The 57671-nt window shown below is 45.6% G+C and carries 46 protein-coding genes (2 of these 46 cut by a window edge); 30 read left to right on the plus strand and 16 right to left on the minus strand.

The features are described 5' to 3' along the window. From pheT to K339_RS0110425, 8 genes are all read left to right on the plus strand, one after another. Positions 1-2055: the 3' portion of a phenylalanine--tRNA ligase subunit beta gene (gene pheT / locus K339_RS0110390; protein ID WP_028523516.1), read on the plus strand. Its footprint begins 375 nt before the window's first position; 2055 of the gene's 2430 nt are visible here — the last part of the coding sequence; its start codon lies beyond the left edge, outside the window; it ends in the stop codon at positions 2053-2055. A gap of 18 nt (positions 2056-2073) precedes the next feature. Continuing rightward, a complete protein-coding gene (locus K339_RS0110395) occupies positions 2074-2478 on the plus strand; it encodes a hypothetical protein (protein ID WP_157607553.1) in 405 nt (134 codons plus the stop codon). 10 nt (positions 2479-2488) lie between these two features. Continuing rightward, positions 2489-2797, plus strand: coding sequence for a cell division protein ZapA (locus K339_RS0110400; protein WP_028523518.1), 309 nt, complete (start codon positions 2489-2491; stop codon positions 2795-2797). Between the two features lie 160 nt (positions 2798-2957). Then, entirely contained in the window at positions 2958-4460 is a 1503-nt protein-coding gene (rny, locus tag K339_RS0110405) for a ribonuclease Y (RefSeq protein ID WP_374754638.1), read from the plus strand. Between the two features lie 211 nt (positions 4461-4671). Then, positions 4672-5334 (plus strand): ABC transporter ATP-binding protein, encoded by a 663-nt coding sequence (locus K339_RS0110410; RefSeq protein ID WP_028523520.1) that lies wholly within the window; start codon positions 4672-4674, stop codon positions 5332-5334. A 32-nt stretch (positions 5335-5366) separates the two neighbouring features. Beyond that, positions 5367-6683, plus strand: a complete 1317-nt coding sequence (locus K339_RS0110415; RefSeq protein WP_028523521.1) for a TolC family protein — start codon at positions 5367-5369, stop codon at positions 6681-6683. A 204-nt stretch (positions 6684-6887) separates the two neighbouring features. Next, positions 6888-7733 (plus strand): prolipoprotein diacylglyceryl transferase, encoded by an 846-nt coding sequence (gene lgt, locus K339_RS33320; protein WP_037300120.1) that lies wholly within the window; start codon positions 6888-6890, stop codon positions 7731-7733. A gap of 126 nt (positions 7734-7859) precedes the next feature. Continuing rightward, on the plus strand, positions 7860-8468 hold the full coding sequence (locus K339_RS0110425) for a hypothetical protein (RefSeq protein WP_037300123.1): 609 nt from the start codon (positions 7860-7862) through the stop codon (positions 8466-8468). Positions 8469-8529: 61 nt separating this feature from the next. Here the strand turns inward: K339_RS0110425 and kynU are convergent, their stop codons facing one another. Further along, complete coding sequence (gene kynU / locus K339_RS0110430) at positions 8530-9816, minus strand: kynureninase (protein ID WP_051397930.1); 1287 nt, start codon at positions 9814-9816, stop codon at positions 8530-8532. 157 nt (positions 9817-9973) lie between these two features. Here kynU and K339_RS0110435 point away from each other — a divergent pair, with 157 nt between their 5' ends. Genes K339_RS0110435 through K339_RS0110445 form a run of 3 tightly spaced genes read left to right on the plus strand, consistent with a single transcriptional unit; the run spans position 9974 to position 12216 of the window. After that, positions 9974-11599 (plus strand): ABC-F family ATP-binding cassette domain-containing protein, encoded by a 1626-nt coding sequence (locus K339_RS0110435; RefSeq protein WP_028523524.1) that lies wholly within the window; start codon positions 9974-9976, stop codon positions 11597-11599. Between the two features lie 39 nt (positions 11600-11638). Continuing rightward, complete coding sequence (locus K339_RS0110440) at positions 11639-11869, plus strand: DUF433 domain-containing protein (RefSeq protein ID WP_028523525.1); 231 nt, start codon at positions 11639-11641, stop codon at positions 11867-11869. Continuing rightward, positions 11866-12216: a DUF5615 family PIN-like protein gene (locus K339_RS0110445; RefSeq protein ID WP_028523526.1), complete on the plus strand. Its 351-nt coding sequence runs from the start codon at positions 11866-11868 to the stop codon at positions 12214-12216. Before K339_RS0110440 ends, K339_RS0110445 begins: the two co-directional genes overlap by 4 nt. Positions 12217-12243: 27 nt before the next feature. On the opposite strand, the gene K339_RS0110450 is transcribed toward K339_RS0110445, so the two are convergent. Continuing rightward, complete coding sequence (locus tag K339_RS0110450; protein ID WP_028523527.1) at positions 12244-12924, minus strand: LytR/AlgR family response regulator transcription factor; 681 nt, start codon at positions 12922-12924, stop codon at positions 12244-12246. 3 nt (positions 12925-12927) lie between these two features. Beyond that, complete coding sequence (locus K339_RS37535; RefSeq protein WP_211243794.1) at positions 12928-13623, minus strand: sensor histidine kinase; 696 nt, start codon at positions 13621-13623, stop codon at positions 12928-12930. A gap of 712 nt (positions 13624-14335) precedes the next feature. Here K339_RS37535 and K339_RS0110465 point away from each other — a divergent pair. The 6 genes from K339_RS0110465 to K339_RS0110490 all read left to right on the plus strand — a co-directional run bounded on the left by K339_RS0110465 (position 14336) and on the right by K339_RS0110490 (position 23439). After that, positions 14336-19819: an alpha-2-macroglobulin family protein gene (locus tag K339_RS0110465; protein WP_157607554.1), complete on the plus strand. Its 5484-nt coding sequence runs from the start codon at positions 14336-14338 to the stop codon at positions 19817-19819. 98 nt (positions 19820-19917) lie between these two features. Next, positions 19918-21048, plus strand: coding sequence for a hypothetical protein (locus K339_RS0110470; protein WP_028523529.1), 1131 nt, complete (start codon positions 19918-19920; stop codon positions 21046-21048). A gap of 1 nt (position 21049) precedes the next feature. Then, on the plus strand, positions 21050-21973 hold the full coding sequence (locus K339_RS0110475) for a hypothetical protein (protein WP_028523530.1): 924 nt from the start codon (positions 21050-21052) through the stop codon (positions 21971-21973). A gap of 93 nt (positions 21974-22066) precedes the next feature. Then, positions 22067-22441, plus strand: a complete 375-nt coding sequence (locus K339_RS0110480; RefSeq protein ID WP_037300126.1) for a diacylglycerol kinase family protein — start codon at positions 22067-22069, stop codon at positions 22439-22441. An 18-nt stretch (positions 22442-22459) separates the two neighbouring features. After that, positions 22460-23095, plus strand: a complete 636-nt coding sequence (locus K339_RS0110485) for a hypothetical protein (RefSeq protein WP_028523532.1) — start codon at positions 22460-22462, stop codon at positions 23093-23095. Positions 23096-23133: 38 nt separating this feature from the next. Further along, a complete protein-coding gene (locus K339_RS0110490; protein WP_028523533.1) occupies positions 23134-23439 on the plus strand; it encodes a winged helix-turn-helix domain-containing protein in 306 nt (101 codons plus the stop codon). Positions 23440-23478: 39 nt separating this feature from the next. Here the strand turns inward: K339_RS0110490 and K339_RS0110495 are convergent, their stop codons facing one another. From K339_RS0110495 to K339_RS0110510, 4 genes are all read right to left on the minus strand, one after another. Next, on the minus strand, positions 23479-24366 hold the full coding sequence (locus K339_RS0110495; RefSeq protein WP_028523534.1) for a porin family protein: 888 nt from the start codon (positions 24364-24366) through the stop codon (positions 23479-23481). Positions 24367-24550: 184 nt separating this feature from the next. Continuing rightward, positions 24551-25765: a phospho-N-acetylmuramoyl-pentapeptide-transferase gene (gene mraY / locus K339_RS0110500; protein ID WP_028523535.1), complete on the minus strand. Its 1215-nt coding sequence runs from the start codon at positions 25763-25765 to the stop codon at positions 24551-24553. Positions 25766-25856: 91 nt separating this feature from the next. Further along, positions 25857-26372 carry a hypothetical protein gene (locus K339_RS0110505; protein ID WP_028523536.1) on the minus strand — a complete coding sequence of 172 codons (516 nt, stop codon included), beginning with the start codon at positions 26370-26372 and terminating at the stop codon, positions 25857-25859. 95 nt (positions 26373-26467) lie between these two features. Continuing rightward, positions 26468-28525 (minus strand): ComEA family DNA-binding protein, encoded by a 2058-nt coding sequence (locus K339_RS0110510; protein WP_028523537.1) that lies wholly within the window; start codon positions 28523-28525, stop codon positions 26468-26470. Between the two features lie 215 nt (positions 28526-28740). Between K339_RS0110510 and K339_RS0110515 the strand changes: the two genes are divergently transcribed. Continuing rightward, entirely contained in the window at positions 28741-31314 is a 2574-nt protein-coding gene (locus K339_RS0110515) for a phosphoenolpyruvate carboxylase (protein ID WP_028523538.1), read from the plus strand. Positions 31315-31373: 59 nt separating this feature from the next. Here K339_RS0110515 and K339_RS0110520 read toward each other — a convergent pair whose 3' ends face one another. From K339_RS0110520 to asnS, 5 genes are all read right to left on the minus strand, one after another. Further along, complete coding sequence (locus tag K339_RS0110520) at positions 31374-33161, minus strand: family 43 glycosylhydrolase (RefSeq protein ID WP_084332183.1); 1788 nt, start codon at positions 33159-33161, stop codon at positions 31374-31376. 24 nt (positions 33162-33185) lie between these two features. Further along, positions 33186-34106, minus strand: coding sequence for an aspartate carbamoyltransferase catalytic subunit (locus tag K339_RS0110525; protein WP_028523540.1), 921 nt, complete (start codon positions 34104-34106; stop codon positions 33186-33188). An 87-nt stretch (positions 34107-34193) separates the two neighbouring features. Then, positions 34194-35057 carry a bestrophin family protein gene (locus tag K339_RS0110530; RefSeq protein WP_028523541.1) on the minus strand — a complete coding sequence of 288 codons (864 nt, stop codon included), beginning with the start codon at positions 35055-35057 and terminating at the stop codon, positions 34194-34196. A 104-nt stretch (positions 35058-35161) separates the two neighbouring features. Further along, on the minus strand, positions 35162-35485 hold the full coding sequence (locus K339_RS0110535) for a DUF3467 domain-containing protein (protein ID WP_028523542.1): 324 nt from the start codon (positions 35483-35485) through the stop codon (positions 35162-35164). Between the two features lie 89 nt (positions 35486-35574). Continuing rightward, on the minus strand, positions 35575-37026 hold the full coding sequence (gene asnS, locus K339_RS0110540; protein ID WP_028523543.1) for an asparagine--tRNA ligase: 1452 nt from the start codon (positions 37024-37026) through the stop codon (positions 35575-35577). Positions 37027-37189: 163 nt separating this feature from the next. Here asnS and K339_RS0110545 point away from each other — a divergent pair, with 163 nt between their 5' ends. Then, a complete protein-coding gene (locus tag K339_RS0110545; protein ID WP_037300130.1) occupies positions 37190-37837 on the plus strand; it encodes a response regulator in 648 nt (215 codons plus the stop codon). Here K339_RS0110545 and K339_RS35900 read toward each other — a convergent pair. Beyond that, the gene (locus K339_RS35900; RefSeq protein WP_084332184.1) at positions 37834-39873 is read right to left on the minus strand and encodes a tetratricopeptide repeat-containing sensor histidine kinase; all 2040 of its coding nucleotides are present in this window, start codon (positions 39871-39873) and stop codon (positions 37834-37836) included. The two genes, K339_RS0110545 and K339_RS35900, sit on opposite strands and share 4 nt — an antisense overlap. Before the next feature lie 8 nt (positions 39874-39881). Next, positions 39882-41921, minus strand: a complete 2040-nt coding sequence (locus K339_RS0110555) for an ATP-binding protein (protein WP_028523545.1) — start codon at positions 41919-41921, stop codon at positions 39882-39884. Between the two features lie 174 nt (positions 41922-42095). On the opposite strand from K339_RS0110555, the gene K339_RS0110560 reads away from it, so the two are divergent. The 8 genes from K339_RS0110560 (at position 42096) to K339_RS0110595 (ending at position 52658) form a co-directional block, all read left to right on the plus strand. Further along, positions 42096-43415: a hypothetical protein gene (locus K339_RS0110560; protein ID WP_028523546.1), complete on the plus strand. Its 1320-nt coding sequence runs from the start codon at positions 42096-42098 to the stop codon at positions 43413-43415. Between the two features lie 5 nt (positions 43416-43420). Further along, positions 43421-45205 (plus strand): ABC transporter ATP-binding protein, encoded by a 1785-nt coding sequence (locus K339_RS0110565; RefSeq protein ID WP_028523547.1) that lies wholly within the window; start codon positions 43421-43423, stop codon positions 45203-45205. Between the two features lie 201 nt (positions 45206-45406). Then, a complete protein-coding gene (locus K339_RS0110570) occupies positions 45407-47083 on the plus strand; it encodes a trypsin-like peptidase domain-containing protein (protein ID WP_028523548.1) in 1677 nt (558 codons plus the stop codon). 6 nt (positions 47084-47089) lie between these two features. Further along, the gene (locus K339_RS33335) at positions 47090-47977 is read left to right on the plus strand and encodes a serine/threonine protein kinase (protein ID WP_051397933.1); all 888 of its coding nucleotides are present in this window, start codon (positions 47090-47092) and stop codon (positions 47975-47977) included. 17 nt (positions 47978-47994) lie between these two features. Continuing rightward, entirely contained in the window at positions 47995-48843 is an 849-nt protein-coding gene (locus K339_RS33340) for a Stp1/IreP family PP2C-type Ser/Thr phosphatase (RefSeq protein ID WP_157607555.1), read from the plus strand. 27 nt (positions 48844-48870) lie between these two features. After that, positions 48871-50655 carry a serine/threonine protein kinase gene (locus K339_RS35905; protein WP_051397935.1) on the plus strand — a complete coding sequence of 595 codons (1785 nt, stop codon included), beginning with the start codon at positions 48871-48873 and terminating at the stop codon, positions 50653-50655. Between the two features lie 15 nt (positions 50656-50670). Beyond that, on the plus strand, positions 50671-51285 hold the full coding sequence (locus K339_RS0110590) for an outer membrane beta-barrel protein (protein WP_084332185.1): 615 nt from the start codon (positions 50671-50673) through the stop codon (positions 51283-51285). 263 nt (positions 51286-51548) lie between these two features. Next, complete coding sequence (locus tag K339_RS0110595) at positions 51549-52658, plus strand: hypothetical protein (RefSeq protein WP_051397936.1); 1110 nt, start codon at positions 51549-51551, stop codon at positions 52656-52658. 17 nt (positions 52659-52675) lie between these two features. Here K339_RS0110595 and K339_RS0110600 read toward each other — a convergent pair whose 3' ends face one another. Further along, the gene (locus K339_RS0110600; RefSeq protein ID WP_229598726.1) at positions 52676-53305 is read right to left on the minus strand and encodes an SGNH/GDSL hydrolase family protein; all 630 of its coding nucleotides are present in this window, start codon (positions 53303-53305) and stop codon (positions 52676-52678) included. A 125-nt stretch (positions 53306-53430) separates the two neighbouring features. Here K339_RS0110600 and aat point away from each other — a divergent pair, with 125 nt between their 5' ends. The 3 genes from aat (at position 53431) to K339_RS0110615 (ending at position 56871) form a co-directional block, all read left to right on the plus strand. Then, positions 53431-54051 (plus strand): leucyl/phenylalanyl-tRNA--protein transferase, encoded by a 621-nt coding sequence (gene aat, locus K339_RS0110605; RefSeq protein ID WP_028523552.1) that lies wholly within the window; start codon positions 53431-53433, stop codon positions 54049-54051. Between the two features lie 142 nt (positions 54052-54193). Beyond that, a complete protein-coding gene (locus tag K339_RS0110610; RefSeq protein WP_028523553.1) occupies positions 54194-54685 on the plus strand; it encodes a (2Fe-2S)-binding protein in 492 nt (163 codons plus the stop codon). A 26-nt stretch (positions 54686-54711) separates the two neighbouring features. Further along, the gene (locus K339_RS0110615; RefSeq protein WP_028523554.1) at positions 54712-56871 is read left to right on the plus strand and encodes a xanthine dehydrogenase family protein molybdopterin-binding subunit; all 2160 of its coding nucleotides are present in this window, start codon (positions 54712-54714) and stop codon (positions 56869-56871) included. A gap of 56 nt (positions 56872-56927) precedes the next feature. Here K339_RS0110615 and K339_RS0110620 read toward each other — a convergent pair whose 3' ends face one another. Then, positions 56928-57671, minus strand: partial view of a glycoside hydrolase family 43 protein gene (locus K339_RS0110620; RefSeq protein WP_028523555.1) — the 3' portion only. Its footprint extends 249 nt past the window's final position; only the last 744 of its 993 coding nucleotides appear in the window; its start codon lies off the right edge, out of view; the stop codon is at positions 56928-56930.

Here is a 57671-nt window from a genome sequence, read left to right on the forward strand (position 1 = left end):
ATGATTTGTGCCGAAGACGAAATTGGCATTGGGACTTCGCACGCAGGCATCATGGTACTCGACACCGATTTGCCCAACGGAACCCCCGCTGCGCAGTATTTTGGGGTATTGCCTGACTACGTGATTGAAATTGGACTTACCCCCAACCGCGCCGACGCCGCTTCTCACTTGGGCGTAGCCCGCGACTTGAAAGCTGTTTGGGGACGTGAGTTAACCAAACCATCGGTAGAAGCATTCGACCAGTTGCCAGTAACCAATCTCTCGTCACCCATCGAAGTAACCGTCGAAAATACCGGAGCCGCACCACGTTATGCGGGGGTTTGTTTGGCGGGATTGACCGTGGGTGAGTCGCCCGAGTGGCTCAAAGAAAAATTGCAAGCGGTAGGAGTGCGTTCGATTAACAACGTTGTGGACATCACCAACTTCATTTGCCACGAATTGGGGCAGCCACTGCACGCTTTCGACGCTGCAAAAATCACGGGTAATAAAGTCATCGTGAAAAACCTTCCAGAAGGGACTCCTTTTGTGACCCTCGACGGCGTAGAACGCAAGCTGTCTGCGCGTGACTTGATGATTTGCAACGCCGAAGAACCGATGTGTATCGGGGGTGTTTTTGGTGGAACAAAATCAGGCGTAACCGAAAACACAACGGCGATTTTTCTGGAATCTGCTTATTTTTCGCCAGCGTCGATTCGTAAAACGGGCACTTTCCATACCCTCAAAACCGATGCGTCGTTCCGTTTTGAACGTGGAACCGACCCTAACATGCCTATCTATGCCCTCAAACGTGCGGCATTGCTACTATTGGAAGTAGCAGGTGGGCACATTGCGTCGGAAGTGGTGGACATTTATCCTAATCCCATTCCCAACCACGAGGTAGCGGTAAAATACAGAAACATTGACCGCTTGATTGGAAAATCGCTTGACCGCGACTTGATTAAGCAGATTTTGACCAGTCTCGACATCGAAATCCAAAACGAAACTTCTGAAGGTTTCTTGGCATCGGTAGCGCCTTACCGTGTTGACGTGACGCGTGAGGCGGACATTGTGGAAGAAATTTTGCGGATTTATGGATTTGATAACATCGAGTTGTCGGAACACTTGTCGGCCAACTTCCTTTCGGGTTTCCCGTTGGTGGACCCCGACAAGCAGAAATTGCGTATTGCTAACATCTTGGCAGGAAATGGCTTCAACGAAACCATGACCAATTCGCTCACCAAACCAGCTTATAACGAAGCCGTGCGGGCGAGTTTGGTCGGGGAAGATGTGGTCATGCTCAACCCACTGAGCGAAGACTTGTCGGTGATGCGTCAGACGATGTTGTTCTCAGGGTTAGAAACCTTGGCTTACAACCTCAACCGCCGTCAGCGCGACCTCAAAATTTGTGAATTTGGGAAAACCTACCACAAAGTAGAAGGCAAATATAAAGACGTTGCGCACCTTGTGTTGCTAATGGCAGGACACCAACAAGCCGAAAGTTGGGTAGCCAAAGATGAAAAACTTGTCTTCCACGACCTCGCTTCGATGGTGCATTTGGTGCTTAGTGCGTTTAGAGTACAAGGCGTTGAAAAACAAGAGATTCAGGACAAAACTGTTTTTGAATACGGCCTTACTTATACCGTAAAGAAAAAACCAGTGGTAAGTTTTGGACAAGTAAAAGGCAAACACACGAAAATGCTCGACATCAAGCAGCCTGTGTTTTATGCTGACTTCGATTGGGCGTATTTGTTGAAGCAATACCAAGACAAAGTTCGCTTTACGGAAGTATCAAAATATCCCGAAGTACGCCGCGATTTGTCGTTGGTGTTGGACAAGACGGTGAGTTTTGAACAGATTCGTCAGATGGCCCAAAAATACGAACGCAATTTGTTGACGAATGTGAACGTTTTTGACGTGTACGAAGGTGAAAACATTGGGTCGGATAAGAAATCGTACTCGGTGAGCTTCACCCTTCAAGACACGGAACAGACACTCACCGACAAAGTGATTGACAAAACGATGCAAAAGCTCATGATGGCTTTTGAGAAAGAATTGGGCGCTGTAATTCGTAAATAGTAATGAGCGATGCCAAACTTGGAACGGAAACTTGTAACGTATGGCAATAGCGATGTGCTGGAACGACTCAATACGCAGTTTCGCCAGATAGAACAGCGTATCAATACGTTGCAGGTGTCTTTGCAGTTTGAAAAAACGATGCACGACAATTTGAAAATGGAACATGAACGGCTCGTAAAGTCGAATAATGAGCAAAGTGAAGAACTAAAAGAAACCCGACAACAGTTACGAGCTTTAAAAGTAGAACACAAACAATTGCGCGAAAAAGAAGTTTCTTTGAAGGAAAAGTTAAATAATTTCAAACAATTGTCTATAATTGTAAAAAACCCGAAAAACGCCAACGCGATAACGGAACTGAATAGCAAATTGGACGATTACATTCGATACATAGAGGAAACGATAACGCTGTTACGAACTATTTGATTTGACACCAATGGAACCCAAAAAGAAACGGCCTCCTATCAATATCACAATTGGTAACAAATCGTTTGAACTTCGTACAAGCTCTGAGTTTGAGGAAGAACTGATACGGAAAGCCGCCAAACTGGTGACAGAGCAAATAGAATATCGAATGACAAATAAAAAAGGAGAAGTAAATTTAGAAGAAATACTGTCGATGGTTTGCCTTGATGCTACAGTAGCACGCTTAAAAGGCGACTATGATTTGAGGACATTGAAAGAAGATGTCTTCAAGAATTTAGACACGATACAAAATAACTTCCAATCGACAACACAGCCCTAAAGCCAGCTTTTTTGTCGAAATTCTTCTTGAACCAATCAGTCTTGCTCCGTTCGTTGATGGGCGTTGGGAATATGTTAAACCAACAAACACACAGCACAAAAAAATGGATCCAATATTATTGCTTGATGCCGCCATCTCGGCAGCCGTTGGAGCAGCTATCATGTATTTTGCCATCAAAAAAGCCAATAAAAAGATGGAAGATGATGCTCAACAGCGCGCCGCTGAGATTATCAAGAATGCAGAAATTTCGGCCGAAAATATAAAGAAAGACCGTATCCTTGAAGCCAAAGAAAAATACCTCAAGTTGAAAAGCGAGTTTGAGGATGATTCAAACAAGAAGAAACAAATTATTCTTCAGAACGAGCAGAAAATCAAACAGCGCGAGCAGCAACTCAACCAGATGACGGAGCAGAATAAGCGTCGTGAAAATGAGTTGGAAGGTCTTCGTAAAAATCTCGAACAACAAACTGAAGTAGCGACCAAACGCCGCGAAGAAGCCGAAAAAATGCACCGCTCTCAGGTAGAGCAACTGGAGCGCATTGCTAACCTTACGGCCGAACAAGCAAAACAGCAGTTGGTAGAAGCGATTCAGGCAGATGCCCAAACGCAGGCGTCGGCGTTTATCAAAAACACCATCGACGAGGCAAAACTTACCGCTACCAAAGAGGCCAAGAAAATCGTTATCGAGACGATTCAGCGCACGGCTTCGGAACATGCCATCGAAAATACGGTTTCGGTATTCAACATCGAAAGTGACGACGTAAAAGGTAAAATCATCGGTCGCGAAGGGCGCAATATCCGCGCACTCGAAGCCGCTACGGGTTGCGAAATCATCGTGGACGATACGCCAGAAGCCATTGTTATTTCAGGTTTTGACCCTGTTCGCCGTGAAATCGCCCGCTTGTCGTTGCACCGTTTGGTACAAGATGGCCGTATTCACCCCGCGCGTATCGAAGAGGTGGTGTCTAAAACCAAGAAAAATATCGAAGACGAAATCGTTGAAATTGGTGAGCGTACTGTCATTGAACTGGGCGTACACGGCTTGCATCCTGAGTTGGTGAAAATGGTAGGTCGGATGCGTTTCCGTTCGTCATACGGTCAAAACTTGCTCCAACACTCACGCGAGGTGGCACGTCTTTGCGCAGCGATGGCGGCAGAGTTGGGCTTGAATGCGAAATTGGCCAAACGGGCGGGACTTTTGCACGATATTGGAAAGGTTTGGCCCGAAGAATCAGAATTGCCACACGCAATTTTGGGGATGGAATTAGCCAAGAAATACAAAGAGAATCCAGAGGTTTGCAACGCGATTGGTGCTCACCACGACGAAATCGAAATGACAAGCATGATGTCGCCGATTATTCAGGTCTGTGATGCCATCTCAGGTTCTCGCCCAGGCGCTCGCCGCGAAATGATGGAATCGTACATCCAACGTTTGAAAGACCTCGAAAACTTGGCAACCAGCTTCCCAGGTGTGGACAAATGTTATGCCATTCAGGCGGGTCGTGAGTTGCGCGTGATTGTCAATTCAGATACTGTAAACGACGAAACAGCCAGCAAGCTTTCGTTTGATATTTCGCAAAAAATTGAGAAAGAAATGCAGTATCCTGGCCAAATTAAAGTGACTGTTATCCGCGAAATGCGCTCGGTCGCTTACGCTAAATAAGCAAGCAAAAGACAAATAGGCAAAGGGTAAATGCGCTTTGCCTAGGTCTAAATAAACTATATTTTCTTCGTCCGAAGACGTACAAATGTTGTCCGTTTTCGGACGTTTTTTATTTTTGTGGTATGGCTTTAGGTTTGATAATCAGCAGAATAGCATACTGGCACAACTCGTGTAATTACTACAAACTATACATTATACAACAGCACAATTCATGATTCAGCTCAAAGGTATTTCTAAGTATTATCCCGCAGGATTTGGGAAAACGTACGTACTACGAAACATCAATTTAGACATAAATGAAGGAGAGTTTGTGTCCATCATGGGCCCGTCAGGCTCAGGGAAGTCCACTCTTTTGCACATTTTAGGATTGTTGGAAGAACCATCCGAAGGCGAATATTTCTTCTTTGACGAACGCGTTGACAAACTCAGCGAGAAAAAACGCACTGAATTACACCGTCACCGCATTGGGTTTGTTTTTCAAGCTTACCATTTGATTGACGAATTGACGGTCTATGAAAACATCGAGACGCCGTTGTTGTACAAAGGAACCTCGTCGGCAGAACGAAAAAGTAGGGTTGCCGAATTGCTCGACCGTTTCAACATGGTGGCTAAAAAAGATTTATTCCCAAGTCAGCTTTCGGGAGGGCAGCAGCAGTTGGTCGGGATCGCCCGCGCGATTGTTCACGAACCAAGCATCATTTTTGCCGACGAACCAACGGGAAACCTGCACTCGGAACAAGCCCAGCAAATTATGGAGCTTTTTAAAGAACTCAACGAAAAAGACAAAGTATCCATCGTACAAGTAACGCACTCGGAAGTAAATGCCACCTACGGAAATCGAGTCATTCGATTGAAAGACGGCTGGGTTTCATAAAGAAGGGAGTTATATTTATTGGTAGAAATTCAATGAAAACAATTCAATTGGTGATAGCCATAGGAGCGTTGGCGTTTTCAACTTCCGTGATGGCACAAAAAACGGTATCGCTCAAAGAGTGCGTAAGTATTCTTGAAAAAAATAACCTTACCTACCGCGAGAGCCAGCTACAAGCGCGGGGAGCGTCGGCCCAATTGCAGCAAAACAAATCGCAGCAGTTGCCGCAGATGAGTTTTAATGCGGGTCAAAACCTGAACTTCGGGCGCAGTATCGACCGTTTTACCAACGGGTACATCGACCAAGTATATAATACCAACTACGTAGGGGTCGGTTTTCAGATGCCGCTCTTTCAAGGTTTCCAGATTCAGCACCAAATTCAGCAGGGGATAGCCCTGCGTGATGCCGCCCTTAAAAACCAAGAAGCGACCCTCAATCAGCAAATCATCCGATTGTTGCAAGCCTACGTCCAAGTTTTGGCGACCGAAGCCTTGCACAAAGCTGCCCAAGAACAAGTAACGTCGTCGCAGCAGCAAGTAGAGCGGGTAGAGCGCCAATTAGCGGCAGGAACGGTAGGTCAAAATACCTTGTACGAAATTAAGGCGCAGTTGGCAAATGATAAATTTGACGAAGTAACAGCCCGTAATAATGAACAATTGGCCCGTCTATCAGTCTTTCAATTGCTCAATTTGCCACCCGATGGCACAGTTACTTTTGCCCCTGTCGAATCAAGAGATGTAGCGGCAACGACATTGAGTGCCGAGAGTATCTATGAGGATGCCGTCAAGATGTTGCCAGAAATCAAAAGCAGTGAATTGCGTTTGGGAAGCTTTGCGAGCCAAATCAAGGCCGTCAAAGCCAATAACTTGCCATCGTTGAGTCTGTCGGGAAATTTTGGGGCTTTTTATGCGTCATCAAACGCCGAACGTAGCTATTTCAAGCAATTGGACGCTACCCGAAACGGCTCGTTGAGTTTGGGCTTAAACGTACCCATCATGGGACGTTGGCAGATACGCCCCCGCGTCGAAACGGTAAAAGTACAGCAACAGTTGGCGGAAAACCAAGTGAGTACGGTCAAACAACAACTTCGCCAAGCGATTGAACAAGGAACGCAATTACTGGCCGCGACCATCGACCGCTACGCAGCAGCGCAAAGCCAAGTAGAGTCGTTAAGGGCTAATTTTGGAGCCGCCGAAAGTCGATTAACCGCTGGAACGGCCAGTGTGTTTGAATATACCCTCGCTAAAGCCAACTTGGCTCGCGCCGAGGCCAATGCCATTCGTTCCAACTATGAATTGACACTTCAACGTCAAATCATGGACTTTTACCAAAAAGGTAAGTGGGAATTTTAATGAGTCGGAGGTTATAAGCAACCTCCGATTTGAACTTGTTTTTTTAACGTTATATATTTAACTCGCTTATAGTCAGTAGTTTGTTGGTAGGATAGGTGCTAATTTCAACATTTCGAGCCAAAGCATTATGTACTTCTAATAATCTTTGTTGATTTTTGTAGAGGTTTTAGTATCATTGATACCTTTATTCAAAATCAGTCATTTATGTTTGGCTACATCATCTGGGATGTTAATCCCGAAATTTTTAGCATTGGTAGTTTTTCGATTCGCTGGTATGGATTGCTATTTGCGTCAGGATTTTTGGTCGGCCAGCGCATCATGTCCCACATTTTTCGCAAGGAAGGCTTAAAAGAAACGTTACTGGACTCGCTCTTATTGACAATGGTGATTACGACCGTTATAGGAGCACGATTTGGCCATTTCTTGTTTTACGAACCCGAGGTTCTGCTTAAAAACCCTCTTCAAGTCATTACGCCTCCGTTTGCGGGTTTGGCAAGTCACGGAGCCGCCATAGGTATTTTGTTGGGCTTGTTTATTTATGCTCGTTCCAAAAAAATCAACTTTTTGTGGGTGGTTGACCGTATTGTGATTACCGTTGCCTTGGCAGGCTGTTTTATTCGGATGGGTAACCTGATGAACTCAGAGATTGTAGGGAAAGTAACGACCATGCCTTGGGGTTTTGTCTTTACGCACAACTTTGAGTTTACGCAGTACCCGCGCCACCCAGCCCAATTATACGAAGCCATTGCCTGTTTGGTCTTGTGTCTGCTTTTGTTCTGGATTTGGAACAAACGCAAAGCACAAACTCCGCAGGGCTTATTGTTAGGTATCTTCCTAATTTGGGTTTTTGGGCTTCGTTTTGGTATTGAGTTTTTCAAAGAAAACCAAGTGGCTTTTGAAAACGAACTCACCTTTAATATGGGACAAATTTTGAGCGTTCCTGCGGTATTATTAGGGGTGTTTTTCTTGGTATATTCCCTCAAGAATAAAGACAAAGAGCAAAAGATATTTACTGATGCCTCGGTAGAAGAAGCCAACCGCATTGGGTGAAATACCAGATAGCTGTAACCGAATACTAATTTTAAAAAATGGTATTCGGCCTCGTGCTAGAAAATACGTAACTTAGGGGGGACATTATGTTCCCCTTTTTTTATTCACAAAAATCATCCTGAACTCATGAAAAAGATTTCGTTTTTAGCCCTACTGTTATCATTATCGGTTGTACTGTGGAACTGTGCTGGGAAATCGGAAGAAGAAAAAGCCAAAGAAGAACCTAAAAATGGTTTGGAAGCCCTGCAAAAAATAGCGGACGAAGCCGAGAAAATGTCGAAAGAAGGGCCTAAAGAAACGGTTGACCCTAAATTGCTGAAAGCACTACTCCCCGCCGATGCCGATGGATTAAAACGCAAGGAGGCTTCAAGTGAGAAAACCGCCGCGATGGGATTCGGCGTATCTACCGCCAAGGCCGATTACAGCGACGATAACGGGCAAAGCATTGATGTCGAAATTGTGGACGTAGCAGGTACGGGCGTAGCGCTTATGGGAATGGCAGCTTGGTCGATGGCATCGGTGGATAAAGAAACCGAACACGGTTACGAGAAAACAACCGAATACGACGGTCACAAAGCGTTTGAAAAATACAATTCCGACTCAAAAGACGGTGAAATTTCGGTGCTAGTCGCCAATCGCTACATCGTGAATGTGCGCGGAAATGGCGTGGGTATCGATAAAATAAAGTCGGTACTTGGCGATATTGATTTGGATAAATTGGCGGATTTGAAATAAATGGTTGAGACTTTCCAAGACATACCTTCCCGAAAGTTCAAAACTTTCGGGAAGGTATGTCTTAAATCACTGCCCGTAAAATTTCTCCTGTTCTCCACACTTCTTCAAAGGTATTATAAAGCGGGGCGGGAGTAAGGCGGATACAGTTGGGCTCGCGCCAATCGCCAATCACACCGTTTTCGACCAAATAATCAAAAACTACTTTCCCTTTTCCCTCAACCAACAGCGAAAGCTGACTTCCCCGTTGCGAGGGTTCGGTGGGTGTCATCACTTCAATTTTAGCCCCCGATTCATTCAATCGACGGATAATTTCCGCCAATAATCCTGTCAGCGACTCACTTTTTTGACGAATAAGAGGCATGGTTGCGTCTTTAAAAATAGCCAACGAAGCGCGGTGAACGGTCAAGGCCATGATGTTGGGGGTACTCAACTGCCATCCAGCGGCGCCTTCCATGGGTACAAACCCTTTGGTCATTTCAAAACGGCGATTTTCGTCGTAGCCCCACCAGCCTGCCAAGCGTACAAGGTTGGAAGAATGATGTTTTCGGTGAACAAACACGCCAGATACCCCGCCTGGGCCAGAATTTAGGTATTTGTACGAACACCAAACGGCAAAGTCAACCCCCCAATCGTGCAGCTGTACCGGAATATTCCCAGCGGCGTGAGCCAAGTCAAACCCGACGTGGATGCCTAACGAATGGGCTTTTTCAGTAATGGTTTTCATGTCGAATACCTGACCCGTATAATAGTTTAATCCGCTCATACAGACCAACGCAAGGTCGTTGGCGTGGGTTTCGATGGCATGGAGCAAATCTTCAAGCCGAATGGTGTATTCACCGCTACGCGGAGCTACTTCGATGAGGGCATCGGCAGGGTCATATCCACGGAATTTTAGATGGGTTTCAAGGGCATATTGATCCGATGGAAAGTCGCCTGCGATGGTCAAAATTTTGTATCGTTGAGGAGTTGGTTGGTAAAATGAAACTAGCATTAGGTGGAGATTCACCGTCAGCTGATTCATCGGACAAACTTCCTCGGCCAAAGCTCCCACGACTTGTCCAAGCGTTTGTTGGCAATACCGATGATAGCCGAGCCAAGGTTTTTCTCCTTCAAACCACCCTTCCACGCCGTGTTGCTGCCAAGTAGTAAGTTCTTGTTCAACCGCCGTTCGGGCCGTTTTAGGCTGTAAACCAAGCGAATTGCCGCAGAAATAAGTCAAAGGAGTGCCGTTTCGTTCAGGAATGAGAAACTGAGAACGAAACTTGCGAAGTGGGTCGGCGGCATCTTGCTGCAAAGCCCAAGCGTGAAGTTCATCTGACGAAAGCGAGCGTAGGTCTAGCGTCTTCAATGGAATGTCATTTGTTGATGTACAAACCTACATAAACCCTAAATTTGAAACAATTACCTCCAAGAAACTCTTCAAACAGAGTAGGGGTAAGTGCCAACTTTCACCCGAAAAATTCGTAATTTTGCACCATCTTTCACAGAAAATATCAATTCATTAAATGGTAACGGTTTCAAATGTGTCGTTGCGCTACGGTAAACGAGTGCTTTTCGACGAAGTAAATATTAAATTTAACCCAGGAAACTGCTACGGGGTGATTGGAGCCAACGGAGCAGGTAAGTCAACGTTCTTAAAAATTCTTTCGGGAGAAATTGATGCTCAAACGGGAAGCGTAGCGATTACGCCAGGCCAGCGGATGGCGGTTTTGAAGCAAAACCAGTTTGAGTTTGACGAATACCAAGTCTTACAAACGGTGATGATGGGCTACAAGCGCTTGTACGAAATCATGCTCGAAAAAGACGCGATTTATGCCAAAGAAGACTTTACCGAAGCCGATGGTGAGAAAGCCGCTGACCTTGAAGCAGAATTTGCCGAAATGAATGGTTGGGAAGCCGAACCCGAAGCAGCGTCGTTGTTAAGTGGGTTAGGAATTAAGGAAGACCTTCACTTTGCCCAAATGACTGACCTCGACCCAAGCCAAAAAGTGCGGGTATTGTTGGCGCAGACACTATTCGGAAACCCTGATATTTTGTTACTCGATGAGCCTACCAACAACTTGGACGTAGAAACGGTCATGTGGTTGGAAAACTTCTTGAACAACTTCAAAAACATCGTCATCGTCGTATCCCACGACCGTCACTTCCTTGACCAAGTGTGTACGCACGTGGTTGATATTGATTTTAGCAAAGTGCAATTGTACGGTGGTAACTATACTTTCTGGTACGAGTCAAGCCAGTTGGCGTTGAAACAACGTGCCGATCAAAGCAAAAAATCTGACGAAAAACGCAAAGAATTGGAGGAGTTTATCCGCCGCTTTAGTGCCAACGTTGCGAAGTCAAAACAAGCAACGGCGCGTCAGAAAATGTTGGACAAACTCAACGTGGACGAAATTCAGCCTTCTTCGCGTAAGTATCCGTACATCAACTTCAAGCCTGAGCGCGAGATTGGAGATCAAATATTGGCCGTAGAAGGTCTATCCAAAACAGCCGAAGACGGTACGAAGTTGTTTGAAAATATCTCGTTCCGTGTGAATCGCGAAGATAAAATTGCTTTTATCGGGCGTAATACCTTGGCAATAACGGCCTTGTTTGAAATTTTGCACGAGGAAATCAAACCCGATGCGGGAGACTTCAAATGGGGTGTAACGATTACCAACGCGTATTTCCCGAAAGACAGCGATCATTTCTTCAAAACCGAAGATAACTTGGTGGATTGGCTACGTCAGTTCTCGAAAGAAAAAGACGAAAGCTTCATTCGTGGGTTCTTGGGACGGATGCTTTTCTCGGGCGAAGAGTCGCTCAAAAAAGCAAGCGTGTTGTCGGGAGGAGAGAAAGTACGTTGTATGTTGTCGAAAATGATGCTTTCGGCGGCCAACTTCCTCACGTTAGACGACCCTACCAACCACTTGGATTTGGAGTCGATTACGGCATTGAACAATGGTTTGATTGATTTCAAAGGGGCGATGTTGTTCTACTCGCACGACCACCAGTTCATTCAAACGGTCGCAAACCGTATCATCGAAATCACCCCGAACGGTATTTTGGATAAGATGATGACCTACGACGAATATATCACTGACGAACGCGTAAAAGCCCAGCGAGAAGCGTTGTATGGAGCGTTGGTGTAGAGGTGAGAAGTAATGCTTTACGTTTAAATGAAACCTGCTATGGATTATGCAAAGTTTGTAGAGTCAAGCCCCGACGTAATGATGGGAAAGCTCGTCATCAAAGGTACTCGCATTCCTGTTGAGTTAATTTTAGAAAAGTTAGCCGCAGGTCAAACCGAGGAAGAATTACTTTTAGACTATCCACGGCTGTCTCGTGAAGCCATTCATGCAGCGCTTGCCATTGCAGCGGAAGCGGTTAAAGATATGAAATTCTACAAATTAGCGTCATGAAAATTGTCGCAGATGAAGGGATTGAAGCCCGTCTTGTCTTAGGTTTAAGAGAGACGGGTTTCGATGTTTTATATATTGCGGAGGAAATGCCGTCATTACCCGACGAAGGGGTGCTGGATTTATCTTTGCGTGAAAACCGACTTCTACTGACCAGAGATAAAGATTTCGGCGATTTGGTTTACAGAGATCGTAAAAAACACAACGGCATTGTTTTAGTGCGTCTCAAGGATACAATGCCCACACTTGAAAAAGTAAAGATTGTGTGCGACGCTTTTCGTCAACATGGGACAGGTTTTCAAGGAGCTTTTACAGTCATCGACGAAAATTACATCCGAATTAGAAATTAAGCCGCTCAAACGAGCGGTTTTTGTTTTTTACCCCAACAACAACCGCTCCACGCTTTCACGATAAGATTCACCAATGGGAATGGTGATTTTGGGTAATACTAACTGATGGCGTTCGATTTTGAGAATGGCGTCGATGGCAACGATGTACGACTTATGAACGCGCAGAAATCGTTCGGCAGGTAAAATGCGAAGCAGTTCGGTGACAGTCATGCGTGTAATAACGCGACGGCTGCGTTCGTAAATAAACAGCAAGTTGGTGTCTGACTGGATATATTGAATTTCGCTTAGGGGCACGCGTACCCAATCGTAGCCTTCTTTGACAAAAATGTAGCTTTGTCCCTCCACCCGTTGGCTCAATGGCGTATATACGCGGTTGGCTGCTTGTAAAAAACGGTTAAATTCAATGGGCTTGAGCAAATAGTCTAACGCCTGTACGTCAAACCCTTGCACGGCAAATTCGGGGTAGGCGGTGGTAAAAATAACCTGCGTTTGCCCTTGCAGAATCCGTGCGAAATCGGTGCCAAGTAAATCGGGCATTTTGATGTCCAAAAACACGCAATCTACCCGTTCTTTTTTCAAAAAAGCCAAGGCTTCTTTGGCGCTTAAAAAGGTTTGTTTTAGGGTTAAAAACGGGATGAGTGCCGCGTACTCTTCGATGATGGTCAAGGCCGCAGGTTCGTCGTCGATGGCGATGCAGGAAACGTTCATGGTTTACAGTTGAAGCGTCAAATCTACTAGAAAAGTACTTTTTTCGGGGCCAAACCGCAAGGTATGTTGGTGAGGATACAGCAATTGCAGTCGTTTTTGTACGTTTGGTAAGCCCGTTCCTGCCCCTTTTTGGTGGCTAGGTATCGTCAAAAGGCTGTTTTCGACGCGCAGGTGGAGTTTTTTGTCCTCAATTTCTAAACGAATAGCCACAAAACTCGGTTGGTCCAAGCTAATGCCGTATTGGAAAGCATTTTCAATGAAGGGAATCAACAGCAACGGTGCGATGTCGGCAGGTTCTTGGTCCCAATGGATTGACGTATTGATGGATAAGTGTGAGTGTTGAGGCAAGCGAGCGCGTTGGAGAGCCAGGTATTTTTCAATAAATGCCAATTCTTTTTCCAACGACGTTTTTTCGTGGCGAACCTCTTCGACGCTGTGCCGTAAAATTCCTGAGAGCTGTTGGACTAACTGCGCGGTTGGGGTATCTTTTTCAGAAAGAGCTGAACTGTAGATGGTATTGAGCGAATTGAACAAAAAATGGGGATTTAACTGCGCTTTCAAGGACTGAATTTCTACTTCGCGTTGCTGCTTTTCCAGTGCCTCTTCCCGCTTACGATTTTGCCAAACGTACATGACGAGGGTGAAAAAGGCGGTGTAGAGGAGATAGAAGATAATATCATCCACTCCTAAAACAAGCAAGCCATAGACAAATCTGTTTTGGGTAAGGATATGAAACGAATCAATCAAAAGAGCTGAAAAAGGGCGGAAAAGGTTTCCGTTTTCCTTTTGGGTTTCAATCCAAGCCTGTTCTTTTTCATATTCGTAGGTGTAATTGAAGAGAAGCCAATCGTAAAAAGCCCACAGAATAATTTGTAGTATTATTAGGGCTCCAACAAAGAGGCAAAATTTAATAGCAAAACGTTTAAACTGTTTTTGGACTAAATCCTGAAAAATAAATAAGTAAAAGTAGGTTGATATTGAGACAATCAATAATGCTTTAATGAATGGAGCATTTTTAGTTGCAAATAGATGTATAGCAATACTCTGCCATGGTATAAAAATGGTTGCATTTTCAACATGCAAGTTGAAGTAAGAATGTGTTAAAACTGCCCATATTAAAAGGAAGAGTAATAAAAACCCATAATGAATCCAGAACAATCGCCATTTATTGATGTGCATCGCTGTGTGGTTTAAGATGATGTCCCAAAACAACTACAACCAGCGGGACTATAAAAATAAATGTGGCAACTCACCAAAATCACGTGCTCTATCCCCCAAAAAATAGCGCAAAAGGCACTTGCGAAGCCGCCAAATAATTGCCCCCTTGTTTTTGTTGCGTACTGTTCACAATTTACCGAACTTTCATCGTTTATTGGCCAAATTCTAAACCGTCTTTCCAATGCGCTCCCTTATGAAGCACTTCAGAGTCCCTCTCCTAGCAGGAGAGGGATTTAGGGTGAGGTTACTCGCTCTACTCACGCTTTTTTCCACCACCTTCCTCTCACAATGTGGAAAACTCAACGAAATACGGGTCGTAGGTCGAAATTTTGAAGATGAAATCAACCTCGCCCAAAACCTAGTTTTTACCTTTAATAAGGATATTGTGCCTACCTCCGAACTCAACAGTTGGGAAGCAACCAAGTTTGTGGAGTTTGTGCCTGCCGTGGCGGGAAAATTTAAGTGGACAGCTCCCAACGAGCTGGTTTTTTCGCCCGCGAGTGGCTTTGAACCTGCCACCGAATACCGTGCCGAGTTGAGCAAAGAACTCGCCAAGAAGACCATCGACAAACGGTATGATGTATCGGGGGAAGATATTGCCTTTCATACACCGTATCTCCAATTGACCGAAGCCGAAACCTATTGGACAAAATCGCGGGAGACGGGTAAGCCGTTGGCAAAGACCAAATTGTATTTTAACTATGACGTGAGCAGCGGAGAAATTGGGGGGAAATTGAGCGTCAAAAGCGAGGAGAAAAAGCTGAGTTCGGCGATCGTGCCTACTCAAAATGCGCCTACCGTCACCGTAGCGCTGGGAGACGCCTCGGCCGACAAAAATGAGCAGCCGCTTGAGGTCGCGGTGGAGAAGGGGGTGAAAGTGCCCAATACATCATACACGAGTAATGCGGCCTTGGCATTGTCTAGCACGATTCCGTCGGCAACAACGCTCGAAGTGAAGGATGTCAAAACGGGTTTTGAAAATAACCGAGCGATGGTTCGGATCGTCACGACGCAAGAACTGAAAAACGAGGATTTGAGCACGTACTACACCATTCAGCCTGCCGTACAGACCAAGGCCGAACTCACCGAAAATGGGTTTGTCATTCGAGGAGATTTTAACGAAACCGATACCTATGTGCTTACCCTCACCGACCAAGTACAAGGGGTATTGGGAGCGCGTTTGGACGAGCCCGTCAGTAAAGATTTGTTTTTTGGGTTGATGCCTGCTAGTATTTCGTTTATCAACAAAAAAGCCATTTACCTTTCTTCTAAAGGTTCACGAAATGTAGGGGTACAGATTGTAAACATCCCTAAAGTACAGGTAAAAATTGCGAAGATTTACGAAAATAACATTTTGCAGTACCTCCGTAGCAACCGTTATGAAGAATACGGATACTTAGGCGGGGGAGAGGATAATTGGGGGCCAACGGGTAATTATAATTACGACGAAGATTACAATCAAGTGTACGGCGATGTGGTGGTGGATAAAACCGTAGAAACTGACAATTTGCCCAAAGTAAAGGGCGTTTCGGCGCTTAATTTGGGGCTTCCCGATGCCAATAATCAGTTTCGAGGAATTTATGTGGTGACGGTGCAGTCGAAAGATGAACAGTACAACCGCGCCATTAAAATGGTGTCGTTGTCGGACATTGGGCTCATTGCCAAACAGGGTAAAGATGAATTGTGGGTGTTTGCCAATTCAATAAAAACGGCCGAACCTCTAAACAAGCTAGAAATCAGCTTAGTATCGACCAACAACCAAACCGTAGTGACGGGCTCAACCGATGGAAATGGGATTGCCAAGTTTGAAAAACTATCGGAGAAAGCCCCCAACTTTAAGATTGCGATGATTGTGGCGCGGACGGCTGAGTCGAAAGATAAAGCCGATGAGGATTTCAATTATTTACTATTGGAAGATACACAAGTCGAAACGTCGCGCTTTGAAGTAGAGGGTAAGCGCGATAACACGTCGGGTTTTGAGGCGTTTGTCTATGGCGACCGTGATATTTATCGCCCAGGCGAAACGGTGCACTTTAATACGGTCGTTCGTCAACAAAACTGGAAAAGCGTGGGTGAAATTCCGCTGAAAATTAAAGTGATTTTGCCCAACGGAAAAGAATTGAAAACGTTTCGGGTAACTACCAACGGTCAAGGTGCTGTTGAAACCTCGGTGGCACTTGACAAGGCCGCCGTAACGGGAAGCTACAGCGTGGAGGTATATAATGCCAATGATGTACTGTTGACTTCCAAAAAATTGAGCATTGAAGAATTTATGCCCGACCGTATTAAGGTAGACGCCAAAACTAACCAAGAATATTATCGAACGGGGCAGACGATTCAGCTGCAAGCCACAGCGCTCAATTTGTTTGGCCCACCTGCTTCGGGACGAAACTATGAAATGGAGTTTTCGCTGAAGAAAAAAGCCTTTTTTGCCGAAAAATACAAGGAATATATTTTTGACATACCCAACAATAGCAAATACGAAAATACCGTGCGCCAAGGGGTAACCGACGACAACGGTGTCGCAAAAGAAGGTTTTGTACTGCCTGCCACTTACCAAGACGTAGGGGTATTGGAAGGAAAAATATACGTAACCGTTTTTGACGAAACAGGCCGCCCCGTCAATCGCCTCAAACGGTTTGATGTCTTTACGCAAGACGTATTTTATGGCGTACGAATGCCCGATAGCTACGTTGGGCTCAATGCTCCCGTACCGATTGGACTGGTAGCGGTCGATAAAGACGGGCGCCCTAAAGCCACCGCTACGGCCCAAGTGGATATTGTTCGGATGGAGTACCAAACGGTTGTTGAGAAACAAAATGACCAGCTCCGCTATGCTTCTAAAAAGCGCGAAAAAGTGGTGTATTCCAACCTTGTATCGTTTAAAAATGGACTAGCCGAAGTTCGCTACGTTCCGACGGTATCGGGCGAATATGAAGTCCGAATTCGGCGGGCAAACGGAGTGGCGGGTTATTCCGTTACCAATTTTTATGCCTACGGCTGGGGAAGCACCTCCGCGTCGTCGTTTGAAGTAAGCAACGAAGGCGAAGTATTGATGGAGTTCGATAAACCATCGTACCAAGTCGGAGATAAAGCAACGGTGTTATTCAAAACGCCATTTGCAGGAAAGCTGTTGGTGACGGTGGAGCGCAATCAAGTGTTGGAACATCATTACTTAGAGACTGACAACAAGTCGGCCGAGTTTACATTCAAGCTGGGCGATGCTCATTTGCCCAATGCCTACATTACGGCCACGTTGATTCGACCGTTGGATAACTCGAACCTCCCTTTGACGGTCGCGCACGGTTTTGCTTCCGTTAAGGTCGAAGACGACGATACCAAACTTCCCGTAGAGATTGTGGCCGTAGAGAAATCACGCTCAAAGACCAAGCAGAAAATAAAAATCAAAACCGCCCGCAATGCGCAAGTAACGGTCGCGGTGGTGGACGAAGGAATTTTACAAATCAAAAACTTCCAAACGCCCGATATTCACGGGTTTTTCTACCAAAAACGAGCCTTAGAAGTCAATAGCCACGATTTGTATCCGTTTTTATTCCCTGAGCTCTCTTTGGCGTCGATGAGTAGCGTCGGAGGGGATGGCTATGATTTGGAAAAACGCATTAACCCGCTTTCCAATGGGCGCGTCAACCTAGTGGCCTATTGGTCGGGTCAACTAGAAACGGGTTTGAGCGGTGAAGCTGAATTTGAAGTCGATATTCCGCAGTTTTCGGGAGATTTACGCATTATGGCGGTCGCATACAAAGACAATGCGTTTGGGTCATCCAACAAAAACATGAAAGTCGCCGACCCCATCGTAATTAGTACGGCTCTGCCACGGTTCTTGAGTCCGACTGATGAGGTAATTGTCCCCGTAAATATCAGTAATACTGAAAAAACAGCGGCCAATGTCACAGCCAGTATTGCCATTAGCGGGAAATTATCGGCCGTTAGCCAGGTATCTCAGCGCCTAAGCATTGCCCCTGAAAAAGAAGCCAGAACGTATTTTACTATCAAAGCGGCCGAGGCCATGGGCAATGGCTCGGTGGTGGTAACGGTGAATAATGGCAAAGAGAAATTTGTCGAAAAAACGGAGTTGACGGTACGTCCTGCGGCCTCCTTACTCAAAGCGAGCCAATCGGGAGTAATTGCGGGGGGAAGTACCGCCACGATAGATTTGCGAGGCAATGATTTTATACCGTCAACCGTAACGAGCCGAATCGTAGTAAGCCGTTCTCCGATGGTACAATACGCCAAAGCCCTTGATTATCTTTTGGGATACTCACATGGCTGCATCGAGCAAACCATTTCGAAGGCATTCCCTCAGCTTTATTTTGGGGATTTGGCTAAAACGATTGCTCCCAAAACCTACCTTGTCAAAGCAGGAGAAAGCGATTTTAATCCTACTTTCAACGTGCAAGCGGCGATTCAGAAAGTAGAGAGCATGCAGCTTCCCAACGGCGCAGTAAGCTACTGGCCTGCTAGTACCGAAGAGTCGGCCTGGGGTACTGCCTACGCAACACACTTTTTGTTGGAAGCGCAGCGGGCAGGTTTTGAGGTAAATACGTCGGCGCTGGGGCGAATGTTGGACTACCTGACGACCAAAGCAGGAACAGCCGCTACGGAATATGATTACGTTTACAACGAAACAGGCGGCTATACGCAGTTGACGATTGCGAGCCGCACGACCATGTATTCATTATATACCTTGGCCTTGGGTGGAAAAGCCAATCGGGCGTCGATGAATTATTACAAACAAAATCAACAGTTATTGACGCTCGACACGCGCTATTTATTGGCGGCAGCGTACAAGCAAATCGGTGACGAACGTAGCTATAAGGCGTTATTACCCGCCGATTATGTGCCTCCAGTAGGAGCTAGAGGGCTAGGTGGAAGTTTTGCTAGTCCGATTCGGAATTTAGCTTTGACGGTAAATACCCTCATTGAAACCGACCCGAATAACCTCCAAATTCCGAAACTAGCACGTCGTTTATCAGAAGCAATGGCGTCGAGTTCGTATCTCAACACCCAAGAAGCGGCGTTCTCGTTTTTGGCGTTGGGTAAACTGGCCAAGAAAAACGCGGGTAGCACGGCTACGGCCAAGCTGACGATAAACGGCAAAGGGTATCAATTTGACGGAAAAGAGTTGACAATTGCCGCAAACAGCCCTCTGCACGGGGTAGGAGTGGCTTCGGGCAAAGGTTCGGTCTATTGGTTTGCTCAAACGGAGGGCATCAGTGCGACGGGTGCGTACACCGAAGAAGATGCAGGTTTGCGCGTACGTAAACAATTCTTCAATCGCTTTGGGCAACCAATAAGCACGTTCCGACAAAACGACTTGGTGGTGGTGAAGATTAGCCTGAGTAGCACCGACGGCTCGCCAGTTGAAAACGTGGTGGTGACGGATTTACTCCCAGCATCTTTCGAAATCGAAAACCCACGTTTGACCGAACCCCGCGATATGCCGTGGATTCAGGCGCCTACAGTCCCTGACCATTTTGATATTCGCGACGACCGCATCAGTTATTACACCACGGCTACGTCAGCACCCAAAACGTTTTATTACATGGTTAGGGTGATTACCAAAGGTACATTCACGCTTGGCCCCGTAAGTGCCGATGCCATGTACTCGGGCGATTTCCGTAGCTATTCGGGCGGTGGAAAGGTAAAAGTGGATTAAGTAGAAATAAAATAAACGACAAAATAGGACAGAATAACTAAATTTGAGCTAATTATTCTTAAAATAGGGGTAATTAGTTCAAATAATACAATTCTTCTATGGCTATTCCATACTTAAGTTCTTTTAAGGTTGAAGACTTACATTTTGACCGTAAAAATCCACGATTAGCAGAATTTTCGGATGAGGACAAATCCTCGGATGAGGCGATTCTGAAATTATTGTGGGAAATAATGGCAGTAGATGAAATTGTGTTGTCTATAGCAGCTAGTGGTTTTTTTCCACATGAACAGCTTATCGTCATGGAGGAAAAAAATGGACAAGAACAGAAGTGGGTTGTTGTAGAGGGAAATCGCCGTTTGGCAGCGGTCAAAGCCATTTTAGCGCCAAGCCTAGTGGAAGGGTTACTCAATGAAAGCGTTATCCAGAATGTGCCATCTACCATTAAACAAACGCTTCGTGAGTTGCCAGCGATAAAAGTCAGTTCGCGCGAAGAAGCTTGGAGGTTTATCGGTTTTAAGCATATCAATGGAGCCGCCAAGTGGAGTAGCTATGCCAAAGCCCAGTATATTGCCCAAATTCACAAAGAATTTGGGGTTCCATTGGGAGAAATAGCATTACAAATAGGTGATACCAACCACACCGTTCAGAAGTTGTACCAAAGCTATCGAGTCATCCAGCAGGCGGAAGAAAAAGCGGTTTTTAATACGGCGGATGTGTTAGGTAGTCGTTTATTCTTCTCTCATCTTTTTAACGGCCTTGGGTATGAAGGAATACAGAAGTACCTACAGCTACAAAAAGAAAATATAGAACACCCTATTCCTGAGCATAAATTAGAAGATTTGGGCGAATTATTGGTGTGGCTTTTTGGGAGTAAATCTCGAAAAACTGCGCCGATTGTTCAGTCTCAAAACCCTGATCTGAGGCGATTAGATGCAGTTTTGAAAAATAATGAAGCCACTATTTTACTGAAAGACGGTAGTCCACTTGTATATGCGTATGAAGTTAGCCAACCTAAAAAGGATATTTTTGAGCAAAGCCTTGTAGCGGCAAAAAAAGAGCTACAAAAGGCACATTCGTATAGTTCAATTACATACGACGGCTCGTTGGAAGCACTTCAGATAGCGGGAGATATTGCAGAATTAGCCGATGCTCTTTACGAGTTCATGGAAAAACGCTTTTCGGAGCAACAAAAACAAAATGATGGCCCCAAAAAACGCGTAACTAGTTAGGATGTTTAAGCTACCTTCTCAAATACCAACTCTAGAAGACTCCGTTGAAGTACTGACTGATTACCTCGAATTTGAATGTATCAAAGACGGGCGTATTTCTTTATTGGGTAAAATAAACAAACTACTGTTTCAAAATGATGAAGTTTTGGTGCAAGGAATTGAAGATGAAACAGACCAAGCGTTGGCAAAAACAGAAGAAATTTCGCAAGAAATAGAAAGAAGAGCCATGATAAGTGAGGCATATCCATTTAAGCTAGAAAGAGGAGGCTATCGTTTGGATGTTGTTAACAATACGTCGGAATACTGGGTATATGTGTATCTTTTATTGAGTACTCGGTTGAATATGAATGCCCACAAAAAACATAGCGATATTGATGGCACTGAACTATTGGAATACCTTTCTGCTGAGGTTGTAAAAAACTATTTTGGAGTACATTCACAAAGTATGGTGTTTGGCACGGCTGTTCAGGGAGGGTTCAAAGAAAAAATCAATGATTTATGCACTCAAATAGGAGAAGGCGCTGGATATAAGGGCAGAGGAAAAATAACAGGTTCACCGAAAGATGATAAACTTGATGTAGTCGTCTGGGTTGATTTTAAGGATAAATACTGGTCTAAATTGATTGGATTTGGACAATGTAAAACTGGAACTACTTTTGACGACCAAGCGACGATTGAATTACAACCACGCGCTTTTTGTGAAAAGTGGCTAATAGATACCCCTGTTATTGAGCCTATTAAGATGTTTTTTTGTTCTCAAAACTACCCAATTGTCGATTATTCAAAGGTCAAAAATGCAGGGCTCGTTTTTGATCGAATGCGTATCATGGATTGCCTCACTGTGGATACATTGCCTGATAGTTTACATAAAAAAATTACAATGTGGTGTACGGAAGCATTAGCTTTTATTCAGGATGCTCAATAAGCATTCTTCGTAGTTCTGATGTCTTCTCCCTATCTTTGCATCAAACGAAAAAAACGTTTTGTCAGTAGAAAGCGTTTTGAATGAATAAATTCGATGGTTGATATTCGCAAAATGATTCGTAGTTTTAGCTACGCCTTTGAAGGAGTCGTAGCACTATTTCGTTACGAAAACAATGCGCGTTTTCACCTTATTGCGGCTTTTGGAGTAGTTTTGTTGGGAATTGTGCTTGGGTTAGAGCGCTTTGAGTGGGCGCTGGTGGCGATAGTGGTAGGAGCAGTTTGGGCAGCAGAAGCGTTTAATACGGCCATTGAAAAGTTGTGTGATTTGGTTTCCCCCGACTACCATCCACAAATCAAAGCGGCCAAAGATTTGGCGGCGGCAGGAGTAATGATAACATCGGTAGTGGCTGTAGTGGTGGGAGCGATTGTGTTTGGTGGTAAGCTGTGGTGTTGGTTCTTGAATATGTAAATTCCATAAAATAAACAGATGGATTCTCACAATCAATCATTAGAAACCTTGACCGAGATTCGGGATTTGATGCAGCGTTCGTCAAAATTCCTGTCTTTAAGCGGCTTGTCAGGGATATTTGCAGGGATAGTAGCGCTTGCAGGTGCTTTTATTGCTTATCTGCGGCTCAAGACCGACTCACTCAATGACGAAAGTGCGAGTCACGTTTCGGAGCTCACCCGTGGTGAAATGATGCGTTTTGTGCTCCTCGATGGAACCATCGTCTTGGTTTTAGCATTAATTTTTGGGGTATTCTTTACCATTCGTAAAGCAAAAAAGTCGGGTCAAAGCGTTTGGAATAGTACATCAAAACGCTTGATCATTAGCTTAATGATTCCGCTCGTAACGGGAGGGATTTTTTGCCTAGCGATGTTCTATCGTGGTATTTTGTGGGTGAGTTTTCCCGCAACCCTCATTTTTTACGGATTAGCCCTGCTCAATGCTAGTAAATACACCGTTCGTGATGTCGAATACCTGGGTATTTGTGAAGTAATTTTAGGGTTAATTTCGTTGTTTATGACGGGATATAACTTACTGGTTTGGGCGCTAGGATTTGGAGTTCTTCACATTGTTTATGGAACCTACATGTATTTTAAGTACGACATAAAACGCTAGCAGATTACCCTACTGCAACTAAAGAAAAGACACACTAAATGCTCGAACATTTCAATAAAGCTTTTGAGAGTAAGGCAAGGTTAGGAATCATGTCGGTGTTGATTGTCAATGAGTCGTTGAGTTTCAACGCCCTCAAAGACCTCCTTCAACTGACCGACGGAAACCTCGCTACACACCTGCGCGCGCTCGAAGAGCAAGGGTATATAAGTGTTCAAAAACAATTTGTTGGACGAAAACCCAATACTACCTACGCTGCTACCGACGATGGCCGTACGGCTTTTACCCAGCACCTCAATACCCTAGAAGCATTTATTCGCTCAGGTACATTTCAAGAAACAAAATAAAAAAGACCGCGTGAGTAAGAGCCCACACGGTCTTTTTCTCTAATTCCCCCCAAGCGGAATCAATAGCCCTACTGACCCTTGAATGTTTCGCGTAAACATTTTACTCGCAGCGGGGACATCACCGTTGCTGCCAAGACCGTAGTAGTAGCGTCCTTCAATGAGCAATTGTGCTCTTCCAAGTCCCAACAATACCCCTGCACCTCCCACAGCACCGTATTCGAGACGTTGATCATCCGAGTCAAATTTCAAGTCAGTGGTGGTCGTAATGCCACTAAAGGTGGTTTTTGCCTTACCACTGAGGGCATAGCTCCCAAAACCTCCTGCATTGATAAAAAACTTCGTTGGGCCATTGCCAAGCGATACTTTGAACAAAAGCGGGACGGTCACACTGTTGACACGACTTTCGCCCACGAGCAAACTTCCAGCTTGCGAGGCGCTGATTTTATAGGCTGTTTGAGAGTACAAAATTTCGGGTTGAACTGAAAACGTTTTTCCACCGAGTTCCACCACCAACCCGCCGTGGTAGCCCAACAGAGGATCAACGGTGATTCCGCTGGCTTTGATGGCATCTGAAGTGATAGAACTGTAATTGGCACCGCCTCTAAGGCCCACTTTTATCCCAAATCCACCTTCGCTTGCTGTCGCGGGGGCTGGTGCAGGAATAATAGGCTTAGTAGGTTTGGGCTTGGCTGGCTCAACCGTTTTGGCCTGCTTGGGAGGTTTAGAGGGAGCGGTTGTTTTCTCAGGTTTTTGAGTAGTAGTTTTCGATTTTTCTTTTGATTTATCAGTCGTTGGTGTTTTAGGCTTGATTCCGTGGAGTTTATCATATTGCTCTTGCATAGTTGGGGTTGTCTGCGTTTGAGCAAGGGTAGTTAATCCAGTAACAAAAAGAGCGGCACACAGCAGCAGTGTCGAGAGCTTATTCATGATTTGTTGGAGTTAGGAAAACACTGATTTAAAAAGTTTACAAAAGTGCAGATTTTTACCCGTACCCTTCTGAGGGATTGTACGGTTTTTATCTACGTGTTTTTACTTGTTTTGGATGTGTAAAACAAAAACGGCGAGTGACTTTCAGAAGTTGCTCGCCGTTCTAAAAAAAAGATGTATTTGGTTAGCGAAGTTTCAACGTAACCAAGGTGGCAATGGCCAAAATAATGCCTACAATCCAGAAACGCGCCACGATTTTGGCTTCGTGGTATCCCTTTTTCTGAAAATGGTGGTGAAGTGGCGACATCAAGAAAATGCGCCGACCTTCGCCGAATTTTTTCTTGGTATATTTAAAATAGCTCACTTGCATAATGACGGAGAGACTTTCGGCGAAGAAAATTCCACACATAATCGGAATCAATAATTCTTTCCGAATAGCCAATGAAATAACGGCGATGACGCCCCCGAGCATCAAGCTACCCGTATCTCCCATAAACACTTGAGCAGGGTAGGAATTGTACCACAAAAACCCAATGCACGCCCCGATAAAAGCAGCAATGAAAATTACCATCTCTCCCGAATTAGGAATGTACATGACGTTGAGATATTGCGAAAACTTGGCATTCCCCGATACATAGGCCAAAACGCCCAACGTAAGTCCAATAATAATAGAAGTACCCGCCGCTAGGCCGTCGATGCCGTCAGTAATGTTGGAGCCATTGGAAACAGCCGTAATAATGAAAATGGCTACGATGGTATAAATAATCCAAGAATAGCTGTCGGGAAGAAGTCCAAAAAGAAGGTTTGAATAGTCAAACTCATTGTTTTTGATAAAAGGCAGGGTGGTCACGGTAGGGTTAATGAGGTCATTATAACGCTGAACCTCGCCAATGGCCGAACTAATGAGTGGTTTGTCATAAATCCGAATTTTAACGTGTTGGTTAAACGACAACGTAATACCCACAATCAGCCCAAGTCCTACTTGACCCACTACCTTAAACTTTCCGTGCAGTCCTTCTTTGTTGTTTTTGAATTTTTTGAGGTAATCATCAACAAACCCAATCAAGCCTGTCCAAACCGCCGTGATGAGCAGTAAAACGATATACACGTTGGAGAGTTTGGCAAAAAGAAGCACGGGAACCAACAAAGAAGCCAAGATGATAAACCCACCCATGGTTGGCGTTCCTTTTTTCTCCATCTGTCCATGAAGGCCCAAGTCACGGATAGTTTCGCCAATTTGTTTGGTACGTAAAAAATCAATGATACGCCGCCCAAAAATGGCCGCGATGAGGAGCGAAGTGACGGTAGCTCCTAACGCCCGAAACGAAATATATTGAAATACCCCTGCCCCAGGGAAATTGAAGGTCTTGTCTAAATACGAAAATAGGTAATAAAGCATAGTAAATTGGAGGTTAGGCAAACGCAAAAATGCCTATACTTGGCACGATGTCGGCAAGTATAGGCATTTTTAAGAAAATCAGAAAAAGAAATTAGTCTTCTAAATGAAAAGCTGTTTTTACCATCTCATAATCACCCATATTAATCGGAGATTTTTTGACCAACGAATTTGGAATTAACACGTAGCGATACTGCTGCTCACCCATGGGTTTTAGGTTTCCTTTCAAGCCAATCATCACAATTTTTAGGGTAGATGGCGTTGGCATCGTATAGTCAAAACGCAACTCGGCGCTGTTTTGGCGGATGTTAAAAGGCATCGGATGTACTTGCTCGTCAATTTTAGAATAGACGTACAATTGATTTTCTTCTAACAGCGACGTACTCAGTTGTTTGGACGTTAGCTCGCAAGTGCGAGCGGGTAAGCCAAACACCGTCGTTGTCACCCATTGGTTGGCATCAATCCAGCCCGACGTAATTACTTCGGAAGTATTGAGGTTAATAAACGAGGGGGTATGCGATGCAGTTTTTGTGCCAGTACAATTAATCATCCAGCCTAAAAATACAATCATTAAAATCCCTAAAATTCCAAAGCGGTAAAAACGATTCATAAAAAACAATTGAAAAGCAGAGGGTTATATATCTTTTAGATACGTTATCCATCACTTATCAAAAGTTATGCCAAAGTTAAATTTGTTGAAAATCACTAAAAGCGATAGCGTACTTGGCACTTAATATCTGTTCGATTTGTACCTTGGATTTCGTCCACATACGAGCTGAGTGCTTCGCGTTCGGGCATGGTTGTGCGCGAAATCCGCAACCAAATATCCGTGTGCGCATTTGCCGAATACCGCAGCAACACAAAATGCCGAAAACCACGTTCGTAATAAGCAGGCATCGAAATCGCGTATAAAACATCCTGCTCCACGGCGTATTGGCGAGCGTCGTAGCTATCGGTATTATACGCAGAAACGCGGGCGGTAGCCGCCAACTTGTTCCACTTGGCCGTTACTTCTTGCAGCACTAACCATCCTTTGTCGGCTTTGAAGCCGTGGTAGCCAAAGGTCCCTCCTTGGATTCGACTGCGAAACGACCAACTGCGGTGGGGAGCATATTCGGCATTCAGTACAAGGGTGCGGCGTAGGGTTTGGGTTACAAATTTTTGTTTTGACAAATCAGACGCGATGTTTTTTTCTTTTTGCTCTTGGCGGTAAACGGCGTACAACGTCCATTTTTTGGAAGGTGTCCACGTACTTTGTACCAGATAATCCCAGCCTTTGGTGGGCTGTTTATCGACTAAATATTTATACCAAGGGAAGCGATAGAGGTCAACGTAAGTGGCTAATTTTAGGCGTTTATGAACACTGTATTTTGCCCCCAAATACAGTCCAGTTTCGTTGATATTACGGCTGTTTTCACTAAAAGCATTGGCATAAAAACTGTGGAAGTTTTTGTCAAAATTCCGAAAAAGGAGCGACGCATCCCAGCGTTTGGTGAGGCTGGCGAGTACGCCCGCAACGGTACCCGTTCCACCGCTTTTGGAGCGTGCCGTTTCACCAAAAAAATGAAAATTTCGCCAAACATAATTGCCATGCAGTCCCAAAAGGTGATTATGTTTTCCCCGAAATTCAAATTCATTGCGTGTTGCTTCTGCTTTCTGCAACGGATAGTCAAAAGAAGTATGAAGATAGGTAGCACCTAGCTGCCCACGGTCAAGATGATATACCAAATGCGCTCCCGCGTTTTGTTCGGTGAGGTTGGCGCGATATTGGAGTTCATTTGGAATACGAAAAAGACCATCGGTTTGGAACGAACTGACGGTTTGCTGGGTGGTGAGTGTTCCACTCTGTCGAACGCGAGAAAGTAGCGTGGTGAGTTCGAGACGTTTGCCAAGAGAATAAGTCGCGGCGATACCCCGAAAAAAGCCCGTTTCGGTGACAGAAGTGTAGGGGCGGATGCCTGTCGTGGGGCGACGAATGGTATAGACGGTTTCCATACCTTTGCCCAGCGAAAAACCTGCCGAATAAATCAACCCTTGTCCTACTTGGAGTTGGTAATCGCCCAAAATAAGATTTTTGAGGCGTCCACGGTGCTGTACTTGAGCGTGAAATGATAAAAAATCAGGGCCGTACTTGTGCGCTGAAGGCTTCCACGAAAAAGCTTCTCCCTCGTCTTTTTCGGCTGTAATGCCAAAACTAAAGTCGCGGCTTCGGCTGTAGCGATAGCGAGCGTACCATTGCAGCGGACTACCCGCAAATTTCTGCAATGTCCCATCGCGTGACTGGGGAGCATCTGCCGTAGCCCCGCGTTTTTCTTCCAAAAGTTGCTCTGTTCTTACCAAAAAATAATGGTCACTAGGATTGGTCAATCCATTCCATAATTTTCGGTTTTGGGGAGCAACGGTCACGAAGGGGAGCAATCGGTAAATGAGTGCTAACTCAAACTCGGGAATGGCCTGTAACTCGTAGATAGAGAGGAAATTGCCAAACTGAGCGCGGTACTCAAAGAAGCGATTAAGCTGACGTTCATTGAGGAGATACGTAGCGGCTAGTTCTTCGCGCGTGCAGGTGTTGAGGTCGAGCGGAGCAGTGTAGAGCTGAATCAGATTCTCATAGACCGTACCATAATTGAGGTCTTCTGCCGTGATGGGCAGGAGGTTCTGAACAAATGAAGTGGGGTCAATTTCGCGGCGGCGAAATTCTTGCGCATAGGAAACGGTTCCAACTAAGCCAACCCCAAACGAGAGAAAAAGTAGTGATTTCAAACGAGTAAAAATGGATACGTTTAAACATACAATGGTTTCTTCTTTGTGTTTGAGAATTGAACATAACGTATGATTGTTAGGGTTAAATTAAGAAATTTTCAATAAAACCCCTACTTTAATTATTAAAATTGATACGAATCGGCCTTTTTTCTTGAAAATGTACAATTTTATGCTTTTATTCGCTGTCTAATACCCACCTAACATTAACAACCCACATGCCTAACGTTTATCAAGACGCTGTTGTAACGAAATATAACATTTTCAACAGCCTGTTTCTGAGCTTACCGTTTCAGGACATCTACCGTACGGGTACGCTTCTTCCGTTGCTTGTTCAGGCGAGTGAGGAAGGGTTTAATGCGGGCAAAAGCCCTTTGCAAATCATCGAGTCGTTTTTTGAGGAATACACCGAAAATGCGACCGAAGATGAACGTCGCGACTTGCTATTTAACTTAATCAAGTTCATCGAACGCCAGGTTGTATTGTTTGATTCCGTAGAAGATGCGGGTTTTGACCACACACATGACAGCAATGGGCAAGGGTCGATTACGCAACTGCTCAATCGGGTCGATAGCGACGATTTGCGCCAAAAACTCCTTCGTAAGTTGGAAGATTTTTGCGTACGTATCGTGTTGACAGCGCACCCTACGCAATTTTACCCAGGCAAAGTACTCGGTATCATTACCGATTTGGAGGAATCCATCAAAGACAATGACTTTGTGGAGGTAAACCATCTTCTGTTGCAGTTGGGAAAAACGGGCTTTATCAACAAAAACAAGCCTACGCCGCTGGATGAAGCCATGACGTTGTGCTGGTTTTTGGAGAACGTATTTTATAAAGCCATCCCGATGCTTGTCCAGCGCCTGCTCAATGGACTTGAAGTACCGATGCACGAATGGACACATACGGGTTTGTTCCGCTTGGGCTTTTGGCCTGGAGGCGACCGCGACGGAAACCCGTTTGTTACTTCAGACGTGACATTGGAAGTGGCTGACCGCTTGCGCCAGATATTGCTCAAGTGCTATTGGCGTGATATTAAGTACCTCAAACGCCGATTGACGTTTAATGGCGTAGAGGAGTTTATCTCAACGGCAGAGCGTAAGACCAATAACGCGATTTATTATCCTGATCAAGAGCACTATACCAAAGCCGAAGAATTATTGGCGGACTTGAGCCAAGCGCGGGAAGTATTGGTACGCGACCATGATTCTCTCTTTGTGGAGTTGTTGGATGAAACAGTGTTGAAAATCAAGCTGTTTGGCTTCTTCTTTGCTAGTTTGGATATTCGTCAAGTAAGCCCTAAACACTCATTGGCTTGGCAGGAGATTCTTACAAAAATTGAAAAACAAGTTCCTGTTTTCTCTTTTGCTGATTATGAAAGTTGGGATGAAAAACGAAAAATAGATTTCTTGTTGTCGTTACAGGTAGAATTGGCAGAAAGCGATTTCAAAGACCCAATTACGCAAGATATTTACGGCTCGATGTTGGCCATTCGTGAAATTCAGAAACGAAATGGAATAGAAGGGGCGCATCGCTACGTCATCAGCAACTGTGCGAGTGCGCTTAACGTGGTGGAAGTATTAGCATTGTTTAAAAATGTGTGGAAAACCGACGATTTGCACGTTGATATTGTCCCGCTTTTTGAAACGGTAGATGACCTTGCGAATGCTTCGGAGGTAATGAAAATGTTGTACGAAAATCCTTATTACCGTGCGCATTTGGCCAAAAGAGGCAATCAACAAACCATCATGGTGGGTTTCTCGGATGGTACGAAAGACGGAGGATATTTGCGGGCGAACTGGTCAATTTTCTCGGCCAAAGAACAACTCACAAAGATTTCGCGCGAGTACGACGTCAAAGTGACCTTCTTCGACGGTCGGGGAGGGCCTCCAGGTCGTGGGGGTGGCAACAACCACGCGTTTTATGCGTCGTTGGGGAAAGACATTGAAGACAAAGAGATTCAATTGACGGTTCAGGGACAAACCATTAGCTCAAACTACGGGACTGTACCAACGGCCATTTATAACCTAGAAAGATTGTTCACGGCAGGATTGGAAAACAACCTGTTTATGTCTAAAAACACCAAAGACCAACTTTCTGAAGCCGATAAGGCGCTGATGGAAGAGTTGGCTGATGCGGCGTATCATGCGTATTTGGGACTCAAAAATCACCCGACGTTTGTGCCGTATTTGGAGAAAATTACGCCTTTGCGTTTTTACGGGCAAACCAAAATTGGTAGCCGCCCCGACAAACGCGGTAGCGGTGGAGGGCTCAAGTTTGAAGACCTTCGCGCCATTCCGTTTGTAGGTTCTTGGGCCCAAATGAAACAAAATGTGCCAGGATTTTACGGGTTTGGATCAGGTTTGGAAACGTTGAAAAACGAAGGAAAAATGGACGCCTTGAAGAAACTCTACAAGCGTTCATTATTTGTACGGACGTTGGTCGAAAACTCGATGCAATCGCTGATGAAGGCGTACTATCCAGCGACCAAATACCTCCAAGACAATCCAGAGTTTGCCACGATTTGGAACATGATGTTTGAAGAATACGAGCGTAGTATAGCATTGATGTTGGAGTTTTCGGGTGAAAAAGACTTGTTAAACCAAAACCCCGTTACCAAAGAATCCATCAAGATTCGGGAGCGAATTGTCTTACCGTTGATGACGATTCAGCAATACGCGCTTCAAAAACTACAAAGTGGCGAACTCTCCGCTGCCGACGTGGACGTATATAACAAACTTGTCATTCGGGCGATGTTTGGAATCATCAACGCCGCGCGTAACTCTGCGTAGCTTCTTTTCTTTTACCTTCCCGAAAGTTTCAAACTTTCGGGAAGGGTAATAATGTTTTATTATTCCACCTTCATCACCGAAGTGCGTAGCCCAATGCCATTTTCGTTGAAAGGCTCAATCGACAGGTAATAGGTTGTGTTTTTATCGAGGGCTTTTAGGTAGTACTCGTTTTTGTTATAGACCATAATGCTGCTATACAACTTGTCGGGGGCGATACCGTAATGGATATTGTAGCCCTGCGCGCCGCTTTCGGGGTACCATTTGAGCCAAGCGTTTCGTTTGTCGTCTTCTTGGCGAAGTACCACAAAGCCTTTAACTGCATTAGGCACTTTCCCCTTTCCTTTTCCAAATACCCGAAGCCCACTAATGGCAAATTTGCCCGTAGCCATGTGAATGTTTTCCAATTTGACAAAACGAGTTTCGACAGGTTTGCTCAACTCAATGTAATCGTGAGGGACGTCGGTCTTGTTCTTGCTTTTATCGACCAACAATTGCCATTTTTTACCATCTAGCGAATGCCAGAGGCGGTATTGATGGTAAATATTAGTGAATTTGCCCAAATACATCGAGTCCACGTCTTGGTCGGCGTAGTTGATTTGAATGGCATTTACGGTCGATACCTCGCCTAAGTCACTTTGCAACCATTCGCCCGTTTTGGCCGACGCCGCACTCCAGTAGGTTTTGATGTCCTCGTCCACGGCGAAGTTGGGCGTAAAACCACTCAACGACGACGAAACCTGCACGGGTTTGTTGTAATTTAATAACATCCAGCCCGTAAAACGACTTTTGAGGTGGTCGGCTTTGCCCGTGGGTAATGTGTGGGGATAGTCGCCAAATGTAGTGTTGGAATACATAATGCCGTCGTTGTCAAAACCCGTGGGAAAGAGCACCAAACGACGCTCAAAGTTATTTTTGACGACGACGACCCCCGTGGTAATGTGCCACCAATTGTTAAAATTATCTTTAAAACTACCTCCGTGCCCCGCCCCGCGCACAAATCCGCCAGGTTTATAACAAAACGGGTTGTGTTTTTGGTAGGTAAATGGACCCAGCGGTTTGTCTGAAACGTAAACCCCATCGGCGTATCCATTAAACTCAGTTCCAGGGGCACCGTATTGGAAATAGTATTTCCCGTTGTGTTTGTCCACCCAAGCACCTTCGATAAACGGTTTTAGGAAAATATTATCGTTATAATCCCCAAAACGTTCCCAGCCGTGTTGGTCGTCGTGGAGGCGGACGAGCTCTTTGCGTTCACCGATGGGTTGAAAGGTTTTGGGATTTATTTCCCAACCGTATAAAGGGTAGAAATTACTTGAGCCGTAGTATAAGTATAGCCGTTTATCATCGTCGTACAGAAAGGCAGGATCCCAAGCGGCACCTTCAAAAGCGGGAACGGCTATTTTCCAGTCATCGACGGTTGGATTGGTACTTTTCCAAATCGCAAACTCTTTGGTATGCGTTGAGCCAATAACGTAGAGGGTATCGTCCATAGCCCAAACAGCAGGTGCGCAAAGTTCGTCATAGACTTTGTTGTGCGGAAGTAAAAACTTACGACTTACAAAATTCCACTTTGATAAATCTTTACTCCACCAATAGCCCCATTGGTTGGTAGAAAAAAGAAAATAGGTGCCTTTGAAATTGACAATGACGGGGTCGGCGGTGGCGCGATGCCGTCCTGCTTCCGAAAAATTAGGGATAGGCGTAAAGCCATAGTCAAGATTAATCGGATTGCAGTACGTTCGCATTTGGGCAAAAGTTGGGCCAAATGCAAAAATAAACACGAGGCAAAAGGCCAGAGCCTTAGCCGTATGCGTAGTAAACGCACGACTTTTTGGTAGTATTTTCATGATAGGTTATCTATTAGCTCCCAACTACTGTTGAGCCAATAGATAAAGCACTGCCATGCGCACAGCTACTCCGTTTTCTACTTGGTTTAGGATGATACTTTGGCGCGAGTCGGCTGCATCCGACGTAAGTTCAACCCCACGGTTGATAGGCCCAGGGTGCATCAAAACAATATCGCGGTCGAGTTCATCCAACATTTGGCGGTTAATACCAAAGTACAACGAATACTCACGGAGACTGGGGAAATATTTTACTTGAAGGCGTTCCAACTGAATACGCAGCACGTTGGCGACATCGCACCATTGGAGCGTTTCTTTTACGTTGTGGCTTACTTGTACGCCCAACGAAGAGATGTATTTTGGGATAAGCGTAGTGGGGCCACATACGCGAACCTCTGCTCCTAGTTTTTTGAGGCAAAAAATGTTAGAAAGGGCTACCCGAGAGTGCAAAATATCACCAATGATAGCAATCTTTTTTCCTGCTAAATCTCCAATTTGTTCGCGAATCGAAAACGCATCTAACAATGCTTGCGTAGGGTGCTCGTGGGTACCATCACCCGCATTGACGACATTGGCAGGAATGCGCTCAGACAAGAAATGCGGAGCGCCTGGGCTACTGTGCCGCATCACAATCATATCGACTTTCATGGCCAAAATGTTGTTGACGGTATCGAGCAAGGTTTCTCCTTTTTTGACTGAACTTCCCGAAGCAGAAAAATTAACAACGTCGGCAGAAAGTCGTTTTTCGGCCAATTCAAACGATAAACGAGTGCGGGTAGAGTTTTCAAAAAAAACGTTGGCAATCGTCACATCGCGCAAAGAAGGGACTTTTTTAATGGGGCGATTGATGACGTCTTTGAACTGAGTAGCCGTATCTAAAATCGTGTAAATATCTGATTCGGTGAGGTTTTTGATGCCGAGTAGGTGCCTTACGGAAAGTTGTGACATGGTCAGGAGCACAAAAAAAGTTTTGCAAAGGTACAAATCCCTGCACGTTTGCGAAATATTCTGCCTCAAAAACCTTGAAAAGTATGCTTATAGAATCTCGTCGAGGTTGGCTTTGATGGTCTCGTAAATGGTATCCGTAGGGAGGTCATTGGCGTCGGTTCCGAAGGGATCCTCAATTTCTTCGGCCAATACTTCGATGCTGGCAAAGATGTAGAAAACGATGGCCACAATGGGAGCTGCCCAATATTTAAACTCTACTACAAAGCCAATGGGCATCGTAAATACGTACAAAAAAATGACTTTTTTCAAAAACAAACTGTAGGCAAACGGAATCGGTGTGCGCTTGATACGCTCACAGCCGCCGATGTTGTCGGTGAAAGAGCGGAGTTCTTCATTGATGAGGAATAGCTGGTCGCCCGTAAGTAGTTTGTGTTGATAAAGGGTATTGACTTCGTCATAAATCGCCCCCATGATTTGGTTGGGAACGTGCTTTTTTTTGCTGTAAAACTGGCTGTCGTATTCGCCTATATTTTCTAAGTGTTTGACATGCACCCCCGAACGTAAGTGTTCTTTAGCCGCAAGCACATAATTGGTGATGAGTACTTTAAACGTCTTCCGGATTTCAGGATGATGGGGTAAAAATGTATTGAGTTTAAGCGCCAAGTTGCGCGAATTATTCACAAAACTTCCCCAAAACCGACGGCCTTCCCACCAGCGATCATAGGCGGTGTTGGTACGAAAAACCAGCAACATTGAAAGCACAAAACCTACCAACGAGTGAACGACCGTAGTGTTTTTGAAAGAGGCGTGGAAAATATCATTTTCGATGTAAGCGACCACCACTGTGTAAGCCGCAACGCCCAGAATTCCAGGCAATAAAGAGCGAAAAGTATCACTTTTGTGGAAAGCAAAAATAAGTTTCCACCAATCTTTAGGGTTGTAACTAATCATAGGAAATGTTGAGGGTAGAGTGCAGAATGTCGAATGCAGAGTGCAGAATGTCGAATAAAATGCCTTCCATTCGACACTCTGCACTCTACCCTCGAAACTTTTAGTTAGGCTTCGCCCATAGGGCCGCCAAAATTCATAAAGGGAAATTCTTCGTCGGCAGATTGGCGAATGTCGCCGTGGGCATCTTCAAACTTACGAATATTGTCTTTTAAAGCGGCCAACAAGCGCTTTGCGTGCTCGGGGGTAAGAATAACTCTTGCTTTCACCTTCGCTTTGGGAACGTTAGGCATGAGACGAATGAAATCCAAGATAAATTCGCTGTTAGAATGGGCAATCATGGCCAAATTAGAATAAACGCCTTCGGCCATTTCTTCTGAGATTTCGACGTTGATTTGTTGTTCGATTTCGATGTGTTTATCTTCTTGCATGGTAAGTAAAGCTTTTATAACAAAAATAATAGAAAAAGCACCCTCTTGACGAAAGTGCTATAGATAATTAGTTATTGGTTAGAAAAGGCTTAAAATTCAGCCGATTTTGGTGCGCGTGGGAATGGAATTACGTCACGGATGTTACCCATGCCCGTTACGAACAAAATTAAACGTTCAAAGCCGAGTCCAAAACCTGCGTGTGGTGCGGTTCCAAATTTGCGGGTTTCGAGGTACCACCAAATAGCTTCGGGCTCGATACCTACTTCGTGCATCCGCGCTACCAATTTATCGTGGTTTTCTTCCCGCTGAGAACCTCCAATGATTTCGCCAATGCCTGGGAACAATACGTCCATCGCGCGTACTGTTGGCCCTGGTTCGGCAGGATTTGGTTCGTTTTGTTTCATGTAAAACGCCTTGATAGCCCGTGGGTAGTTAATCAAAATCACAGGTTTTTTAAAGTGCTTTTCTACCAAGAAACGCTCGTGCTCCGATTGAAGGTCGATACCCCAAGCCACATCGTATTGAAACTTCTTCTCTTTGTGAGGTTTTGATTTCAACAAAATATCGATGGCTTCGGTGTAAGTAACGCGCTCAAAGTTATTGTCAACCACAAAACGTAGTTTCTCCAACAACGGCATCGAACGCTCGTTTTGAGGCTTTTGTTTTTCTTCTTCTTCGAGGCGTTTTTGGAGGAAGTTGAGGTCGTCGGCGCAGTTTTCCAACGCATAACGAATCACGTATTTTACAAAATCCTCGGCGAGGTTCATGTTGTCTTCCAACTCATAAAAGGCCATTTCAGGCTCAATCATCCAAAACTCGGCCAAGTGGCGAGTTGTGTTTGAGTTTTCAGCACGGAATGTTGGGCCAAAAGTATAAATCTTCGACAAGGCCATAGCGCCAAGCTCGCCTTCCAATTGTCCCGATACGGTCAGGTTGGTTTCGCGTCCAAAGAAATCTTCTTTGTAGTCGATTTTACCTTCTTCCGTGCGAGGAAGTTTGTCTAGGTCTAACGTCGTTACGCGGAACATTTCTCCCGCTCCTTCGGCATCAGAAGCCGTAATGATAGGAGTATGGAGGTAAAAGAAACCGTTGTCGTTATAATATTTGTGAACGGCAAACGCCAACGCATGGCGAAGACGCAAAATAGCGCTAAACGTGTTGGTACGTGGGCGCAAGTGAGCGATTTCGCGCAAAAACTCCAACGAGTGCTTCTTCGGCTGAAGCGGGTATTCGTCAGGGTCTGCGGTGCCATACACGTGTACATCCGTAAGTTTTACCTCAACGGCTTGTCCCGAACCTTGCGACGCAACGAGCTCACCCGTCACTTTGAGGCAAGAGCCTGTGGTGATAAGCTTGAGGGTATCTTCGGCGATTTGACCAGGTTCTGCTACTGCCTGTATATTATGGATGGTCGAACCATCATTGATAGCGATAAAAATGGCGTTTTTACTTTCCCGCTTGGTGCGTACCCAACCCTTGACTACCACTTCGCTGCCTACACTGGCCTCGGAAAGAATCTGTTTAATCTGTATCGGACCCACTTTTTGTAATTGGTAAATTGTGAATGTTATAAACTATAACCACGAAAGGGCTACAAAATTAGGGTTTTAAAGCGTCAGGACAAAGAATGAAGGGATTTGAAATCAGGTTTTGATTTTTCAGAAATCTTCTTTTACTTTTGAATAGCCCTAATCTCCCGTAAAAATGCCAATTCGTGTTGTTATTACCGACGATCATCAAATCGTACTTGATAGCCTTTCGCTGCTTATTTCTATCATTCCAAACATGGAGGTGGTAGGTACTTTAAACGATAGCCGAAAAGTACTCGCTTTTTTGGAAACCCACGAAGCCGATGTGTTGGTGACGGATTTAAGTATGCCGTATCTGACGGGGGTGGACTTAACGTTGCAACTTCGGAGTAAATTTCCCCAACTTAAAATTTTGATGCTAACTGTTTCGGAAGATGCCGATACGATTCGGAAAGCATTTCAGGCGGGAATTGCGGGTTATGTCATGAAAAAAGCCAATCGAGCCGAGCTAGAACGTGCTCTGACAACAGTGGCAAGCGGAGAAAAATACTTTAGCGAAGCGGTGATGAAAGAGCTTCTAAGCCCGTCGGCGCTGACAGCAACCCCTGCCGACGAACTGCCAGGGCAGCCCATTGCTGTTACATCGCGTGAATTAGAAATTATTCGACTGGTAGCTCAAGAACTTTCGACGTCCGAAATCGCCGAACGGCTTTTTATCAGTGTCGGAACGGTCGAAACGCACCGTCATAACATTCTTCGTAAATTAGGCGTGAAGAACTCCATCGGGATTATCAAGTATGCCGTGAAGCATAAATTGGTTTAGACAGGAATGACAATCGTTACTTTGGTTCCTTGGTTGGGGCCACTTTCAATGGTTAAATTACCCGAAAGTATTTCTAGGCGACTGTGTAAATTTTTCATCCCAATGCCTTCGGACTTGATTTCGTTGGAGATACCAACGCCGTTGTCGCTCACGGTAAGTGAAAGTTGGTGGTCAGACTGACTCAGGCTCACCCAAACTTCAGAGGCATGAGCATGTTTGAGGACATTGTTGACAAGTTCGAGGGCAATGTTGTAGAGCTGATGTTCTACTTGAGAGGGTTGACGTTCATTTGAGCCACTGGTGACAAAATGAAACACCGTTTTAGAATTAACATTCAGTTGGACCATCAACTTCTGCAAAGCTGCGTGCAGCCCTTGGGTTTCGAGCTCGGCGGGAAGCATATTGTGGGAAATAAGCCTAACGTCGGCATAGACATCATTGGCCATTTCGAGGAGCTTGTCGTGGATTTTTTGGTTAAAACCGTTTAGTTCGTCGGTTTGCATGGCTTCCAAATGCCAGCGGAAAGCGGCGAGTTTGGTGTTGAGGTTGTCGTGTAGTTCTGAGGCAACGCGTTTACGTTCTATTTTTTGACCTTTGAACAAAGCCTCTTCAATTTCGCGGTTTTTACGACTGAGTTCTTGGTTTTTAAGCTTCAAACGGCGGTTATACCACAGCACAAACCCCAATCCCAACAGTCCAATGGCAGATAAGCCAATGAGGATGTTTCTGGTTTGGGTGAGTTTCTCGTTTTCAAGGGTTTGGATGCGTAATTTGTCGCCTTGTTGTTTTTTCTCAAAATCATACGTCATGGCCGAAGCGGTAATTTTTTGTAGCGCTTCGTTGTTCAGAATGCTATCTGACTCCGTTTTGTAATCCTTATAATGCTGAAGCGCTTTTTGGGGTTGCCCCATGTGTTCGTAGGCAATGGCCAGTTGTCGATGGTACTCAGCCGCTTCTTCCAACAGTGGCGGGTCGTTCTCAATTGCCCACGTGAGGCCCAAGGCCGCTTTTTCAATGACCTGAGGGTATTTTTTCTGAACCAAGTAAATTTTCCCAAAGTTAATCTGAGAAAGATGCTGCATGGTTTCTCCTCCCATTATTTTATGATACAACTGGGCGGCCATTTGGTTGTATTTTAGTGCTTTATTGTAATTTTTTAAAGCAATGTAAACGCCTCCCAAGCGGGCGTAGGCACGATGGAGCTTGCCAGTGCTTTTGATCATTTCTAAAATGGAGACAGACTTTTGGTAAGCTACCAACGCCTCAGGGTAGCGCTGTTTTTTCTCCAAAATTTCGCCTTGGTAACTGGCAATGTGGGCTTCGGCGCGCGGGTCGTGAAGTTGTTTGGCAATCACAGCAGCTTCTTCAAATGCCCGCAAGGCTTCGTCGTATTTGTTTACCGAAAGAAAAAAAACGCCCAAATTTGAGACTGAAGATCTACGGATGCGTAAATCTGGGTATTTTTCTTGCAAGCGTTTGGCTTGAAACATTCGCTCAATCGCCTCCGCGTTTTTGGCTTGATTCATTAGCTGAAGTGCTTCTCGCTCATAGATATAGCTTTGAAGTTCGTCGTTGTGGATTTCTGAAACAATTCGCTGGGCTTTGGCAAGAAGTGTAGGAATCTCTTTTTGCTTTTCAGAATTGGGCTCATATAGGTGTGCCCGTCGAATGTAGGAAAATGCCTCCAAGTACTTGTCATTAAGGCTTTTGGCGAGTAAATCAACGGTGTCTAGGTGCGCATAGGCGGTGGAGACGTCGGCAAAATTGTCTCGTTCGATACGTACCAATTGAAGTCGCGCTTCTGCTTCTTGCCTTCTAAAATTATGTTTTTTTCCCAATCTCACCGCTTCATTGAGGTACTGGCGCGCGAGTGAGTCGTGGCCTTCAATCCATAAATTTTTTCCCAAATCTACCAATACCGCCATTCGATGTACATCGGGAGGAAGCGTAGAAAGAACCCTCCGCAGTGAGTCGGTATTTTGAGCGTGGAGTTGCCACGAAACAACAAGGATAACAATACTAACAGGTAGCTTCATGGGGAGAGTTAGAGTAGAAGGTGAACGGATACTTTTGTGCCTTTGGCAGGCTCGCTCTCAATGGTCAATTCGCCCATCAAAGCTTCTACGCGGCTTTGTAGGTTTTTCATTCCCATGCCTTCGGACGAGACATCTTGAGGCATTCCGACTCCGTTGTCACTCACCGTGAGCGACAGTTGGCTTTCGGTCTGACTAAGGCTGATCCAAACCTCGGAAGCCTGGGCGTGTTTGAGAACATTGTTGACCAACTCTAAGGCGATATTGTACAACTGATGCTCAACTTCCGACGGGAGGCGAGTCGCAGCGTGGGTAGTCACCAAGTGGAATTGCGTTTTGGTATTGATAGTCAATTTGTTGACCAAGTGTTGAAGCGCAGCTGCTAGCCCTTGGGTTTCCAGCTCGGCGGGGAGCATATTGTGGGAAATAAGCCTGACGTCGGCGTAAACGTCGTTGGCCATTTCGAGGAGCTTATCGTGGATTTTTAGGTTAAAACCGTTTAGTTCGTCGGTTTGCATGGCTTCCAAATGCCAGCGCAGGGCGGCGAGTTTGGTGTTGAGGTTGTCGTGCAATTCGGAAGCGACGCGTTTACGTTCTATTTTTTGACCTTTGAACAAAGCTTCCTCAATTTCGCGGTTTTTACGGCTGAGTTCTTGGTTTTTTAGCTTCAGACGACGGTTATACCACAGCACAAACCCCAATCCCAACAGTCCAATGGCGGATAAGCCAATGAGGATATTTCTAGTTTGGGTGAGTTTCTCGTTTTCAAGGGTTTGGATGCGTAATTTGTCGCCTTGTTGTTTTTTCTCAAACTCATACGTCATCGACGAAACCATGGTTTTTTGTAATACCTCGTTGTTAAGAAGGCTATCCGATTCCGCCTTAAATTGCTTAAAATGAGCCAATGCCAACGCAGGTTTTCCCAAATGGGTATATGCCTCAGCCAACTGACGGTGATACTCGGCCAACTCCCTCCGAAGTGGAGGTTGGGAGGATGATGCCCATTCGATTCCCACAGTAGCGTACTTGACTACCTTATCATACTGTTTTTGGGCTAAAAAAATGTTGCCAAAATTGATTTGACACACGTGTTCTAGCGATTCTTTGGAGTCAATTTCGCTTTTGTAAACACTGTCGGCAATGGTGGTATAATAAAGCGCTTTTTTGTAGTCTTTAAGCTGAAAATAAACCCCGCCCATGCGCCCGTACGTACGCGGGAGCCACTGAGTAGAGTGGGTCATTTCGTGGATTTTGGCGGCTTCTTGGAAAGCCTTTAGCGCTTCGGGATATTGTTTTTGTTTTTCGTAAATGTCAGCGCGCTGCCCAATGACATACGCTCGAAGGCGTAAATCGTTGAGCTTATCGGCGATTTTTTCGGCGTCTTTATAGCATTGGAGCGCGTCTTTGTACCGACCCAATGAAGCGTAGAATGTTCCCAAATTAGGTACCGTAGAACGCAGTGCGTTGATGTCATTGGCTTTTTCTTGGAGGCGTCGGGCTTTTAGCATCAAATCAACGGCTTCGGCGTATTTCCCTTCGTTGGTAAGTAGCGTAGCCATTTCGGCATAAACGGCCCCTTGCCAAACCAAGTCGTTGGCTTCGATAAATAGCCGTAATGCTTTGTTTAATAAAGGATTGACTTGCGATTGTTTCTCGAAAAACGACTCGTACAGCTGCGCCCGCCGAAGATAAACTTGCCCTTCCAATGATTTGTCGGGGATGGATTGGGCATTTTTCAGCGCGATGTCCAGATGCGCATAGGCCGTTTTGAGGTCGGTGAGGTATTCAAACTCAATTCTCACCAGTTGCAAACGAGCTTTGGCTTCACCTCGGGGATAGTGGAGCTGTTGGGCCAAGGCGATAGACTGGTCGCAGTACAGCCGCGCCAAAGAGTCGTTTCCCTCTCGCCAATAGGCCCTGCCTAACTCAAAAAGGGTGTTCACTTTGTTGGTGTCACGGGGGGCTTTTTTCAAAACTCCTACCAACGAATCTGCTTTCTGGGCTTGTGCTGCCAGTGAAAACCACCAAATACAAAACAACCATTTCTTCATGAGCGTGTAACGAGTTGGAGAACTTGGTGAAAATTAACGATAAAAGAGCATCTGGCACAAGCGTAAACACCAAAAATACAGGTTTTCCTATACCCGAAATGTAGGTGTTTCTGGATTTACGAGGGGGAGATTTTGAAAGACCTTTGTTGTGTTCAATCGTCAACCTTTTTACTCATGAATCCGAATAACCCGCATTTGTCTGACCTAAGCTCTAACCATCCCGATGCCGAAGCGCACGACGAAGGTTTTTTTAGTGTGTTGTTTGACATTACCAAAAAACACCCTGTGCTGTTTACGGTGTTCTTTTTGATTCCTTTTGTGATTTTGTTGATTTCGCTAGGGTACAAATGGTACTATATTTTTACGGATACCACTCATTACTTGACCGATTACCAAATTCAGGGTGGAAGGTGGTCGGATGGAAGGGCCTATTTTGGCCCAGGTATCGATAAGTACATTCGCGAGTTAGACATTGCGGGTTTGGTTGGGGGGATTGTCGGGATTTTTATTGGCTTGTACCTGACCGTCACGACCGAAAAATTGAACCGCCAAAAGGAGCGCACTAACCAGCAAGAAATGGATCATCTCAAGACCCAGACGAGTTTGCTTGTTCAGGCGACAAAATCGCTTAACTCCATTATGGTAGAAGTAAGCGGAAAAGTCAATGAAAAGGTGCAGTTGATGGAAGGTACCAAAGATGTGCTCGAAGGCATTGATAAAGTCGTGGAGTTGTCTAAAGCCCAGGGAAACAACTTGTTGGTGTTGTCGAATACCGCGCGCATCGAGGCCATCTCACCGTTTCGGATGGATTTGGTGGCCAAACACGCCGATTTGAAACCCCATGAACTTCGTCATGCTACGCAGTTTGATTATGCGCGCAAAGCCGAAAACTTACTGCGCGATTGTTCGGATGTAGAAAATAAACTCAAAGAAACGGCCATTTATCTCCAAAAAATCGGTAGCGACGCTCGCGTGGAATTTGTGACACTCAACGACCAGAACGAAGGCGCTAGCCACGCGTTTTTGAAGTATTTGGGTAAAATCTTCAACGAGCATGTATCCGTCGAAACCTACCGAAGCGGCAGTAATTCGCCGTTGGGGCTCAACGAGGCCGTGCCGCACCACAATCGCTTTATGATTGCCACCAACGGGCAGGAAAATGGCGATGCCCAATCAATCCTGATTCGGCAATTGTACAACGACCACGCCCAAGCCATGCGCGAGATGCAAGAGTTGGGAGTTCGGGTAACGAAGGTCAATAAAACCTTACCCATTCAGCTATTTATCAGTACCCCCAACGACAACAAACCTGGCATCCAGAAAACGTTGTGCGTGTGTATTTTGGGTAGTGGCTCCAACTCCAGCGGCCGCCCCTCAAAACTCACGGCTTTCCTGACCGACGACCCGCACATTGTATCGTCGATGGTCGAATTATTCTACGATTATGAATCCGACGCAGCCCTCAATACCCGCGAGTTTATGCGTAAAATCTAAGCACTATGTCCACAGGTACGCTGATAAAAAAACTTTGGCCGTTTGTCCAAAAATACCGCCAAAGCCTCGTGGGGGCGTTGGTGTTGACCTCCATTGGGGCGCTATTGGCGCAAGTGACGCCCCTCGTGATGGAATATACCGTGAATCGGGTGCAGTTGATGCTCCGCGACAAAACCCAAGGGCTTGATGCTTGGACGGTGGTGGGGTGGTTGGTGTTGATTTTGTTGAGCAAAGAGATTTTGAGTTTGTTGATTCAACTAGGGCAAAAATTCTTGAGCGACCGCCTGCGATTTCGTTTGGCGGCTGATTTGCACAACTATACCATTCGACGCATTGTGGCGTACCATTTGTCTTTTTTTGCCCTGCCCCAAAACGCCATTGGTAAACTCGAAAAACGCATCGACAAAGGCATTGAAAGCCTGACCAAAACCGTCAAAAATATTTTTGTGGACATCGTTCCAATGTTTGCCAATGCCGCACTGGCGTTGGCATTGATGTACAAAAAAAACGTTTGGGTGGGCGTGTGCGCTACCCTTGTCATGCCTTTGTATGCCCTCATTAGCCGTGAGCAATCGCGGCGGCAAAAGTCCATTCGGCATAGCATTCAGCACTTTCGGGAAGAGAAAGCCAATACCCTTTTTAGCCTTATTGAATCCATTTTTGTGGTGAAATCATTTGTACGCGAAAGCTACGAAGCCAGTCGCCAGCAGACGCTTACGCAGTTTTTATCGGACAGTGAAGTAAAGCACCACCGTACCAATTACCTTTTTGATGGCCTTAAAAGTATCGCGGAGCAATTGGGGATTATTATGGTCTTTGTGGTGACGATTTATTTTGTGTTGAACCAACAAATGACCGTCGGGGCGATTTTACTGCACATTATGTTGTTCAACAACGTGTCGGCTCCCGTACGTCACCTACACCGTATCTATGACGAATATAGCGAAGCACTTACCTATGCCGAAGGTTTTTTTGACATGATTGAAAACAATACGTACGTGGTGGCCGAAGGGGGAACAAAACCGCAAAAAATGCAAGGGACTTTTGAGATGAAAGGCGTTGATTTTGTGTATCCCAACGGTAAGCAAGCCCTCAAGAACATTGCCCTAAAAATAGAAGCGGGCAAAACGACGGCCTTGGTGGGATTGTCGGGGGCGGGAAAAAGTTCGGCCATGAACGTTCTGACGGGGTTTTATGGCCCGACGGCTGGGCAAGTGCTGCTCGATGGCAAACAGCTGGCCGACTATGACCAGCATTGGATACGGCAAAATGTAGGATTGGTGATGCAGAAAAACCACATTTTTTCGGGAACGGTCGAAGAAAATATTCGCTACGGGAAGCTAGAGGCTACGTCCGAGGAAATTATAGAAGCGGCAAAAAAGGCGTCGCTGCACGAGCAGATTTTGCAACTCCCCAAAGGCTACCAATCGGAAGCAAAAGCGTTGTCGGGAGGGCAGCAGCAGCGGATTGCCATTGCCCGCCTATTTCTCAAAAATCCCCCAATTATTTTCCTCGATGAGCCAACGGCCAGTTTGGATGCCATCACGACGGAGCAAATCAAGGATAGCATTGATGCCATTAAAAAAGACCGAACGGTGCTAATTATTTCGCACAATATCAGCCAAATCATGGATGCTGATCAGATTTATGTGATGCAAGATGGCGAAATCATCGGCAGTGGAAACCACGAAAGTTTGTACGCCGAAGGCGGACTCTACCGCGATATTATTGATTCCAATGCCCGTACGCTCAACATTGGTCGCTTGGCAGCCACGGTCTTGCCCCAATAGGTCAGACCAAAAATGGAAGCATATAGGTTTTCCTATACCCCAAAATACAGGTTTTCCTAAAAAAGAATGTAGGAGTTTCCGGATTTACTGGCGTCGGCTTTTTGGGGAACTTTGTATCACTCAAAAGCAAGGAAGAAATAAACAAAAAGCTTTCGCGCCCAAAACAGAAACTAACATTCAAACAGTTAAAAAAATACCGCAATGAACCCTTCTATTAAAAACTTTGTCATTCGCCACCTGGTAGGTGCAAAAGCTAACCAAATCGAAGAATTTGATTTTAGCCGACACAATGAACTTACGTTAGGCCGCTCGGGCGATAGCGATGTGCAGTTTGACCCCGAAATTGACACCGTCGTAAGCCGCGAACACGGAAAAATTGTCAAAGATGGACCCTTGGCATTTACGTTGATTGACAACAACAGCCGAAACGGGATTTTTGTCAATAAAGTACGAGTGAAAGGCAGCACGCCGATTCAACCTGGAGACGAAGTGCAATTGGGAAGCAACGGCCCCGTGTTTTTGTTTGACGTAGATCCTCGCCCTGCCGAACTAATGCCTGCCACGCGTTTTGTAGAAGTGGTAAAACCCACGAGCGAGTTTGTTCCCGCAGAAGTGGCGGCAGCTACTCCCGAAAAATCAGGCATCGGTAAGCAAACGTTTGAACGCGTCATCACGCACGAGCGTCAAAAATCGCAACGTACGTTGGTCGCTTCGGTGGCGGGGTTGGTGATTGTAGCGGGTGCGGCCTTTTTTGCTTTTAAAGATAAAATTGCCCCGCAAGTTACCAACGTGGTTAAAAGCGATACAACGCTTGTTACCAACGTCACCAATGTAGTCAAAGAAGCCTTTGACCCCGAGGCAATTGCCAAAGCCAACATCGATAAAGTTGTCTTCATCGAGTTTAGTTCGAAATTGGTACACGCACCTACGGGCGACGATATTTATCACCGTTACGAAACCTACAAAGGCATCGACCGCCCCATTCCAGTCTATGTTGAAGTTGATGGAAAAATTGAACCATTGCTTGATTTAAAGAAAAATACGCCCAATGGACAGCCCATTGCGTTGCAAGGAAGTGGTTCGGGATTTGTGGTGTCAAAAGAAGGCTATATCCTCACCAATCGCCACGTAGCTGCTAGTTGGCATTCGTATTATAGCTTCCCTGAAGATGCTTTCCCTGGCGTACTGTACCGTTTCCAAGGCGGAAAAATGGAGATAGCAGGCATTATTACTCCTGAAATGGGCCAAAATATCCGCTGGATACCTGCTGAGACGAAATTGTTTGGTCAAAAGCCCGTTTCGGGAAAAATCATCGACGGAACGAATACGTATATTGATGTAACGTTTGCTAAAAATGACCAAAGAACGCCCGCAAAAGTGGTGCGTGTTTCCAACAAGCATGACGTCGCGATGATTAAGATTGATTTGCCTTCGGAAATGCAAGCTGTGGCCATGAAAGATGCGGATGCAACGATTGCCCCAGGCCAAAAAGTAGTGACGATGGGTTATCCAGGTATTTCGCCAAGCGTAGTGGTCGCTACCGCAGGTAATGATTTTGCCAACCGAAATACGCAAGTGGTGACAGTTCCCGACCCAACGGTAACGGATGGAAGTATTGGGAAAGTCATTCGTGGAACGACCAATACATCTAAGGAAAGCGGTGTAGTGGGATACTACAGTACGTTTGGCGATTATTATCAGTTGACGGTCAACGCCACGGGGGCAGGCAATAGCGGTGGGCCTGTGTTTGATAAAGACGGAAATGTAATCGGGATTTTTACGGCCAGTACGAGCCGAGCCGATGCTACTCGTATCACGTTTGCCGTACCGATTCGCTACGGAATGGAATTGATGGGAAACACCAAAGTAATCAACTAACACGCGATGCAAGAGCCATTGATACATCGAACAATTCGAGGCTACCAACTGACGCAATGGTTGGGAGCAGGAGGGATGGGGGAGGTTTATATGGCCCAGCATCAAATTACGCACCGAACGGCCGCCGTCAAAGTACTGTACCGCGCTGACCAAGCGGCTCGTTTTCGGAACGAAGCCTACATCCAAGCCTCCGTCCAACACCCCCACATTGCCGCGCTGTATGAGTATGTGATTGAAGACAGTACGCCGTGCATTATCATGGAATACGTAGAGGGAATTACGCTCGAAAAGCTCATCAAGCGGCAAGGACGGCTCCCTGAGTCGTTTGTGTGGAAAGTGATAGCACAGGTAGCTTCAGCGGTGGCTCATTTGCACGAAAAAGGCATTATTCACCGCGATTTAAAACCAGGAAACGTGAAGGTCAACAAAGATAGTTTTGCCAAACTTCTTGATTTCGGCATCGCCAAATCGGCCTATACGCCCAAGTTGACGCAAGAAGGTTACATCGTCGGAACGGCGCATTACATGGCTCCCGAGCAGTTTCAGGGGCGAGTGAGTATCCATTCCGACTGCTGGGCGTTGGGCGTGTTGTTCTACGAAATGCTGACGGGTTATTTGCCTTTCAATGGCCGTACCGAAACCGAAATTCGGGTGAAAATCGAAAAAGGCCAATATACCGAACCTGATTTGTTGGCTCCCCAGATTTCGAAACGAAGCAAGCGATTGATCAATAAGCTACTGCGGGTGAGTCCTACCAGCCGCATGAGTGCCGAAGCCCTCATTCGTGAGTTGCAAAATCCCCATAATGAAAGTGGGTTTGGTTTGGGAGAATGGGTGGATAACTTAGCCGAATTTGTGGAAAAACTTCCCGTAAAGCGCTGGTTTAAAAATTGATAACTCCCTATAAAGTTATGTTTTGGAAAAAATGGTTATCGGGCAAAACAGCGGAAGCAATTTCTTCCAACTCGGTGGATTTGCGCGCAGTGGTGGTGTCGGATGTGGGCTGTGTTCGGACTAACAATGAAGACGCCGCGCGTTTTGTCCGCCCTGCCACGGCGCTCATTCGGACGACCAAAGGCTTTTTGGCCATCGTTGCCGACGGCATGGGTGGGCACGCTGCGGGCGAAATTGCGTCGCAGTTGGCAGTAGAAACGGTCGCGAAAACTTATTACCAACGCGAAGAATCGCCCGAAGAAAGCCTGTTTTTTGCGCTGTCGAAAGCCAATCGGGCTATTTGGCAAACCGCAAGTAAAAATACGCGCTACCGAGGCATGGGTACAACTTGTACGACGATTGCGGTGTGTGAAGGTCAGTTGTTTTTGGCCCACGTGGGCGACAGTCGGGCGTATGTGCTGAAAAACGGGCAGCTCCTACAACTTTCCAATGACCATACCTACGTCCAATCGTTGGTAGATCAAGGGATAATCACGGTGGCCGAAGCCGAAAAACATCCCGAACGGAATGTACTAACGAGAGCGATGGGAACGCACAACAAGGTGGAGATTGACGTGCAAGCGTTGCCCCAATTATTTGAAAATGATGATCGCTTGCTGCTCTGTACCGATGGGTTATATGACTACCTCAACAACGACGAAATTGCGCAATTACTCATGATTCCGCTGCTCAACGAGGCGGCGCATCAGCTGGTCGAATTGGCCAAACAACGAGGCGGTCACGATAATATCACCGTATTGCTGGTTGAGCGAATGAATACAGAGTCGTTTCAGTCGGTGCGACCTACGGAAGAAATCAATGGATAAATGTTTACGTAAAGAAGAATTACAACTATGATTGGGCGTACGATTCAAAACTACCACGTCGAAGAACTTCTCGGAGAGGGGGGGATGGGGACGGTGTATCGAGGAACGGATACGCTCCTTCGTCGCCCAGTGGCCATCAAAATGCTCCATCCACATTTGCTCAAGGATTCGACGTTTATGGAGCGTTTTCGGAACGAGGCGGTGTTGTCGGCGCAGTTGAATCACCCGAATGTAGCTACGCTTTATAACCTGCTGCACGACCGCACCGATAACCTCATGGTGATGGAGTTGGTGGATGGTTTTACGATTGAGCGACTGCTGACCAAACACGGGAAATTGTCGTTAGAAACCACTTTTCGAATCATTGTGCAAGCGTTAGATGGCTTGCAACACGCGCACAACAAAGGCATTTTACACCGTGACATTAAGCCCGCTAATTTGATGTTAACGCACGAAGGTGGGGTGAAGTTGATGGATTTTGGCATTGCGCGATTGGTGGGCAGCCAACGATTGACGCGGGCAGATCGAGTGGTAGGAACGCTTGAGTACATGGCTCCCGAACTGCTCAACGGAGCCGAGCCTTCGGTGCAGTCCGATTTGTACGCGATGGGAGTATTGATGTACGAAATGCTTTCGGGAAAAATGCCCTTTGAGCCTACGACCGAGTCCACGCTCATTACCCAAATTTTGACCAAAAAACCGATACCCATCCGAAATCGGATGGTGGATTTGCCAAGGTCGGTCGAGGAAATTTTGGATAAGTTACTTCAAAAAAAGCCCGAAAAACGCTTCGACAAAGCCTCTGACTTGAAATATGCGTTGTTGTCGGTGGTGTCGGCGGGGCCGATTGTGTTGCAAACGATGGATACCAAAGCTGGTAAATCCCTCCCTGCGACGAAGTTGGCCAATGCCCAACCCAACAAACCACAGGCAGGACCAACGCGCTTGGCGTCATCTACCTCCGACACCATTCCCAAAAAAAACTCGAAACTACAATCTCAATTGCTGAGTTTGGAAGGTTTGATTTTGCTAGGGGCGATTGTGATAGCGCTTGGAATCATTGGTTTTTGGTTTGTCAGTTCCGACCCAACGCCAACTGTAGAAGTAGCCCAAGACACGACCACACATTCTAAATTTCATTCAGACATTTCACCTACGGTCAAAGAAATAACGCCTGATTCGACAAACGTGGCTGCTGAAAACCGACAAATTATAACAACACCTTCCACAACTTCGCCCGTAGTTTCATTGCCGCCCGCGCCAAAGCAAATTGAACCTGAACCTACCGAGCCTAAAACGCAGAAACCTGTTCGTAAAAAAGAGTCGCCCAAAACGCCTGTTCAAGAAAAGCCTCGCGAAGAAGCACCCGTCGCCGTTTCGCCCAAGGAAGAGCCTAAGCCCGTACAAAAAGAAGAACCCATTGTGAAAAAAGAACCTTCCAAACGAAACGTAACGGTGGAGGTAAGAAATGAGTCATTTTCGGTAGCGTTTGCGCAAACGGTCACTTCTGAGGCTTCGGAAGGACAAACGGTGTGGCTGCAAACGGTTTCGGAGATTGCGGTGGATGGCGTAACGGTGGTGCAAACGGGGGCACGGGTGCGGGCTATTGTGCAGGATGCGCGCTCGTCGAGCAATTCCCAAAAGGCCCTCTTATCGCTTCGTTTTGAGGCAGTTGAAGCCGTTAATGGGCAGTGGCTGCCCGTCAAATTTCCAGAATATAGCGATAAATCAAGCGATCAAGTTGTATTTCAACGAGGACGTCGCGTCAATAATCTTCGCGTGGCTCGCAGCACGCTTACACTCCAACTTTAAACAACATTTACTCACATGATACGAAAAAAATTACTTGTAATAGTGATGGGCTTGCTAGGGTATGCCACAAGCGTAAAAGCACAAGATATTCAATCTAACACCGAAGGATTCAACATTGGCGTTCATGCGGGAGCTGGAAATTGGTCGTCGAGTTATTTTCTCAATTTAGACGAATTAGAACCAATAGGAGTGGGAGGGGGAGTACGTTTGGGCTATGGATTAAATCAGCGCTTTGAGGTATTTGCGCAGTACAATGCCAAAACATTTGCCATTAAAAACGACTGGGATACCTACCGCATTTCTTCATTGGGCGCGGGAATTAGGGTGCATTTTGGCGGTACGCTCCAGCGCTTGCGCCCCTACGTAGAAGGGGGAGTGGCAGGAGTGAATTTGCTCATCAATCCTGTTTTGTTCAATGGCGGTTTAGTCGAATATCGGCTCAAAGGATCTTCGTTGGCATTGGGAACGGGAGTGAACTATTTTTTATCTCCCAATTTGGCCTTACACGCCAACGCCACGGGTACTTTCGGGAAATTCAACTCTTTTCAAATAGACAGTCGCGGTATCCAAGACCGACCCGATGTGCGCACGCTCCAATTTTCGCTAGGTATCAACTTTTTTTTCAATTAGTAGCGGTGACTTGTCGCTTCATATACCGTCTATATCATGTGAGAAGTTCATTATAGTATATAATACCCTACTCTATTAATTAATTTGAAGTTCTATGTAAAATGAATGGGAGGCTCACCCAGACAAATTGCATAGGACTTTTTTAGTTTTGAAGCCCACGAGGGGCACAATTTTTTTCCCCCTGAAGCATTAAACCACTTTTTTAATAAATTGCATGGAAATGCTCTAATCGCCAACTTTCAAAACTAGTTATTCAATCTCCCATGAAACGTATTGTACTCTGTTGCTTTATCGTCGCTTTACACGTAAAGACTTTTGCCCAAAAGGTGGATTTAGACCGCTTTTCTTTTGATTATAGTTACCTTAAACTCCCCAAAGAATACATCGACCCTGCGAAGCGCACTTTTGGGGTACGAGTGGAGACTTCCAAAAGCCTTGGAATTGTAACGGATGTCAACCAAATCTACGATCGAATTCGCGTCGGTGGGTTTGATAAGGTAGGACAAAACCCTACGGTAGGCGTGGAAGTACAGTTTAATAGCTTTAAAATTTTGGGTTACGAAATCAAAGAACGGGTAGAAGAGAAAAAAGACAAAGATGGCCGAGTAACCGAACGAAAAGTATATTATTGGGCGGAAGTAAAATACAGCTCAGATGGCAATTACGCCATTATGGGGCCACGTACGCCTAACCAAAAACAAGCAGAGGCACAGGCCAAGGAAATGGAGAAAAATCGCTTTTTGCAACAAGCCAACGTGTCTAATGAGTCGTTTAAGGTAATGTCGGGCTCGACAGGTTCGTATAGTCAAACGTATAAAACGAGTGAATTTAAGAACTCTATGGATGTCCGTGACTACTACCGCGATAACCAAGTTTTGATTCGGGAAGAGATTACGAGAGAATGGGTGAACCGAACCATTTCAACCATCAACCAGCAATTGTCGGATTTATACGGGTTTGACGAATCGAAAGGCCGTGACCACTTGTGGATTTTGGATTCAAAAAGCCACCCAGAATACCCTATTCAACAAGAAGCCATCAAAGCTGTAAAACAATTGATGACCGAGATGTCGGCATTTCGCAACATTAAGGTGTTGGAAAAAAACTTGGGTCCCGTGATGTCGTATTTTGAAGAATTGAAATTAAAGTACAAGGGCAGCGACAAGCGCGAACAAAAAATGCGCTATTCGGCTTATTACAATTTGGCAAAATTATACTACCTACTCGACCGCCCGGACGATAGCGAAAAAGAAGCCATTGGCTTGATTCAGAATGGTTTTGATACGAGCGATGGCGACATGTTTGTGCGTCAAGCCAAGGTGCTTCGTGAAGACCTCAACCGACAAAAAATGACAATGCGCCATTTTGAGTAAGAATAGCTGGCGTTTGATTATTTGAGTAACCTACGTACCGTTGGTAGTGCTTTTTCAGCCCACTGACGGTACATTTTTCCCGAAAAATGCAATTGGTCATAGGTAATCAAAGACGCATCATTTTGGGCAGTTCTTGAGAGGGTCGTAATGTCAATAAAGGCAATCCCTAGTTTTTCGCATTCTTGTTGGGCTACTTCATTAAACGCGTCAATTTCTGACGCGATTTTTTTTGTGTCCGAGCCACGGGCAAAGGGAGTCACGCCCCAGTCGGGTGTCGAAAGCATAAAAACACGCTGGATATTTCCCCCCGCAAACCCAATCGCTTGTTGAAGCAAATCTTGCAACTCAGTTCGGTAACGTTCCAAACTTTGGCCACGGTATTGGTTGTTGACCCCAATCAGCAACGACACTAGATTGTACGGGCCTTTGGGGTTCTTATTTTTAATGCCTTCCGCCAATTCGGCCGTCGTCCAGCCCGTACGGGCAATGATTTCGGGTGTACCAATTTTTACCCCCTCTTGGCGGAGCATTTCGCTCAATTGAACACTCCATCGTTCATTTTCGGCAACGCGCTCCCCAATCGTATATGAATCTCCAAGGGAAAGGTAGCGGTATTCGCCCTGATTAATAGGGGTTTCGGGGGGCATAGAGGACGTGTTTTGAGCAGAACAAGCTGAAATTAGCAACAATATACTATAAATCCACTTCATGGTTTTTTTGTTTTTCAACGCGTTGGATACTATTTTTGTTTGTAACCACCTTCAATAATTATATGTCTTTACTTTCTGCCGACGATCTTATTTACGGATATATGAATGGTATATTTCCGATGGCAGATTCCGACGGTACATTGTATTGGTATTCTCCCGACCCTCGGGCTATTATTCCGTTGGATACGTACAAACCTGCCAAATCATTACGCCCCGTTCTCAACAAAGGCACGTTTGAAATACGCATCAATGCCGATTTTGAGGGTGTCATGCGGGGATGCGCCGCGCCGCGTCCAGACGAAGAAAACACCTGGATTTCGGAAGAAATCATTGATGCCTATACCGAACTGCACCGACTTGGTTTTGCCCATAGCGTTGAAACCTACGTTGACAACGAACTCGTGGGTGGCCTCTATGGAGTGGCTATCGGGGCGGTTTTCTTTGGCGAATCCATGTTTCATACGGTTAGTAATGCTTCTAAAGTCGCGTTTCATTACTTGATTGAAACCCTTCGTCGGCAAAACTATGAATTGCTCGATACTCAATTCATCAATGACAATGTACGTAGGTTTGGGGCGATTGAGATTCCGAAGTCGGAATATGTTCGACTTTTAAAACGTGGCATTGCCCAAAAAGCGCGTTTTACCGATGATTCAGTAGCTCATTTGTTTACTTCATTGTAAGAAAATTCGCTTTTTAAATTTTGTCGATTCATCCCTCGTTTGTGTAGGATGAGGCCGCAAAAATGTATCTTCGGTCGGGGCGCTTGGTTTTGACCGTTTTTATCCTAAACTTTACTTAAAAAACAAAGCTATTTTATCTTCTATGGCAGCTATCACTTTAGATATCAATGGAAAAAAACATGACCTTGATATCGACCCTAAAATGCCACTTTTGTGGGCCATTCGCGATGTTGTTGGATTGAAAGGAACAAAATTTGGGTGCGGAATGGCACAGTGTGGCGCGTGTACCGTCCACATGAACGGTCACCCCACTCGCTCGTGTGTATTGCCAGTTCAGTCAGTGGTAGGAAGCAAAATTACGACCATCGAAGGAATTGGTACCGAAGAAAAACTCCACCCGGTTCAGCAGGCATGGATTGACGAACAAGTGCCTCAATGTGGCTACTGTCAATCAGGACAAATCATGGCCGCTGCGGCGTTGTTGAAAGACAAACCGACGCCAACCGACGCCGACATTACCAGTGCCATGCAAGGTCACATTTGTCGCTGCGGTACCTACGACCGCATTCGTAAAGCGATTCACACGGCGGCAAAGTCTAAATCACCCAAAGGCGAAATGTCGGGAGGTAAGTAACCCATTCTCAAAACGCAAAAAAAGACATGAGTAATAGAAGAACATTCCTAAAAACCCTCGGACTTTCGTCGGCGAGTTTTGTGCTGGGGGTATCGAGTTTTGCGAAAGGCAATGCGGCTGCCGTCGTAAACATGAGTACCGACCCGCTATCCCTCGCTCTTGAGATAAATCCCTTTATTGTAATACAACCTACGGGCCAAATTACCCTCATCAACCCGCGTCCCGACATGGGGCAAGGTTCTACGCAGGCGGTTCCGTCGCTGTTGGCCGAAGAACTCGAAGTAAGCCTCGACCAAGTGACCATTGCGCAGTCGGACGGAAAAGGAAAATACGGGAATCAAACCTCGGGTGGAAGCAGTAGTGTACGTGCATTATGGACGCCGATTCGTCAAGCAGGAGCAGCAGCCAAAGAAATGCTTATCAAAGCCGCTGCCCAGCGCTGGAGTGTACCAGAGAGCGAATGTTATGCCGAAAAAGCAAAGGTGATTCACCGACCCAGTGGCAAATCGCTGACCTACGGCGAAGTAGCCGACGATGCGTCAAAACTTGAAATCCCGAAAAATCCGAAACTCAAAGAGTCGAAAGACTTTAAAATTATCGGAAAATATGCACCTCGCTTGGACGTACCTGCGCGCGTGACGGGAAAGGCCGTGTACGGTATCGACGTAGAAGTTCCAGGGATGGTCTATGCTGTTATGCTTCACAGTCCGATGATTCACGGGAAAGTGGTGTCGATTGATGATGCAGAAGCGCTGAAAATCAAAGGAGTACAAAAAGTGCTCAAATGTGAGCGCCCGATGCCGCACCGTACTTCGGAAGCCGTGGCGATTATTGCTGATAATTACTGGGCGGCGCTTTCGGCCAAAAAAGTGGTAAAAGTACAGTGGGATAACGGTACGTTGGGGCAAACGTTGACAACGGCCGCTTACTTTAAAAAATGCGCCGAAGCCGCAACCAAAGAAGGATTAAAAGCGGAAGAAGAAGGCGATTTTGCTGCGACGTTTGGAGCGGCTGCCAAAAAACTAGAGGCTGTCTATGAAACGCCCTTTTTGGCCCACGCACCTATGGAGCCCGAAAATGCCATTGCGCACATCAAAGACGATGGTACAGCCGAAGTTTGGGCACCGATTCAAGGCCCTGACTGGGCATTGCGCGATTTGGCTGGGTATTTGAAAATAAAGCCTGAACAAATCAAAATCAACGTAGCGTTGCTAGGCGGCGCATTTGGACGTAAAGCCTACCACGACTTTTTACTGGAGGCTTGTTTTCTTTCAAAAGACGTGAAAAAGCCTGTAAAATTGGTTTGGACGCGGGAAGATGACATTACGCAAGGCCCTTACCGCCCAGGCATGATGGCGCGGATGCAAGGCGGGGTAGATGCCAAAGGAAACATCGTGGCTTACCACCACCACCCGATTGGTGAGTCGATTCAGTTTCAGGTATTTAAAGCGCCTAGCAACAAACCCGACGACTGGGTGTGTGGCGAGTTGAGTCAAAAAGAACAGAAATATAACATTCCTGCGTTTAAAATTTCTTATACCCACGTTCCTACCGAAATTCCAATTGTGTGGTGGCGTTCGGTGTATGCGTCAAACTTTGGTTTTAGCCAAGAAGGGTTTTTCGATGAGTTGGCACACGCGGCCAACAAAGACCCGTTGAAAGCGCGTTTGGAACTGATGAGTGATGCCCGTTTCAAAAAAGTACTAGAAACGTTGGCTGAAAAAGCCAATTGGGGCGAAAAACTTCCTGCGGGACAAGGAAAAGGTATTGCGATTTTTAAATCGTTTGGAAGTATCAGTGCGTGTTGCGTGACAGTAGCAAAACAAGGTACAGGCGTAAAAATCGAAAAAGTAGTCTCAGTAATCGACTGCGGACACTACGTAAACCCTGACAACGTCAAAGCCCAAACGGAAGGGAACATCGTGATGGGAATTACGGCGGCGGTGAAAAAAGGTATCACTTTTACCAATGGCCAATCTGATCATACGAATTTCCACCAGTACCAAGTGATGCGCATGAACGAAATGCCCAAAGTAGAAATTCACATTGTGGAAAGTGGTGCCGAGCCAGGAGGCGTAGGCGAACCAGGGCTACCACCGATTGCCCCTGCATTGGCCAATGCCGTTTTTGCCGCCACAGGAAAACGAATCAGAAGATTGCCATTTGATTTGAATACGTTGGCATAATATTATCTCCTATTATCAACAAAGCCCAATGAACTCATTGGGCTTTTTGATGCGTTTTAGTTTCTGAAACTTGGAATAATCGTGGGTACAATTACCTCCTTTCCTTTGACGCCAAACGTGTAAACATTGGCTTTTTCATCCCATTGTTTCACGACGGGGACAATCCGTGTCCTGCGTGGGCCTACTTTTTCTGATGAGTTGTGAATGTGGTAAACATAATACAGTTGTTTGTCAAGTCCTTCAAACAGGTCACCATGTCCTGAGCCGTTTTCGCCAACAATAGAACGATGAATGATAGGGTTGTTCTTATATTTTATCCAAGGGCCGTAGGGCGAATCGGCCACGGCATAGCCAATGGCATAATCGATATTCTGGAAATGGTTGGCTGAATAAAACAGGTAATATTTATTTTTCAATTTTATAACCGTAGGGCCTTCCATAATGGGACCCGATTTAAAATTGGGCGTTGCCTCCCAAGGTTCGGTTTGGTCAAAACACCTTTTCAGAGTTTCGGGTTTTATCTTTCTGGTTTTCAGGTCAAACTCGGCTGCGTATAAGTAATTTCCTTTATCAAAACGTACACAATAGAGATAATATTTGCCGTCGGAATCCTTGAAAATATAGGAATCGATATTTTTCTCGGCGCCGTCAATAGGCTCGACTTCTTTTTGCCTGTAGGGACCCAATAAAGATTTTGATTCTGCCAATACGGTTTGCTCATCGGCCGTATAGGTCATATAATAAGTGCCCTTATCTTTGAATATTTGGGGTGCCCAGAAGCCTTTAGTCCCGAAGGTGTG

The sequence above is a fragment of the Runella limosa DSM 17973 genome (assembly GCF_000482465.1).
In the GTDB taxonomy this organism is placed as follows: domain Bacteria; phylum Bacteroidota; class Bacteroidia; order Cytophagales; family Spirosomataceae; genus Runella; species Runella limosa.

Bases quoted from the DNA above. Each gene is read 5' to 3' on its own strand.
- K339_RS0110400 (WP_028523518.1), top strand. From the start codon at position 2,489: ATGGAACCCAAAAAGAAACGGCCTCCTATCAATATCACAATTGGTAAC.
- rny (WP_374754638.1), top strand. From the start codon at position 2,958: ATGTATTTTGCCATCAAAAAAGCCAATAAAAAGATGGAAGATGATGCT.
- K339_RS0110410 (WP_028523520.1), top strand. From the start codon at position 4,672: ATGATTCAGCTCAAAGGTATTTCTAAGTATTATCCCGCAGGATTTGGG.
- K339_RS0110415 (WP_028523521.1), top strand. From the start codon at position 5,367: ATGAAAACAATTCAATTGGTGATAGCCATAGGAGCGTTGGCGTTTTCA.
- lgt (WP_037300120.1), top strand. From the start codon at position 6,888: ATGTTTGGCTACATCATCTGGGATGTTAATCCCGAAATTTTTAGCATT.
- K339_RS0110425 (WP_037300123.1), top strand. From the start codon at position 7,860: ATGAAAAAGATTTCGTTTTTAGCCCTACTGTTATCATTATCGGTTGTA.
- K339_RS0110435 (WP_028523524.1), top strand. From the start codon at position 9,974: ATGGTAACGGTTTCAAATGTGTCGTTGCGCTACGGTAAACGAGTGCTT.
- K339_RS0110440 (WP_028523525.1), top strand. From the start codon at position 11,639: ATGGATTATGCAAAGTTTGTAGAGTCAAGCCCCGACGTAATGATGGGA.
- K339_RS0110445 (WP_028523526.1), top strand. From the start codon at position 11,866: ATGAAAATTGTCGCAGATGAAGGGATTGAAGCCCGTCTTGTCTTAGGT.
- K339_RS0110450 (WP_028523527.1), bottom strand. From the start codon at position 12,924: ATGAACGTTTCCTGCATCGCCATCGACGACGAACCTGCGGCCTTGACC.
- K339_RS0110465 (WP_157607554.1), top strand. From the start codon at position 14,336: ATGAAGCACTTCAGAGTCCCTCTCCTAGCAGGAGAGGGATTTAGGGTG.
- K339_RS0110470 (WP_028523529.1), top strand. From the start codon at position 19,918: ATGGCTATTCCATACTTAAGTTCTTTTAAGGTTGAAGACTTACATTTT.
- K339_RS0110475 (WP_028523530.1), top strand. From the start codon at position 21,050: ATGTTTAAGCTACCTTCTCAAATACCAACTCTAGAAGACTCCGTTGAA.
- K339_RS0110480 (WP_037300126.1), top strand. From the start codon at position 22,067: ATGGTTGATATTCGCAAAATGATTCGTAGTTTTAGCTACGCCTTTGAA.
- K339_RS0110485 (WP_028523532.1), top strand. From the start codon at position 22,460: ATGGATTCTCACAATCAATCATTAGAAACCTTGACCGAGATTCGGGAT.
- K339_RS0110490 (WP_028523533.1), top strand. From the start codon at position 23,134: ATGCTCGAACATTTCAATAAAGCTTTTGAGAGTAAGGCAAGGTTAGGA.
- K339_RS0110495 (WP_028523534.1), bottom strand. From the start codon at position 24,366: ATGAATAAGCTCTCGACACTGCTGCTGTGTGCCGCTCTTTTTGTTACT.
- mraY (WP_028523535.1), bottom strand. From the start codon at position 25,765: ATGCTTTATTACCTATTTTCGTATTTAGACAAGACCTTCAATTTCCCT.
- K339_RS0110505 (WP_028523536.1), bottom strand. From the start codon at position 26,372: ATGAATCGTTTTTACCGCTTTGGAATTTTAGGGATTTTAATGATTGTA.
- K339_RS0110515 (WP_028523538.1), top strand. From the start codon at position 28,741: ATGCCTAACGTTTATCAAGACGCTGTTGTAACGAAATATAACATTTTC.
- K339_RS0110520 (WP_084332183.1), bottom strand. From the start codon at position 33,161: ATGAAAATACTACCAAAAAGTCGTGCGTTTACTACGCATACGGCTAAG.
- K339_RS0110525 (WP_028523540.1), bottom strand. From the start codon at position 34,106: ATGTCACAACTTTCCGTAAGGCACCTACTCGGCATCAAAAACCTCACC.
- K339_RS0110530 (WP_028523541.1), bottom strand. From the start codon at position 35,057: ATGATTAGTTACAACCCTAAAGATTGGTGGAAACTTATTTTTGCTTTC.
- K339_RS0110535 (WP_028523542.1), bottom strand. From the start codon at position 35,485: ATGCAAGAAGATAAACACATCGAAATCGAACAACAAATCAACGTCGAA.
- K339_RS0110545 (WP_037300130.1), top strand. From the start codon at position 37,190: ATGCCAATTCGTGTTGTTATTACCGACGATCATCAAATCGTACTTGAT.
- K339_RS35900 (WP_084332184.1), bottom strand. From the start codon at position 39,873: ATGAAGCTACCTGTTAGTATTGTTATCCTTGTTGTTTCGTGGCAACTC.
- K339_RS0110555 (WP_028523545.1), bottom strand. From the start codon at position 41,921: ATGAAGAAATGGTTGTTTTGTATTTGGTGGTTTTCACTGGCAGCACAA.
- K339_RS0110560 (WP_028523546.1), top strand. From the start codon at position 42,096: ATGAATCCGAATAACCCGCATTTGTCTGACCTAAGCTCTAACCATCCC.
- K339_RS0110565 (WP_028523547.1), top strand. From the start codon at position 43,421: ATGTCCACAGGTACGCTGATAAAAAAACTTTGGCCGTTTGTCCAAAAA.
- K339_RS0110570 (WP_028523548.1), top strand. From the start codon at position 45,407: ATGAACCCTTCTATTAAAAACTTTGTCATTCGCCACCTGGTAGGTGCA.
- K339_RS33335 (WP_051397933.1), top strand. From the start codon at position 47,090: ATGCAAGAGCCATTGATACATCGAACAATTCGAGGCTACCAACTGACG.
- K339_RS33340 (WP_157607555.1), top strand. From the start codon at position 47,995: ATGTTTTGGAAAAAATGGTTATCGGGCAAAACAGCGGAAGCAATTTCT.
- K339_RS35905 (WP_051397935.1), top strand. From the start codon at position 48,871: ATGATTGGGCGTACGATTCAAAACTACCACGTCGAAGAACTTCTCGGA.
- K339_RS0110590 (WP_084332185.1), top strand. From the start codon at position 50,671: ATGATACGAAAAAAATTACTTGTAATAGTGATGGGCTTGCTAGGGTAT.
- K339_RS0110595 (WP_051397936.1), top strand. From the start codon at position 51,549: ATGAAACGTATTGTACTCTGTTGCTTTATCGTCGCTTTACACGTAAAG.
- K339_RS0110600 (WP_229598726.1), bottom strand. From the start codon at position 53,305: ATGCCCCCCGAAACCCCTATTAATCAGGGCGAATACCGCTACCTTTCC.
- aat (WP_028523552.1), top strand. From the start codon at position 53,431: ATGTCTTTACTTTCTGCCGACGATCTTATTTACGGATATATGAATGGT.
- K339_RS0110610 (WP_028523553.1), top strand. From the start codon at position 54,194: ATGGCAGCTATCACTTTAGATATCAATGGAAAAAAACATGACCTTGAT.
- K339_RS0110615 (WP_028523554.1), top strand. From the start codon at position 54,712: ATGAGTAATAGAAGAACATTCCTAAAAACCCTCGGACTTTCGTCGGCG.